This is a genomic window from Pseudoalteromonas sp. A25 (assembly GCF_009176705.1).
Taxonomy (GTDB): domain Bacteria; phylum Pseudomonadota; class Gammaproteobacteria; order Enterobacterales; family Alteromonadaceae; genus Pseudoalteromonas.
Window position 1 is genome coordinate 2356172 of sequence record NZ_AP021846.1, and the last position, 57671, is coordinate 2413842.

At 42.3% G+C, this 57671-nt stretch carries 50 protein-coding genes and 2 tRNA genes (2 of these 52 running past the window's edge); 18 read left to right on the forward strand and 34 right to left on the reverse strand.

From position 1 onward, the window contains the following. The 3 genes from recC to GDK41_RS10010 all read right to left on the reverse strand — a co-directional run. A protein-coding gene (recC, locus tag GDK41_RS10000; protein ID WP_152086282.1) for an exodeoxyribonuclease V subunit gamma crosses the window boundary here: on the reverse strand, positions 1 to 2931 show its 5' portion. The gene continues 351 nt to the left of window position 1, outside the view; only the first 2931 of its 3282 coding nucleotides appear in the window; the start codon lies at positions 2929 to 2931; its stop codon lies beyond the left edge, outside the window. A gap of 107 nt (positions 2932 to 3038) precedes the next feature. Further along, on the reverse strand, positions 3039 to 4061 hold the full coding sequence (locus GDK41_RS10005) for a GGDEF domain-containing protein (protein ID WP_152086283.1): 1023 nt from the start codon (positions 4059 to 4061) through the stop codon (positions 3039 to 3041). A 293-nt stretch (positions 4062 to 4354) separates the two neighbouring features. Then, a complete protein-coding gene (locus tag GDK41_RS10010; protein WP_152086284.1) occupies positions 4355 to 5398 on the reverse strand; it encodes an alkene reductase in 1044 nt (347 codons plus the stop codon). A 144-nt stretch (positions 5399 to 5542) separates the two neighbouring features. Here GDK41_RS10010 and GDK41_RS10015 point away from each other — a divergent pair, with 144 nt between their 5' ends. Next, positions 5543 to 6124 (forward strand): TetR/AcrR family transcriptional regulator, encoded by a 582-nt coding sequence (locus GDK41_RS10015; protein ID WP_152086285.1) that lies wholly within the window; start codon positions 5543 to 5545, stop codon positions 6122 to 6124. 244 nt (positions 6125 to 6368) lie between these two features. Here the strand turns inward: GDK41_RS10015 and GDK41_RS10020 are convergent. The 14 genes from GDK41_RS10020 to aspS all read right to left on the reverse strand — a co-directional run bounded on the left by GDK41_RS10020 (position 6369) and on the right by aspS (position 18197). After that, positions 6369 to 6458 (reverse strand) — tRNA-Ser (locus GDK41_RS10020). A gap of 95 nt (positions 6459 to 6553) precedes the next feature. Beyond that, on the reverse strand, positions 6554 to 7594 hold the full coding sequence (gene nadA, locus GDK41_RS10025) for a quinolinate synthase NadA (RefSeq protein ID WP_152086286.1): 1041 nt from the start codon (positions 7592 to 7594) through the stop codon (positions 6554 to 6556). Between the two features lie 133 nt (positions 7595 to 7727). Beyond that, positions 7728 to 7803: transfer RNA gene (locus GDK41_RS10030), tRNA-Lys, on the reverse strand. Between the two features lie 152 nt (positions 7804 to 7955). Beyond that, positions 7956 to 8714: a tol-pal system protein YbgF gene (ybgF, locus tag GDK41_RS10035; protein ID WP_152086287.1), complete on the reverse strand. Its 759-nt coding sequence runs from the start codon at positions 8712 to 8714 to the stop codon at positions 7956 to 7958. Positions 8715 to 8731: 17 nt separating this feature from the next. Beyond that, a complete protein-coding gene (gene pal / locus GDK41_RS10040) occupies positions 8732 to 9268 on the reverse strand; it encodes a peptidoglycan-associated lipoprotein Pal (RefSeq protein ID WP_152086288.1) in 537 nt (178 codons plus the stop codon). 41 nt (positions 9269 to 9309) lie between these two features. Then, positions 9310 to 10665, reverse strand: a complete 1356-nt coding sequence (gene tolB, locus GDK41_RS10045) for a Tol-Pal system beta propeller repeat protein TolB (protein WP_152086289.1) — start codon at positions 10663 to 10665, stop codon at positions 9310 to 9312. A gap of 9 nt (positions 10666 to 10674) precedes the next feature. Beyond that, on the reverse strand, positions 10675 to 11613 hold the full coding sequence (gene tolA, locus GDK41_RS10050; RefSeq protein ID WP_152086290.1) for a cell envelope integrity protein TolA: 939 nt from the start codon (positions 11611 to 11613) through the stop codon (positions 10675 to 10677). A 2-nt stretch (positions 11614 to 11615) separates the two neighbouring features. Further along, positions 11616 to 12041: a protein TolR gene (tolR, locus tag GDK41_RS10055; protein ID WP_152086291.1), complete on the reverse strand. Its 426-nt coding sequence runs from the start codon at positions 12039 to 12041 to the stop codon at positions 11616 to 11618. Position 12042: 1 nt separating this feature from the next. Continuing rightward, complete coding sequence (tolQ, locus tag GDK41_RS10060) at positions 12043 to 12732, reverse strand: protein TolQ (RefSeq protein ID WP_152086292.1); 690 nt, start codon at positions 12730 to 12732, stop codon at positions 12043 to 12045. Positions 12733 to 13534: 802 nt separating this feature from the next. After that, positions 13535 to 14539 carry a Holliday junction branch migration DNA helicase RuvB gene (gene ruvB / locus GDK41_RS10065; protein ID WP_152086293.1) on the reverse strand — a complete coding sequence of 335 codons (1005 nt, stop codon included), beginning with the start codon at positions 14537 to 14539 and terminating at the stop codon, positions 13535 to 13537. A 5-nt stretch (positions 14540 to 14544) separates the two neighbouring features. After that, positions 14545 to 15162 carry a Holliday junction branch migration protein RuvA gene (ruvA, locus tag GDK41_RS10070; protein ID WP_152086294.1) on the reverse strand — a complete coding sequence of 206 codons (618 nt, stop codon included), beginning with the start codon at positions 15160 to 15162 and terminating at the stop codon, positions 14545 to 14547. Positions 15163 to 15170: 8 nt separating this feature from the next. Next, the gene (gene ruvC, locus GDK41_RS10075; RefSeq protein ID WP_152086295.1) at positions 15171 to 15692 is read right to left on the reverse strand and encodes a crossover junction endodeoxyribonuclease RuvC; all 522 of its coding nucleotides are present in this window, start codon (positions 15690 to 15692) and stop codon (positions 15171 to 15173) included. Positions 15693 to 15808: 116 nt separating this feature from the next. Further along, positions 15809 to 16093 carry a TfoX/Sxy family protein gene (locus tag GDK41_RS10080; RefSeq protein ID WP_172971595.1) on the reverse strand — a complete coding sequence of 95 codons (285 nt, stop codon included), beginning with the start codon at positions 16091 to 16093 and terminating at the stop codon, positions 15809 to 15811. A gap of 328 nt (positions 16094 to 16421) precedes the next feature. Next, positions 16422 to 18197, reverse strand: coding sequence for an aspartate--tRNA ligase (gene aspS / locus GDK41_RS10085; RefSeq protein ID WP_152086296.1), 1776 nt, complete (start codon positions 18195 to 18197; stop codon positions 16422 to 16424). A gap of 169 nt (positions 18198 to 18366) precedes the next feature. Here aspS and GDK41_RS10090 point away from each other — a divergent pair, with 169 nt between their 5' ends. Beyond that, entirely contained in the window at positions 18367 to 19215 is an 849-nt protein-coding gene (locus GDK41_RS10090) for a DUF72 domain-containing protein (protein WP_152086297.1), read from the forward strand. A gap of 6 nt (positions 19216 to 19221) precedes the next feature. Here the strand turns inward: GDK41_RS10090 and GDK41_RS10095 are convergent, their stop codons facing one another. Next, the gene (locus GDK41_RS10095) at positions 19222 to 19632 is read right to left on the reverse strand and encodes a GFA family protein (RefSeq protein WP_152086298.1); all 411 of its coding nucleotides are present in this window, start codon (positions 19630 to 19632) and stop codon (positions 19222 to 19224) included. 79 nt (positions 19633 to 19711) lie between these two features. Here GDK41_RS10095 and GDK41_RS10100 point away from each other — a divergent pair, with 79 nt between their 5' ends. Next, on the forward strand, positions 19712 to 20215 hold the full coding sequence (locus tag GDK41_RS10100; protein ID WP_152086299.1) for a M48 metallopeptidase family protein: 504 nt from the start codon (positions 19712 to 19714) through the stop codon (positions 20213 to 20215). Positions 20216 to 20413: 198 nt separating this feature from the next. On the opposite strand, the gene GDK41_RS10105 is transcribed toward GDK41_RS10100, so the two are convergent. Continuing rightward, positions 20414 to 21103, reverse strand: coding sequence for a DUF3334 family protein (locus GDK41_RS10105; RefSeq protein ID WP_152086300.1), 690 nt, complete (start codon positions 21101 to 21103; stop codon positions 20414 to 20416). 117 nt (positions 21104 to 21220) lie between these two features. Here GDK41_RS10105 and cmoA point away from each other — a divergent pair, with 117 nt between their 5' ends. The 5 genes from cmoA to GDK41_RS10130 all read left to right on the forward strand — a co-directional run bounded on the left by cmoA (position 21221) and on the right by GDK41_RS10130 (position 25491). Continuing rightward, on the forward strand, positions 21221 to 21946 hold the full coding sequence (gene cmoA, locus GDK41_RS10110; protein WP_152086301.1) for a carboxy-S-adenosyl-L-methionine synthase CmoA: 726 nt from the start codon (positions 21221 to 21223) through the stop codon (positions 21944 to 21946). A 10-nt stretch (positions 21947 to 21956) separates the two neighbouring features. Further along, the gene (gene cmoB / locus GDK41_RS10115; RefSeq protein ID WP_152086302.1) at positions 21957 to 22925 is read left to right on the forward strand and encodes a tRNA 5-methoxyuridine(34)/uridine 5-oxyacetic acid(34) synthase CmoB; all 969 of its coding nucleotides are present in this window, start codon (positions 21957 to 21959) and stop codon (positions 22923 to 22925) included. 157 nt (positions 22926 to 23082) lie between these two features. After that, positions 23083 to 24135, forward strand: a complete 1053-nt coding sequence (purM, locus tag GDK41_RS10120; protein ID WP_152086303.1) for a phosphoribosylformylglycinamidine cyclo-ligase — start codon at positions 23083 to 23085, stop codon at positions 24133 to 24135. Beyond that, entirely contained in the window at positions 24135 to 24782 is a 648-nt protein-coding gene (gene purN, locus GDK41_RS10125) for a phosphoribosylglycinamide formyltransferase (RefSeq protein WP_152086304.1), read from the forward strand. The genes purM and purN overlap by 1 nt, the downstream gene beginning before the upstream one ends. Further along, on the forward strand, positions 24727 to 25491 hold the full coding sequence (locus GDK41_RS10130; RefSeq protein ID WP_152086305.1) for a DUF3108 domain-containing protein: 765 nt from the start codon (positions 24727 to 24729) through the stop codon (positions 25489 to 25491). Before purN ends, GDK41_RS10130 begins: the two co-directional genes overlap by 56 nt. A 55-nt stretch (positions 25492 to 25546) precedes the next feature. Here the strand turns inward: GDK41_RS10130 and GDK41_RS10135 are convergent, their stop codons facing one another. Further along, positions 25547 to 26311: a class II glutamine amidotransferase gene (locus GDK41_RS10135; protein WP_152086306.1), complete on the reverse strand. Its 765-nt coding sequence runs from the start codon at positions 26309 to 26311 to the stop codon at positions 25547 to 25549. 297 nt (positions 26312 to 26608) lie between these two features. Here GDK41_RS10135 and GDK41_RS10140 point away from each other — a divergent pair, with 297 nt between their 5' ends. Next, a complete protein-coding gene (locus tag GDK41_RS10140; protein WP_152086307.1) occupies positions 26609 to 27271 on the forward strand; it encodes a hypothetical protein in 663 nt (220 codons plus the stop codon). An 83-nt stretch (positions 27272 to 27354) separates the two neighbouring features. Here GDK41_RS10140 and GDK41_RS10145 read toward each other — a convergent pair whose 3' ends face one another. Further along, positions 27355 to 28737: a Na+/H+ antiporter NhaC family protein gene (locus GDK41_RS10145; RefSeq protein WP_152086308.1), complete on the reverse strand. Its 1383-nt coding sequence runs from the start codon at positions 28735 to 28737 to the stop codon at positions 27355 to 27357. Positions 28738 to 29155: 418 nt separating this feature from the next. Between GDK41_RS10145 and GDK41_RS10150 the strand changes: the two genes are divergently transcribed. Beyond that, entirely contained in the window at positions 29156 to 29392 is a 237-nt protein-coding gene (locus GDK41_RS10150) for a hypothetical protein (protein ID WP_152086309.1), read from the forward strand. 57 nt (positions 29393 to 29449) lie between these two features. On the opposite strand, the gene topA is transcribed toward GDK41_RS10150, so the two are convergent. Both topA and GDK41_RS10160 read right to left on the reverse strand, forming a co-directional pair. Next, positions 29450 to 32089: a type I DNA topoisomerase gene (gene topA / locus GDK41_RS10155; RefSeq protein ID WP_152086310.1), complete on the reverse strand. Its 2640-nt coding sequence runs from the start codon at positions 32087 to 32089 to the stop codon at positions 29450 to 29452. Between the two features lie 247 nt (positions 32090 to 32336). Continuing rightward, positions 32337 to 35738, reverse strand: a complete 3402-nt coding sequence (locus tag GDK41_RS10160) for a hypothetical protein (protein WP_152086311.1) — start codon at positions 35736 to 35738, stop codon at positions 32337 to 32339. Positions 35739 to 35905: 167 nt separating this feature from the next. On the opposite strand from GDK41_RS10160, the gene GDK41_RS10165 reads away from it, so the two are divergent. Continuing rightward, complete coding sequence (locus GDK41_RS10165) at positions 35906 to 37231, forward strand: dicarboxylate/amino acid:cation symporter (protein WP_152086312.1); 1326 nt, start codon at positions 35906 to 35908, stop codon at positions 37229 to 37231. Positions 37232 to 37287: 56 nt separating this feature from the next. Here GDK41_RS10165 and GDK41_RS10170 read toward each other — a convergent pair whose 3' ends face one another. The 8 genes from GDK41_RS10170 to GDK41_RS10205 form a co-directional block, all read right to left on the reverse strand. Then, positions 37288 to 38457 (reverse strand): cystathionine beta-lyase, encoded by a 1170-nt coding sequence (locus GDK41_RS10170; RefSeq protein ID WP_152086313.1) that lies wholly within the window; start codon positions 38455 to 38457, stop codon positions 37288 to 37290. A gap of 9 nt (positions 38458 to 38466) precedes the next feature. After that, a complete protein-coding gene (gene nudC, locus GDK41_RS10175; protein WP_172971596.1) occupies positions 38467 to 39381 on the reverse strand; it encodes an NAD(+) diphosphatase in 915 nt (304 codons plus the stop codon). 139 nt (positions 39382 to 39520) lie between these two features. Next, on the reverse strand, positions 39521 to 40324 hold the full coding sequence (nagB, locus tag GDK41_RS10180; RefSeq protein WP_152086314.1) for a glucosamine-6-phosphate deaminase: 804 nt from the start codon (positions 40322 to 40324) through the stop codon (positions 39521 to 39523). Between the two features lie 258 nt (positions 40325 to 40582). Then, entirely contained in the window at positions 40583 to 41716 is a 1134-nt protein-coding gene (nagX, locus tag GDK41_RS10185; RefSeq protein WP_152086315.1) for a transmembrane glucosamine N-acetyltransferase NagX, read from the reverse strand. 64 nt (positions 41717 to 41780) lie between these two features. Continuing rightward, complete coding sequence (nagA, locus tag GDK41_RS10190) at positions 41781 to 42905, reverse strand: N-acetylglucosamine-6-phosphate deacetylase (protein ID WP_152086316.1); 1125 nt, start codon at positions 42903 to 42905, stop codon at positions 41781 to 41783. Continuing rightward, on the reverse strand, positions 42905 to 43816 hold the full coding sequence (gene nagK / locus GDK41_RS10195; RefSeq protein ID WP_152086317.1) for an N-acetylglucosamine kinase: 912 nt from the start codon (positions 43814 to 43816) through the stop codon (positions 42905 to 42907). The genes nagA and nagK overlap by 1 nt, the downstream gene beginning before the upstream one ends. Before the next feature lie 271 nt (positions 43817 to 44087). Beyond that, positions 44088 to 44930, reverse strand: coding sequence for an isopenicillin N synthase family dioxygenase (locus GDK41_RS10200; protein WP_152086318.1), 843 nt, complete (start codon positions 44928 to 44930; stop codon positions 44088 to 44090). Between the two features lie 293 nt (positions 44931 to 45223). Further along, a complete protein-coding gene (locus GDK41_RS10205; protein WP_152086319.1) occupies positions 45224 to 46033 on the reverse strand; it encodes a M48 family metallopeptidase in 810 nt (269 codons plus the stop codon). A gap of 179 nt (positions 46034 to 46212) precedes the next feature. On the opposite strand from GDK41_RS10205, the gene GDK41_RS10210 reads away from it, so the two are divergent. After that, the gene (locus tag GDK41_RS10210; protein ID WP_232056441.1) at positions 46213 to 47403 is read left to right on the forward strand and encodes a Bcr/CflA family multidrug efflux MFS transporter; all 1191 of its coding nucleotides are present in this window, start codon (positions 46213 to 46215) and stop codon (positions 47401 to 47403) included. A 30-nt stretch (positions 47404 to 47433) separates the two neighbouring features. Here GDK41_RS10210 and grpE read toward each other — a convergent pair whose 3' ends face one another. Further along, positions 47434 to 48036, reverse strand: coding sequence for a nucleotide exchange factor GrpE (grpE, locus tag GDK41_RS10215; protein ID WP_152086321.1), 603 nt, complete (start codon positions 48034 to 48036; stop codon positions 47434 to 47436). Between the two features lie 58 nt (positions 48037 to 48094). Then, positions 48095 to 49039: an HrcA family transcriptional regulator gene (locus GDK41_RS10220; RefSeq protein ID WP_152086322.1), complete on the reverse strand. Its 945-nt coding sequence runs from the start codon at positions 49037 to 49039 to the stop codon at positions 48095 to 48097. 86 nt (positions 49040 to 49125) lie between these two features. Here GDK41_RS10220 and nadK point away from each other — a divergent pair, with 86 nt between their 5' ends. The 5 genes from nadK (at position 49126) to GDK41_RS10245 (ending at position 55944) form a co-directional block, all read left to right on the forward strand. Beyond that, positions 49126 to 50010, forward strand: coding sequence for an NAD(+) kinase (gene nadK / locus GDK41_RS10225; protein WP_152086323.1), 885 nt, complete (start codon positions 49126 to 49128; stop codon positions 50008 to 50010). Between the two features lie 65 nt (positions 50011 to 50075). Beyond that, the gene (locus tag GDK41_RS10230; RefSeq protein ID WP_152087563.1) at positions 50076 to 50684 is read left to right on the forward strand and encodes a hypothetical protein; all 609 of its coding nucleotides are present in this window, start codon (positions 50076 to 50078) and stop codon (positions 50682 to 50684) included. Positions 50685 to 50774: 90 nt separating this feature from the next. Beyond that, positions 50775 to 52448, forward strand: coding sequence for a DNA repair protein RecN (gene recN / locus GDK41_RS10235; protein ID WP_152086324.1), 1674 nt, complete (start codon positions 50775 to 50777; stop codon positions 52446 to 52448). Positions 52449 to 53066: 618 nt separating this feature from the next. Next, on the forward strand, positions 53067 to 53510 hold the full coding sequence (locus GDK41_RS10240; RefSeq protein WP_152086325.1) for a hypothetical protein: 444 nt from the start codon (positions 53067 to 53069) through the stop codon (positions 53508 to 53510). Between the two features lie 319 nt (positions 53511 to 53829). Then, complete coding sequence (locus GDK41_RS10245; RefSeq protein ID WP_152086326.1) at positions 53830 to 55944, forward strand: neutral/alkaline non-lysosomal ceramidase N-terminal domain-containing protein; 2115 nt, start codon at positions 53830 to 53832, stop codon at positions 55942 to 55944. Between the two features lie 77 nt (positions 55945 to 56021). On the opposite strand, the gene GDK41_RS10250 is transcribed toward GDK41_RS10245, so the two are convergent. Next, a complete protein-coding gene (locus tag GDK41_RS10250) occupies positions 56022 to 56912 on the reverse strand; it encodes an acetoacetate decarboxylase family protein (protein ID WP_172971597.1) in 891 nt (296 codons plus the stop codon). Positions 56913 to 57102: 190 nt separating this feature from the next. On the opposite strand from GDK41_RS10250, the gene GDK41_RS10255 reads away from it, so the two are divergent. Next, positions 57103 to 57671, forward strand: partial view of a helix-turn-helix transcriptional regulator gene (locus GDK41_RS10255; RefSeq protein ID WP_152086328.1) — the 5' portion only. The gene runs 394 nt beyond the window's last position; the window shows 569 of its 963 coding nt (coding positions 1-569); the start codon lies at positions 57103 to 57105; its stop codon lies beyond the right edge, outside the window.

A 57671-nucleotide genomic window follows, 5' to 3' on the forward strand; every position in this document is an offset into this window, starting at 1 on the left:
CACAGGTTCGTCCATGCACTGTGCAATACAATGCATTAAAAAGCCTTTTACTCTATCTTTTGCTTTTATACTGGCGCTGCGATAAAAGATTTGCTTGTCATCATAGAGCTTATCTAGCCAACCCAACAAGGTATGCTGTGCGATATCTAACCTTACCTCTAGCGGCACTCTGCGTTGGCAAACTTGCGGCTTTAAGCGCTCTGCCATAGGTTGCACACGCTGTTGTAAACGCGCCAACTGTAGTTCACCCACCGTGGCTTGCGGCAAATTACCTCGTTGGATAATTTGTTCTAAGTTTATCGGCTCACCCCTAAGTTCATGTTCCAACAATTCATCAAGGTAAAAATAGCGCTCAAGCGTATCAAGAATGAAAGGTTCTTCATCTTTATTAAACTCGGTTAACTCGTGTAACCTCAAGCCCAATGTTTGTGTGTAAAACGCCTTTTGAGGGGCAAGCACAGTAAATAAAAACTGGGCGATATCAATATTTTTCTCATACTCTACGTTAAGGGGCTCTGGCGTTTGACGCTTAAGCGTTGTGTTTTCAACCAACCACACAGGGTTAAAACTTTGCAACTTATTACCGGAGCAATAGTTTTCTGGATTAAACGGTTGTAGTGTTGCCTTTTCAAGCAAATTATCTGACGGTTTTAGCGGGTTATCTGCGTATTTAAAGCTGCGGTCAACATACTCTAATAATTCACTGACCAATACAGATGGCATTTGTGGCTCATTGTTATAACAGGAGCGACCGATATAGCTGATGTAAAAGTGCTCACGTGCACTGAGTAGTGCCTCTAGAAATAAATAACGGTCATCAAATTTTCGTGACCGGTCACCTTTTTGCCTTTTAGAGTGTGGCACTAAATCAAAACCAATTGGTTGAACGGTGCGCGGATAGTCAGCATCATTCAAGCCCAGCAAGCACACCACTTTAAAAGGCACTGCACGCATCGGCATCAATGTACAAAAGTTAACAGGTCCAACTAAGAAACGTTGACCAACACCCTTTTCTTGCACCCCTTGTTTTACCAGATAGCTTAATACTCTGGCCGATACTGGCGCTTGCATATCCAAATTGTCATCATGTTTTTGTAAATCATCAATGACTCTTTCTAATGTGAGCAAATCCCAACTTTGCTCGCTCTGCTCATCATAAAACTGCGCAACCATTTCTCGTAGCAGCTGCGCTTTATCACACAGCCGCTCACTTTTGTTCAGTCTTTGCTTATAGCCTGTTAGTGCATTAACAAAGTGCAGCAACTTACTCAAACTATTCACCGCCATGCCTTCAACAAGATCGGCAGGATAAATATCATCAAATGCAACATGCTCATCACTCGATGCTATACCGAGCAGCAATCGGTTTAGGCCATGTTGCCAAGTGTTGAGCGATAACGCAGGCAGTTCATGCTCTGTTTTATGGTTCGCATCTAGCCCCCATTTCACGCCAACTTGTTCAAGCCAATACTTCAGTTGTGAAAACTCATGTTCTTCAACATTAAACTGGCTAGCTATTGGTGCCACAGCTAGTAAGTCCAATATGTCCGATACGCCAAAGCGACTAAATGGCAGATTAACCAAACTCACAAATGAGCTTAAAATTGGTTTTTCTTGCTCAATCGATAAATCGGCCAATGCATAGGGAATAAATCGCTCGCCTGTTGCCGCGCCAAACACCGCCTCGATATAAGGGCTATAAGTGCCAACATCTGGCATCATCACAATAATGTCTTTGGGCGTTAAGGTTGGGTTGTCATGAAACAATCTCAGTAAATGGTCGTGCAAACATTCGACTTCTCGCAGTGGCGTGTGACAATCAACGAGCTGAATGGATTTATCTTCGGGGTCAACTTCCAACTTACCCTGTTCACTAATAAACCAGCTTTTATCCGGTGTTAGTGACTTCCCCTTAAACGCTAGTTGGTATATTTCACTTTGGACTTTAGCCAATAAACTATCATCAAAGTCATCGATAAACCCGTCGATCCATTGGGCATCTAATTGCACTAACTGCTCAAAATAATCTCGTCCAAGCTTGCCCCACGAAGATAACAGCGGGTTGCCAATAAAGTAATAATCTTCTTGGTTTTGTTTGGCTTCTAGCTCAGGCATTTTCAGATATTTTGCGGCAATCTTAGCCTGCGTTTTTTCATCAACCAAGTCCCCCCAATAATGCTCACTTGGGTTACAAAAGAACAACAGCACGTCAACTTTTTTGGCCAAGACTTCAAAGATCTCTAACTGACTCGATGCCATTGCAGATAAACCAAATATGGTGATCCGCTCCGGTAGGAGCCGCTCTGCCAAGAGCCTTTTAGCATCAAAACTATCAAGCGCCGCAATTAGTTGCTGATGCATATTTGCCCTGTGATAATCGCTTTGCCCTAAAGATTGCGTATGCTTAACCAAACGCCTCCACAAGTCGGGCTGCCAAGCTGCAATAGAAATATCCACATCATCGAGCTCATCCTCTCCTGCATCCCATTGGCTTATCCAATGCGGCCGATACATAAGGTATTGGTCATATACGTCGGCTATTTTTTCACACAAAGCAAACAGCTTTAAGCCATCATTATCTTCATTTAAATATTGCTCAAGTTGAGCATATTTATCATCGCCCAAACACTGGGGCAATATTGCTACCAACTTCCAAGTCATATTTTGTTTATTATATGGCGACTCACTAGGCACATTAGGTAAAAACTGTTGATATAGTTGCCAAATAAAACTCGACGGAAGCGGAAAATCAACTTGGGCAGCAACACCTAGCGCCTCACTTAAGCCTATTTTTAACCATTGTGACATACCAGGAGATTGCACCAAGACAATTTCTTTACAGAATGGGGAGCTTAATGGTGCGGATTTTAGCAAGGTGTGAAACTGCGCCTGCAAGACTTCCATTCGATTAGACTGAATAATGTGCAACATGATGGTTTCCCGCGCTATTTACAACCACAATAACCTGAGGATCTGGCTGATTTATAAGATTTATATGCGTTGGGCAGTGTAAAAGATTTACGTATTAGAAGATAGATTCAAAATAAATCTATACCCGAATCATCTTCTGTTTGTGGTTTGTCAGCTTTAACCATTTGCTCATAAAAACAAAGCTTATCCCTGCCATTTTCTTTGGCAAAATATAGTGCTTTATCAGCGTTTTCTAATACATGGATGGGAAAGTCATAGGGGCCGACTTTTGCTACTCCAATGCTAACGGTGAGTTTTTTGACAAATGGAAACTTCGTATTCCTTACTTGCTCCATAAATTGATTTAATAGCGCCTCGATTTCTTCAACCGTTGCGGGCTCAAACACTAAAACAAACTCCTCGCCACCAAAACGAAAGAGCAAGTCAGTTGGTCTAAAATAGCTGTGCATCACTTGTGCTAAGATAAGTAAAACCTCATCTCCGCACACATGCCCATAGTTATCGTTAACCTGTTTAAAATGATCAATGTCTAACATCGCAAGCCACGACACCGTTTCTTTTTGGTTTTGTCTGTCTTTTTTAGACTTCGTGGTTTTATGGTGCTTAACAACTTGTTTTTCTATTAACTGTTTTAATTTCTTATCAAATGTCTGTCGATTTAACAGCCCCGTTAGTTTATCTCGCTCGTTCTCATGCAAAATAGTGAGGTAATTTTCATAAATACAACAAAACGCATTCAACAGCACTTGCTCTGCGCTACCCAACCCTTTACTCACAATTGCAATTGCACCAATGGGCTTATCTGATAGTGTAATGGGTACCCAGCGTTTCTCAACGCCATCATTGCTTTGAATAGCAATTATGCATGCAGAGTTTAAACAAGATAGTAACTCAGGACTGGGGTTATCGAGTTTTTCTGATTGGCTCCACTGAAAACGTTTTCCGTCGATAACTTCTAAACCCAAGCAACATTCAACTTCTAAGACATCATTTGCAGACAAAGACTTATAAATAGATACCGCCTGACAGCCAATAAACTCATGTATCGTTGACAACAAACTCGATTCAAGCGAATCAACATCACGCGTTTTTGTAAGTTTTACAACTGAATGAAGTAGCTCTTCTTGCATATTCTACCTTAGAGAAAACTCAAAGCACCAAACTGCCATTTAAATCGGGCACGCTGTAATTAGATATTGGTGTACATTCAACACACCATACACGCAACAGTAACATTTCACTTACCGAATTTGCGTTATTTTACTTTAGAAACAATGTTATCTAACTAGTATAGACAGGATTTTTAAGCTTGCAGAAGATTACAACTAGACTTTCGATAGGGTTGTAAAAGTAAGCGGAAGGCCTGCTTCCACTTACTCACAATGAATAATATACATTATATAGATAGGCGCTTATGCACCAATTAGATTAACTGCGCTAACATTTCTTCGCTATATTCAGTTAACGGCTGTTGATTTTTAACTTTACTCACATAATCTGGATTAGCAATGAACGGTCTTCCAATCGCTACTAAGTCAAATCTCTTATCATCTAGTGCCTGCGTAGCCGTTTGTGGCGTAAATCCACCCACACCGACCAGTGTGCCATTGTAGTGCTGGCGCATATAATCTGAAGCACGTCCACCTAAGTGTTCGAATTGCATGCTATCGTCAAAAATCCCAACATGAACAAATGCCAAATCTTGTAAACTTAGTTTAGCCAGTAAATAGTCAAATACAGCTTTGTCTTTTTGATCAGGCTCCATATTAAAATATGCGCCTGGAGATAGACGCAAGCCTACTCTTTGTGCACCGATGGCAGCAGAAACAGCCTCTACTACCTCAAGAGCAAAGCGCGACATGTTTTCTGGCGTTTCTCCATATTCATCTGTGCGCTGATTTGATGTGTAATGTAAAAATTGGTCAATTAAATACCCATTTGCACCATGTATCTCTACCCCATCAAAACCAGCTTCAATGGCATTTTTTGCAGCTTGTGCGTAATCATCAACTAATTGCTTAATCTCTGATAATGTTGCTGCCTTGGGAGTTTGATACTGTAAGTCACGCATTCTTGGCACTGTACCTTCAATGCCAATAGCCGAAGGCGCAAGCACGTCCCCTTCCCCAAAAAAGAATGGATGCGCAACGCGGCCAACGTGCCATAACTGAGCAAAAATTTTGCCACCCGCATTGTGCACAGCACGCGTTACATTTTTCCAGCCATCAATTTGGGCCTGTGTGAATAGGCCTGGCGTATTAGGGTAACCTTGTGCATCGGGACGAATGATCGTTGCTTCGCTGATGATTAAGCCTGCATCAGCTCTGCGCGCATAATAAGCGACCATTGCTTCTGTTGGCACTAGTTCATCATCTGCCATACAGCGCGTCAGCGGGGCCATCAAAATACGGTTGTTCAAAGTAATGGTGTCATTGAGTTTAAACTGCTCAAATAATCTAGAAGTCATAATTCCTCGCAAGAACGATAGGTGCATGTTAATTTTGAATGTACATTCAAGATACACATACTTGAATAAACGTTCAAGAACTATTTTTGAATAAGCAATCAAATTAGGTTAGACTTTTTCTACTCAACCAAGATATCTCCTAATATGAGAAGCGCAGAATTCGATAAAGAACATGTTTTACGACAAGCCATGCATACCTTTATGCAATACGGTTACAGTAAAACCAGTATGCAAAAATTAACCCAATCCACAGGGCTACACCCGGGATCTATCTATTGCGCATTCAAGAATAAAAAGGGTTTACTATTAGCGTCAGTAGAACAATATCAAAAAGATAAGAATGAGCAATTTACGCAACTATTTGCTCAACACGACAACATCCGCTCTGCCTTAGAGGTTTTTTTGCAAGATATTATTAGGCCATGTACGAGTCATGAGGCAACTCAGGTATGCTTACTTACACGCACGCTGTCAGAAGTGGATGGACAAGATGAAGAAGTTACTCAAGTGCTCTCAAATAACCTATGCGCATTCGAGCAATCACTACAAAATGTATTAACTCAAGCACAGCAAAGTGGTGAAATTAGCTCTGTACCCAGCGCAAAAGAAAGAGCACAGTTTTTGGTCATGGGCATTTATGGGTTAAGAACTTATGCAAGTACCAGTAATGATGAGCTAGCTCTTATGAGTTTAAGCAAACAGTTACTTGAACACGTTTTGCAATAATACCAATTTTATTAATACATTGATCATTCTAGCGAGCTAAATAACTCATTAACTGCGTTAAATATTTCTCATGTAGAATAACTACATAGCGAAATATTTGCCTTGTTACTAAGCCATTTATCTGTCGCAATATCTGATCACCAATTTAATGCAATTGGTATAAAAAACGAAAGGATCTGAGTTTTAGATACAAAAAAAGCGCTTATAGCGCTTTTTTTGTTTTACCTACTTTTACCAGGCAACATGGCGGAGAGGGAGGGATTCGAACCCTCGATAGGGGTTAGCCTATACACGAGTTCCAGTCGTGCGCCTTCAGCCACTCAGCCACCTCTCCGTTACACCTAAAGTGCGGGGCTAATACTATGAAAAGCAACGCACTTTAGCAAGTAGTTTTTGGGTTATATCAATCGGTTGCTCAACTATCGAACACTACTTTTGCAGGCTTGCTGAAAAATCCAGCATACGATTTAAAGAACGCAACGCGCCTTCGCGAAGCGCCATATCAACAAACACTTCTTTGCCAGATGGGTCTACAAGCGCTTCTTCTATCGCTTTAAGACCATTCATTGCCATCCATGGGCAGTGAGCACAACTTTTGCAAGTTGCACCCTCTCCAGCTGTTGGCGCTTCAAAAAACTCTTTCTCTGGGCACAACTGCTGCATTTTATAGAAAATGCCTCTGTCAGTCGCAACAATAAACTTTTGGTTTTCCATTGTTTGTGCTGCTTTTATAAGCTGACTTGTTGAACCTACTGCATCTGCAAGCTCTACTATCTCTGCAGGTGACTCTGGGTGCACAAGCACAGCAGCATCTGGATGCAGTGCTTTCATATCTTTTAAGGCTTTGGTTTTAAACTCATCATGTACGATACAAGCACCATTCCACATGATCATATCGGCACCCGTCTTCTTTTGAATGTAAGAACCTAAGTGTTTATCAGGGCCCCAGATTATCTTGTCGCCCTGATCATCAAGATGTTCCACTATCTCAAGTGCACACGAAGAGGTGACTATCCAATCTGCTCGAGCTTTGACCGCAGTGGAAGTGTTGGCATATACAACCACTTTTCTATCAGGGTGTTGATCACAAAACGCAGAAAACTCTTCGATAGGACAACCGACATCAAGTGAACAAGTGGCAGCCAGAGTTGGCATCACCACTGTTTTGTTAGGTGTAAGTATTTTTGCTGTCTCGCCCATAAAGCGTACACCTGCCACAACAATAATGTCAGCATCGTGTTTGGCGCCAAAACGCGCCATTTCAAGAGAGTCAGCTACACACCCACCCGTCTCTTCTGCCAAAGCTTGAATTTCTGGATCAGTGTAATAATGTGCAACTAGCACCGCATTCTTTTCTTTTAACAATGATTTGATACGCGCTTTGTACTGTAACTTTTCATCGTCAGTTAAAGGCGCAGGTTTTGGAGGAAAAATATAATCCTCAGGCATGATTTGTTCAGCTAAACTCATTTCTCGACCACTGTAGTCACATTGCATAATTACGGCGAATTATACGTAAACAGGCGCAATAATCCTAGTCAAAGACTGACTAAATGACACGATAAAGAAATTAAAATGAAGTATAAAAGACACAATGAGAGAATGGTGGGTCATGATGGACTTGAACCATCGACCAATGGATTAAAAGTCCACTGCTCTACCAACTGAGCTAATGACCCACTTAGTGCAGCAGTTTGGTTTGAACCAATCGCCTGCTGCGGGCGCTTATAATACTTATTTAAAAAATGAGTGCAACTGAAATACGTAGTTTTTTTCAGTTTTTGTGTCTAAGCGCCTAATTTTAAACCATTGTGGCAAAAAATCATGCCTTTTATATCTTCGCCAGACGTTCTGTGGCTAATTTAGCAGCAGTTGTACTGGGATATTCAGATATCAATGTATTAAGCATTTGCTTTGCAAGATCGAGCTGTTGTTGCTTTTCATACAATGCACCTAATTTTAGCATTGCATCTGGGCGTTTGTTAGATTCAGGAAACTGCTCAACCACTTTTTTAAAGTGCACTAACGCATTCGCATCATCATTTTTAATCGACAATAACTGCCCTAGCCAGTAATGTGCATTAGGGATATACACTGAATTAGGGAATGTTGTTAAAAAACTCTGAAATTCAGGAATGGCTGCGTCATAACGTTTATCTTGCATGATCAAAGCGACAGCTCGGTCATATGCTTCATTTTCCGACAAATCATTGCTTAGCGCTTGTGTCGCATCGACAGGGCTAACAATAACAGGCGCTGTAGTGCTTTGTTCATATACCTTAGAAACACGATTTTCTATCTCTTGGTATAGCTCTCGTTGACGCTGAAGAACTTTTTCAAGCTTATAACTTTGCTCTTCCGTAACCCCTCGAACTTGACTTACTTCATCTTGTAGCAAATTGAGCTGCTGCTGTAATTCAATTTGCAGTAGGTTGCGCGTCTTCATCATACGCTCTAACTGCGCGATTCGTTGCTCTACTGAACCAGGACTGGGGTTATTTGCAGCTTCAGAAACAGGCGCGGGAGCAGCCCAAACTTGGGTGCTCCCGCTTAGTAACATTAGAGCTGCCAAAATTGTATTCGGCTTCATAATCTCTCTTTACTAATTTAGTATACAAGCACCGCGCGACGGTTTTTAGCAAAAGCTTCTTCTGTGCGTGATTTTACCATTGGCTTTTCTTCACCATAGCTCACTACAGAGATTTGGCTTTGAGACACACCTAAGCTCTGTAGGTATTTAGACACTGACTTACCACGGCTCTCGCCTAAAGCAATGTTATACTCTGGCGTACCGCGCTCATCAGCATGGCCTTCAATCAGTACCTTAACGCTAGGGTTTTTAACTAAGAAATCAGCGTGCGCTTGTAAAAGCTCTGAGTACTGACTTTGAATCGTAGATTTATCAAAGTCAAAGTATACGATCTGTTCTTGACGTAATGCTTCGTATTTTTCACGCAACTTTTCTTCTGCTGATTTTTCACGCGAAATGGTGTTCACATCTACCTGATTATTTGCATCGTTATTGGCAGCTTGATTGCTTTCATTTGCTGCACCTTCATCAACACTTGAAGAAGAGCTACATGCCGCTAGCGTCATTACTGGTAGAGCCACCAATAGCGCTTTTAAAGTTTTGTTAAGTTGCATCGAGTATATTCCTATTTGTAAAATTCAAATCAGCAAAGTTATTATAAAAATGGCGACCAGGCCGGGGCCTTTACTTGCCCATCTGAAACGGGAAGTCGCGCTTTAAATCGACCATCCATAGACACTAAAGCTAAAACCTGCTTATTGTTATGTAGCGTACTATAAATAATCATTGAGCCATTTGGTGCGATACTCGGAGATTCGTCTAAACGTGTTCTCGTCAATACTTGAAACAGCCCTGATCCTAATTCTTTTTTAGCAATGTGATATTTGCCAAGCGTTCGGTTCACCATAACAAGCTGCTGCCCGTCGGGTGTTATTGAGCCAGCTAGGTTCATATCACCGTCAAAAGTAATACGTTTTGACCGACCTGACTGTAAATTTAACTTATATATCTGGGCATTACCACCCCTTTCAGACGTATAGACAATTTCTTTACCATTTGGGTGCCAAGATGGTTCAGTATCTATGCTACGGTGTTTAGTTAAACGTCTTATCTGTTTGGTTTCTAGGTCCATCACATAAACTTCTGTAGCCCCACCAGCATCTTTTGACAACACAATTAACAGTTGCTTACCATCAGGCGAAAACTGCGGTGCTCCATTAATACCAGGAAAACTCGTTAAGATTTCTCTTCTGCCCGTATATAAGTCTTGTAAGATGATCTGTGATTGGCGGTTTTCAAAGGTAACATAAGCAAGTTTATTTCCATCAGGTGACCATGCTGGTGACATTAAAGGCTCTTTAGAGCGCAACAATACTTGCTCATTGTAACCATCATAATCTGCAACAACCAATTGGTAAGGCTTGTCTTCACCATCACGCACGATCACATAGGCAATTTTTGTACGAAATGCCCCACGCTCTCCTGTTAACGCTTCATAAACCACATCACTTATTTGATGTGCATAGCGCCTAAAGCCATCACTGGTAATAATGCTTTGTCTTGCCTCTTGGATGTGGTCCTGACTTTTCATTAATTGTCCATTCGTCATCATACGAGTTTCACCACCCGTAATTTGCGCGCGGATCACATCAATCAACTCATATTTTACTAAATAGCGCCCACCGGGTTGTTGCTCTACAGAGCCGACTACTATCGCCTCAACACCTTTGTTTACCCATGCATTGTAATCCACATCTTCATCGCTGGTAGGCAGTTGCGGCATATCAGCCAAAGCCAGTGGTTTAAACTTACCGCTGCGCATTAAGTCAGCAGCTATCACATCACTTAATTGCGACGGTACTTGGCCAACACCATTGTATTGAAATGGCACAATAGCGATTGGGCGTGCACTATCAATGCCCTCTGTAATGACAATTTCAAGCGCAGCATTCGCCACGCCTTGCAAGCCAAAAGCAACTATGATTAACAAGGTTTTCAGTCGGTTAAACATGAGTTTCCTTTATAAATTAGGTTTAATTGTTAAGTTTATATTTTTAAGCTTTTCAAACACATCTTTCTCTTTAGATACAGGCAACGTGTCCGCCATTCTTACTGCCCTGAGCGCTGCATCACATACAATCTTATCGCCACCAAGAGAAGTGACACTGGTAACTAGACCGTTGAACGCCAAGCGAATGTTCACACGACATTCTTTGCCACGCATTTTCTCATCCGTTAACAAGTTTTGCTGAATCCGTTGCGTGATCAGCGCTTGATATTTCTCAACTTCTGTCAATACCTGCTGCTGACGAATTCTGGCACGTGCGGCTTGCTCTTTTGCTAGTTGCTCCTGTAGCATTTTTTCTTCTAATGCTTTTTGGCGTGCTCGCTCTGCTTCTTCTGCCTTACGCTTCTCTTCAGCCTCACGGCGTTTGCGCGCCTCTTCAGCTTTTCTAAGTGCATCCTCCTCTGCTTTGCGTTTTTCAGAGGCTGCTTTAGCTGCTTTTTCTGCTTCTAGCTTCTCTTGCTGTGCTTTTTGTGCTTGTTCACGCTGCTTCTTTTCTATCGCGCGCGCTTTTTTAGCTTGTGCTTCTGCTTTGCGCTTTTCTTCTTCCTTTGCTAAGCGCTGCTGTTCCAGCTTTTTGATCCTGCGAGCTTCAGCTTCTCGCTCTTTTCTGGCCTGTACAGCACGACGCTCTAAATCTCGAATACGCTTTTCTTCAGCTTTTTTCTGTGCATCTTCTTTTTGTTTGAGCTCTGCAATTTTTTTCTCTACGGCGTTTTGATCAACCGATATGGCCGAGACAACTTTTTCAGAAGGATCGGTTTGTGGCACATTTAGCGTTACTTCCATCACGCTTGGTGTTGGTGTTTTAAACATTGCACTAGCAAACAAAAATCCACCGATGGCTAAGTGCAAAAGAAATGATTTCAATAACCCACTTTGTAACGAATCCATGGCTATTCCTCAAACGATTTCGTCATTAAGCCAACGGATGGCACACCCGCATTTTTCAAAAAGTCCATTAGCAATAAAACTTCTTGATAAGACACTCTCCCTGAACCTTTTATCATGACCGGTGTTTCAGGGTTTTGCTGTAGTTTAAGTTTGATGATAGCAGCCACTTCAACCGCATCCATCGGCGCTTCTGGATCGGTACCTACACTGACGTAATAGCGGCCTTGTGAGTCTATACTTGCGATGATTGGTGGTGCGTCTTTAGTTTCTACCAAGTCAGACTCTTGCATTTGTGGCAAGTCTACTTTAACCCCATGTGTGATAAGTGGTGCTGTGGCCATGAAAATAATCAACAGCACCAACATAACGTCAATATAAGGGACCACATTTATTTCAGCTACTTGACGACGTTTTTTGCGCACGTACATGTTATTTTGCCTCTACTGAGTTTGTAGCTTGGCGATGAAGGATATTCGAAAATTCCTCCATAAAATTAACATATTGGGTTTCTACAACCTCTACCTTTTTAGCAAAACGGTTGTAAGCAATAACAGCAGGAATTGCTGCAAATAAACCCATAGCCGTCGCTATCAAAGCTTCAGCAATACCTGGGGCTACCATTTGCAGCGTTGCTTGCTTTACTTCACCAAGCGCGATGAATGCATTCATTATGCCCCAAACTGTACCGAATAACCCTATATAAGGACTAATTGAGCCAACAGTAGCTAAAAATGATAAACCTGATTCAAGCTTTTCAACTTCTCTGGACAATGCAACACGCATTGACCGGTGAGTGCCTTCAATCACCATACCTGCTGATGGAGAGCTATTTTTTTTATGGCGGGCAAACTCTTTAAAACCGGCGCTGAACAACGCCTCTAAACCAGATGCAGGTGAGACTTTACTAGTTACTTCACTGTATAACTTGCTGAGATCCATCCCAGACCAAAATCTTTTTTCAAATTCCTTTGCTTCATTCACTGCTTTACTAATAATACCTTTACGTTGAAAGATAATGGCCCAAGAGGCAATCGACATCCCAACTAGTGTTAGCATTACAAGTTGCACTAACAAACTTGCTTTTAAAATAAGATCAATAAAATTGAGTCCCGATTCCACTTTTTTATACTCCTAACGAATGTATCTCGGCTTTTCAACCACAAATCTCTTAATTGACTGTAAGCGGCTATAAAGGTTCAGTTAGTTTACTCACACATGTCCGTGCTTACAATCTCATTACCATGAAATACAGCTATTTGGCGACAAAGTGCGCAAAAATATAACAAACCGCTAATTTCATGCTTGTTTTTAACACAAAAGGATGAGCAGTTTGCATAATCTGTGAGTTTAAGGTGCGTATTTATTACTAGTAACTGCATAAATCTATTGCTTTATGCATAAATAAAGAATAAACCCTCAAATACAACTTGGTAAGACCAATTAACAACAAATAAACTAATACTCTAAAAAACCAAACAAAAACAAAAAACACTTAAAAAACAACAATTTAAAATTTTACCAAGAACAAAAATACAGCAAAGAAAAAATAAAGAAACCCTCTTGCTATTAGTTTTTTTTATTTGAAAATTAAATTTTTCTAGTTTGATAGAATTAATAAACCCCTTTAATATACATCCTGTACTGAGCAAGCAGCATGAATCATGCAAACGCACAGTTATAAGTAATATGATTTCTGATTTGTCGTATTACTATTGATAGATGTATTTGGGATAAAACCTAAACTCATTTATCAGTTCCCTGGATTACTTCCTTCAACTTGTTGTTTTGCCCGCTATTTTAGCGGGCTTTTTTTTGTCAAAAATTTATCACAAGTCTACTGCAACAGTCTTAACGTTCACTGAAAAATCAATAACAATTACAGGGTATGATGGCTTTAAAAGTTAAAAAAGCCCAGTTTCCACTAGGCTTGAGGTGTTAAGTTAAAGTGTAGATAAGCAGCGTTTGAAGCTATTCTCCCCCTTGGGGTACGCTGAATGAAGCCCTGTTGGATCAAAAACGGTTCTATGACATCTTCAATGGTTTCACGCTCTTCACCTATCGCCGCCGCTAGGTTATCTAAGCCGACTGGACCGCCTGTGAACTTTTCAATTATGGCGAGCAGATACTTTCTATCCATGTAGTCAAAGCCACATTTGTCTACATCAACCATGTCAAGCGCCTGCTGCGCAATGTCAACTGACACTTTGCCATCCCCTTTTACTTGAGCGAAATCACGAACACGCCTCAATAACCGGTTTGCAATACGCGGCGTACCTCGAGAACGCTTGGCTATTTCATCAGCCCCTTCAGGACTTATAGTCAGATCTAAGTAAAAAGCAGAGCGAGAGATAATTTTTGACAAGTCAGCCACAGAGTAAAACTCTAAACGTTGAACAATACCAAACCTGTCTCTAAGCGGTGATGTCAATGAACCGGCTCTAGTAGTTGCACCGATCAGCGTAAACGGGGGCAAATCCAGTTTTATTGAACGCGCAGCCGGACCTTCTCCTATCATAATATCGAGTTGATAGTCTTCCATTGCTGGATATAAAATCTCTTCAACTTGCGGGCTTAAGCGGTGAATTTCATCGATAAATAGCACATCACCTTCTTCAAGGTTAGTAAGAAGTGCAGCTAAGTCCCCCGCTTTTTCAAGTACTGGTCCTGAGGTAGTTTTAATATTCACCTCAAGCTCATTGGCAACAATATTCGCCAATGTTGTTTTACCTAACCCTGGTGGACCAAAAATCAGTAAATGGTCAAGCGCTTCATCTCGTGTTCTCGCCGCTTCGATGAAGATCTCCATTTGCTTTTTAACATGCGGCTGGCCTGTGTAGTCACTCAGTAGTTTAGGACGTATCGCTCTATCGACCACATCCTCATTACCTTGTACTTCTGGCTCTATTAATCTATCGGCTTCTATCATAAAGGTTACATCATTGATTTAAGCGCTTCTTTAATCAACGCTTCAGTGCTCATATTTGGTTGCGACACATTCTTAACTGCTTTTTGCGCTTGAGCTGGTTTATAGCCTAAAGCCAATAAGGCAGCGATTGCATCGTCTGCAGGGGTGTCGGCAACTGTTGGATTTTGCATTGGCTCTAGTATAGTCGAATCGCTATATGGCGTTAGCAAATCATGGCCAAAGTCTTTGAGTCTATCTTTCATCTCAAGTACTAAGCGTTCAGCTGTTTTTTTACCTACACCAGGGATTTTCACTAATGTTGTTGCATCTTCGTTATTAACGCATTGAATAAACTGCTCAGCCGACATACCAGATAAAATAGCCAAGCCAAGTTTAGGGCCAACACCATTTGCTTTTATTAGCTCTCTGAATAACGCTCTTTCTTTTTTATGATTAAACCCAAATAGCAACTGCGCATCTTCACGTACCACAAAATGCGTATAAACCGCAGCTTGCTCTCCTATATTGGGTAACTCATAAAAGCAGGTCATAGGCATTTGCACTTCATAACCAATGCCTGCTACATCAAGCAATATCTCTGGCGGTTGTTTTTCTAATAACGTGCCATTCAATCTTCCGATCATATTAAATCCTACCTTAGTCTTCTTCGCACTGTCTTGGTCGCACTACCCGCTAAACGAATTAAGTTCTGCTGTGAGTGAGCATGGCATATCGCTATTGCAAGCGCATCCGCGGCATCGGCCTGAGGCGTACCTGGTAACTTCAAAAGACGCTTAACCATTTCTTGAACTTGCTCTTTTTTAGCACCCCCAGTCCCCACCACCGCTTGTTTAACTTGCCGTGCAGAATACTCACTCACCTCAACATCTTGCATTGTAGCCGCAACAATAGCGGCACCACGTGCTTGGCCAAGCTTTAAAGCCGAATCGGGATTGTGTGCCATAAACACTTGTTCAATCGCAAAACTAGTTGGAGAGAATTGCTCAATAAGTTGACTTACCCCTTGGTAAATCATTTTTAAACGGGTGGGAAAGTCGTGCTCACCGAGTTTAATGCAACCACTGCCAAGATACTGAAACTTCGCACCTTGGTGTGTGATCACACCATAGCCTGTAAATCGAGAGCCAGGGTCTATGCCTAAAATAACTGCCAATGCATCTACTCTTTTTTTTCTTTAACAGCATAATGCCAAAATACTGTATGAATTACCAGTTATATATCGGGAGAAACGCACTGTGTCAATCATGTAATTAAACTCACATCGCTATATTAATAAGCGTCTGAAAGTCGCTTTTCTACTTCTTCGTGTTCCTCTAGTGTCATCAACAACTCTGCTTTTTTCTCGCTAGCAATATCTAACCAATGCTTACCTTGTAATGCCCCTTCTAAAGCATAAAGCAGATTTAAGCTTACCCGACCTTGGTTATGCTTTACTCTTAAAAAAGCGCGTACTGAACCTATTTCTCTGAGTACCTCAACGGAGTCAACGCCGGACTCTATGAGCATTTGCTCTGATTTAGGGCCAAGCCCTGGTAAATCAGCTAATTTTATCATTTGAGTTCTCCGACAATGTAGCGCTTTTTTTAGCTACAATGCTCAATTTCATCTTCGATTGTGTACAGCAAGCAACCCGCATTTACCCCTCGGCTAGGTACAACGCTGTCGCAGTTTTCATTCCAAACACGATTATTGCCCATCGATGACCAAGCTCATGCTTTAGAAGGGGCATTACAAGGTAAACACTGGCAGTAGCTAATGCTTAGCACTATATAATAGGTGTGCTTCCCACTGTGGTTTTAGCGTTGCGTTAAAGCTATTTCACTATAATAGCCGAAAACAAAAAAGGCGACCGAAGTCGCCTATTGCAAAATAATTTGCTTAATTATTCGCTATCTAGCTGAGCTTGTTCAACACTAATCGCCAGCTCTTTGAGCGCATCAGGGTTGGCAACACTTGGCGCGTTGGTCATTAGACATGATGCCTGTGTTGTTTTGGGGAATGCGATAACATCACGGATGTTATCAGTGCCACAAAGCAACATCACTAAGCGGTCAAGACCAAATGCAAGGCCTGCATGAGGTGGTGTACCGTACTTCAGCGCATCTAACAAGAAGCCAAACTTGTCTTGTTGCTCTTGCTCATTAATGCCTAAAACTCTAAATGCGGCTTGTTGCATTTCGTTGTTGTGAATACGAACTGAACCTCCACCAACTTCATAGCCGTTTAGAACCATATCGTACGCATCAGAAATCGCCTCAGCAGGGTTGGCTTCTAGCTCTGCCGCAGAAATGTCTTTTGGTGCAGTGAACGGATGGTGTACTGCATGCAGCGTGCCTTCGTCATCTTCTTCAAACATTGGGAAGTCAACAACCCAAAGCGGCGCCCATTTGTTTAAGTCAGTAAGTTCAAGATCAAGACCTACTTTCAAACGTAATGCACCCATTGCTTCGTTAACTACATTGCGCTTATCAGCACCAAACAGAATGATATCGCCCGTTTGTGCGTTAGTGCGCTCAAGTAGTGCCGTGATCACTTCTTCATTTAAGAATTTAGCGATTGGTGACTGCACACCTTCAACGCCCGCGTCACGGTCATTGACCTTCATCCATGCAAGACCTTTAGCACCATAAATACCAACAAACTTAGTGTATTCGTCAATTTGCTTACGAGAAAGCTGAGCACCACCTGGTACTGTTAACACCGCTACGCGGCCTTTTTCGTCGCTTGCAGGGCCTGATAAAACTTTAAACTCTACATCTTTTACAAGATCAGCAACGTCAACCAATTCCATCGGGTTACGCAAGTCTGGCTTATCTGAACCGAAACGGCGCATCGCTTCGCTGTATGCCATTACTGGGAACTGGCCTAAGTCTACGTTGAGCAGCTCTTGCCACATTTCACGGATCAATTGCTCTGTCACTTCACGCACTTGATCAGACGTCATAAATGACGTTTCTAAATCGATCTGGGTAAATTCTGGCTGACGGTCAGCTCGTAAATCTTCGTCACGGAAACACTTAACAATTTGATAGTAGCGATCAAAACCCGACATCATCAGCAACTGTTTAAATAGCTGCGGTGACTGTGGAAGCGCGTAGAAGCTACCTTTGTGAACGCGACTTGGTACCAAGTAGTCACGCGCCCCTTCTGGCGTTGCTTTAGTCAGTACCGGTGTTTCGATATCTAAGAAGTCGTTACTATCTAAGAATCGGCGTACAAAGCTGCTCGCTTTGGCGCGAAGCTTGATACGGTCACTCATTTCTAAACGACGTAGGTCTAAGTAGCGATACTTAAGACGACGCTCTTCTGAGTTTTGCTGGTTAAAATCGAGTGGTAAAGGCTCTGCGCGGTTAATAATGGTTAAACCGGTGCCTAATATTTCAACTTCGCCCGTTGCCATATCTTTGTTAACTTGACTATCAGGACGAGCACGTACAATACCTTTAACCTGTACACAGAACTCTTGGCGCAGTGTATTAGCTACATCCATTAACCCTTCTACTTCTGGGTCAAAAACAACTTGCACTAACCCTTCTCGGTCGCGCAAATCTATAAAAATTAGGCCACCTAGATCACGGCGTTTGTTTATCCAACCGCATAGTTCTACTTCTTGTTCAACGTGGCTTTTGTTTAAGTTTCCGCAATATATTGAGCGCATAGTCTTCCTGTCTCTCAGTCACACTACGTGGTGACTGGCATTAATATGAAAAATTATCGGCGATTATATAAAAATACCCGTCGCAATGTCATCCTTGATTCTATTTAGTTTCTAAATTTCGCTAACTTTATTACACTAGCGCCATTATTTAGACGACTCACATACAGTTATGTTATATCTTGGCTGCCCTCAATGGAGCTCTGTGCACTGGAAAGGACGCTTTTTCACAACTCATTGCCCAAATAGCAAAATGCTCAATGAGTACGCCCATATATTTAACACTGTAGAAGGCAACACCAGCTTTTATGCTGATCCAAAACCTAGCACCATCAAAAAATGGTGTAGCGAGGTGCCTGAAAACTTTCGCTTCACCTTTAAGATCCCAAAGCGTGTTTCACACGACATGGCACTACAAAACTGTCATCAAGAAATAAATCAATGGCTACAATTGTTTGAGCCCCTATTCGATAAACTTGGCATGGTAATGCTGCAACTGCCTAAAGCATGCGGTCCTGAGTATTTATCAAGGATCATCGAATTTTGTCAGTTATTACCAAATGAACTGCCACTAGGTATTGAGGTGCGCCATTTAGGCTTTTTCGACAAAACGGATAATGAGCGACGATATAACCAGTTTTTGATGGCTAATCAGTATAACCGCATTATGATGGATACACGCCCACTTTTCAGCGAGCCCGCTACCTCACCAGCCATTGTTGATGCGCAGCAGAAAAAACCAAGAGTGCCTTTACATGTGATTGCAACAGGTACTTCACCAGTTATACGTTATGTAGGCTGCTCCGACTTACAAGCTAACAGGCAGTTTTACATCCCTTGGCTGAAAAAAATTAACCAATGGCTTGATGAAGGTAAAACGCCCTATGTGTTTTTTCATACAGCTGATAACTACGACGCGCCTTTGCTTGCACAGCAATTTGTGTCTGATCTCAATAGATTGAATGTTAAGCTGGGACCGTTTCCTGCAGAGCAGCAACCCCAGCAAACTACTTTACTGTAGGTCATTTTATATATTGCGGCTAGGTTCGAACGCTTTATATCGAGGCAAGGTTGCATCTAAATCATCCCAGTTGGCTTTACTCGTAATAAAGTTGTGAGATATCGGTCTCTCGCTAATATCTGAGTCTAAAATACCCAAGCGCAAGCGCAGCTTTTCTGGTAAATCACTGTTTGAACTAAACAAAGGAGACGCACAGTGAGTGCAAAAATGACGTTTTCTTCCGGGCTTAAATTCGAAGTATTTGATATGTTCACTGCCTTTTACCACAGTTAAGTCGCTCGTATTTACAAAGCCATTGGTAGCATAGGCTGTGCCTGTTGATTTACGGCATAGCGAACAGTGACAATGAATGATATCGCTTATTTTACCTGTGATTGTAAGCGCAACTTGACCGCATAAACAGCTTGCCTGATACATCCTGTACTCCTTGAAGTTATTCTTGTTTGTTTTTTAATGCATTATACTGCACACGAACTTTTGTACCAGAGGTAAAGACATGGACTTTGCGCGTTATTTTGTCCACTATCCCGACGCCATTCAATCACAGATTGAACAGCTCATCGCATCAGGACGTATTAAGCAATACTTCGAACGTAAGTATCCCAATGCACACCACTTACAAAGTGAAAAAGCCTTATATGAATTCACCAATCAACTTAAACAACGCTACTTAAAAAACGCACCAAAGCTCAGTAGCGTAAGGTATAAGAAGCAACAAGATCTGGTGAAAAATGCACTAGGCACTCACACTTTTAAAAGTCATCAGCATGGTGGTAAATTAAAAGCCAAGCATGAAATTGCGATTGCATCACAATTAAAACAAGCGCCAGAGGCGTTGTTAAAAGTACTCGTTGTACATGAATTGGCGCACTTTAAGGAAAAAGACCACAACAGAGCGTTTTATCAGCTTTGTTGTCATATGGAGCCTGATTATCATCAGTTAGAGTTAGACTTGCGATTATTTTTGGTACTACAAGAGTTAGAGTTGAGTTTTTACTGACCACATTAAGTGACTCAACGGTAGGTATGTATTTCCCTGTTTTATTGTGCCTGTCAGGCAATGCCATTTAATCAATTAATTTAAACTATATCAGCAATAAGTGCCGAATTACTCGGCACTTATGTGGTTTGTGAGCGCACGCCTTTAAACTACTTCGTGTAACCTAAGGTTGCGAATGCCGCGGTTTGACAACGCTAGTTACAAACCCAAATCCGACATAAAGTCATCATCGGCCATATCATCAGCGCTCTCGGCGGCTTTTTTCTCTTCCTTTTTAGCATCTTTAGCTGCTTGGCTGGCAATGATGGTATCAGGGTCCACCGACTCAGCGATATCAAAATCGTGTAGTTTGATAAACTCAGTCTTATCCATCGCAAGCTCAAGATAAAATATATTTTGGCTTTGTGTGGTAAACGTAACACGTCTTGCTTGAGGACGGTCCATAGTAGTATCTACCGATATTTGCACTTGCTTGTTAATGGCCATCATCTTAGGTTGGTTTTGCGTAATTGAGGTATGCAGTTGCTCACGCACTTTACTGGTAAAATCACCCACGATTTGGTTCATCAACTCACCCATCACATTTGACACATCATCAGATAGGTGACTGCTGGCAATTTCGTCCTCTGGCATACCCATATTACGCATGTAATCTTGGTAAATTTCCATTGCAGCTTGTGCGGTAAAATTAGTTACAACGAGCCCTGTAAACCCCCCATCGAACAGCACAAAACAGCCAATATCAGGGCGCATACAAGTGCGTGTGATCTTTTGTACCATTGCCGAGTATGCAATTTGATTTCCGCTTGCTGATGACAGCACCTCGGTCACTGAACGACACAAGGTTGATAATATGTCTTCTGTACTAACCACTTTATTTTTCGTCATTATTTGTCTCTTTACTTACTTCTTTTTATTAATAGTAGCCAAGCTACTCAATTTATCACTGACTATCCAGTATAAAATGTTAAAATAGCATGATTAATTGGCAAGAGAGATAAAATTGTGACTGGCAAAGACAGTATTTATGCCACTGAGCAACAAGTAAAAGACTTCAGCTTTGATGCCAACGTCGTTGAAGTGTTTCCTGATATGATCCAGCGCTCGGTGCCTGGTTATGCAACCATCGTAAGCACCATGGGCAAACTTGCTGGGCAATATGCGCAAAGCAACTCAAATCTATATGATTTGGGATGCTCTTTAGGCGCGGTAACACTGAGCATGCGTCGTAATATAGCAAAAGAAAACTGTGAAATTATCGCTGTTGATAACTCTAAAGCGATGGTTGAGCGCTGCAAAATGCACTTAAGTGGCTTCAAATCAGACGTGCCTGTGAGCGTGCAATTAGGTGATATTACTGAACTTGACATTGAAAATGCCAGTGTTGTGGCTATGAACTTCACCTTACAATTTATCCCAAAAGAACAACGTGAAACAGTGTTAACAAGTATTTATAAAGGGTTAAAGCCCGGTGGTGTGTTGCTTTTAAGTGAAAAAGTCAAAGGTGAGACGGATCAACAAGATAACTTACTGATTGACTTGCACCATGACTTTAAACGCCACAATGGTTACTCTGAGCTTGAGATCAGCCAAAAACGTACAGCGATTGAAAATGTAATGAGACCTGACCGCTTAAGCACCCATATGTCTCGACTGGAAAACATTGGGTTTAAACAAACCCAAGTTTGGTATCAATGTTTTAACTTTTGCTCTTTGGTAGCAATTAAATAACGGAGCAAAAATGCACTCTTGGTTTACAGATTTTTACGCTGCCATAGCTAAAAGCCCTCTCAGTCACTGGCTAGATACACTGCCTGCGCAGCTAACGCATTGGCAAAATGAAGCGCAGCATGGTGACTGGCCGCAGTGGGAAAAGGTCCTTAAAAACTTACCTGAATCAAATACCACACATGTAAATATTACAGACAGCGTTGAATTTGGACTACCCGAAGAACTCTCTGATGGGCACAAAAAACAGCTAACTCATCTTCTCAAACGCATGATGCCATGGCGTAAAGGCCCATTTAACATTCATGGTATTCATATTGATACTGAATGGCGTAGCGATTGGAAGTGGGATCGCCTGTTGCCACATATTAGCGATTTACATGGCCGTACAGTGTTAGATATTGGCTGTGGCTCTGGCTATCACTTATGGCGAATGCGCGGCGCAGGTGCAAATTTTGTAGTAGGAATTGACCCATCAGATTTATTCTTGTCTCAATTTCAAGCTGTTAAACATTTTAACCCCGACCCCAACGTACATCTGTTACCACTGGGTGTTGAGCAACTACCACAACTCAAAGCCTTTGATACGGTATTTTCGATGGGCGTACTGTATCACCGTCGTTCACCAATCGACTTTTTAGCGCAGCTTAAAGCACAGTTACGCGCTGGTGGCGAGCTTGTGCTAGAAACACTGGTCATTGAAGGTGACGTGAACACCGTACTGGTACCAACGGACCGCTACGCGAAAATGCGTAACGTGTGGTTTATCCCAAGCACTGATGCACTTACTCTGTGGCTAGAACGTGTTGGCTTTAAAGATATCAAAGTGGTAAACAAAGACATCACGTCGTTGGACGAACAACGCCGCACTTCATGGATGGAAACAGAGTCATTAGCTGACTTTTTAGACCCTAATGACCCAAGCAAAACCATTGAAGGTTACCCCGCACCGCTGCGCGCTATTCTAACCGCCAAAGTGTAACAACTTTGTATCGAAGGGCCCATGCTGGCCCTTCAACATTTTAGCCAATAAAGCCTAACAGCTAATTTGTCATATTTCAGCTAGCCCCAAATTGCCAATTGTTGTAAAATACGCGCGTTTCTAAGCAACCCATAAATAGCAATTTTGAGGAAAACCTGTGAGCGAACAAAAACAGTCTCTTAGCTACAAAGACGCAGGCGTAGACATCGATGCGGGTAACGCATTGGTAGAGCGCATAAAAGGCGTAGTGAAAAAAACTCGCCGTCCAGAAGTAATGGGCGGAATTGGCGGTTTTGGTGCACTATGCGAACTTCCAACTGGTTACAAAGAGCCTGTATTAGTTGCTGGCACTGATGGCGTTGGCACAAAGCTACGCCTTGCTATCGATTTGAAAAAACACGACACAGTAGGCATCGACCTCGTTGCAATGTGTGTGAATGATTTAATTGTCCAAGGTGCTGAACCCCTATTTTTCTTGGACTACTATGCAACAGGTAAACTTGACGTAGACGTTGCTGCTGATGTTGTAACAGGTATTGGTAAAGGCTGCGAATTATCGGGTTGTGCATTGATTGGTGGTGAAACTGCTGAAATGCCTGGTATGTATGAAGGCGATGATTATGACATGGCCGGCTTCTGTACGGGCGTAGTTGAAAAATCTAAAATCATCGACGGTACTAAAGTTGCCTCTGGCGACCAATTAATTGCTTTAGCATCAAGCGGCCCACACTCAAACGGCTATTCGCTTATCCGTAAAGTGTTAGAAGTATCTGGCGTTGACACAAACTCAGAGTTTGAAAGCAAAACGCTTGGTGAGCACCTATTAGAGCCAACACGTATCTATGTAAAATCAATTCTTGAACTGCTTAAAGATGTTGATGTTCACGCCCTTTCACACATCACAGGTGGCGGCTTCTGGGAAAACATTCCACGCGTATTACCTGAGTCAGCAAAAGCAGTTGTTAAAGGCGACAGCTGGCAATGGCCTGCTATTTTCAACTGGCTGCAAGAAAACGGCAATATCAGCACTCATGAAATGTACCGCACGTTCAACTGTGGCGTGGGTATGATCTTAGTTGTGCCAGCCGATAAGCTAAACCAAAGCCTTGAGATCTTAAAGGCACAAGGTGAAGACGCTTGGCACATTGGTGAGATCCAAACTGCCAAAGCAGATGAAGAGCAAGTTGAGATTGTAGGTGGAAAAGCCTAATGTCTAACACTCGCTTAGTGGTATTGATCTCTGGAAGTGGTTCAAACCTGCAAGCCATTATAGATGCTTGCCAGAGTAGTCAAATTAAGGGCGAGATAGTTGCTGTTATTAGTAACAAAGACAACGCTTATGGCTTAACACGCGCTGCCAACGCTGGCATACCTACACGCGTTTTAAGTCATAAGGCATTTGCTACACGTGAAGATTATGATGTTGAATTAGCATCTTTAATTGCATCTTTTGATCCAGATTTGGTTGTATTAGCTGGATTTATGCGTATTCTAACTCCTGACTTAGTGCAAAAATTTAAGGGAAAAATGTTGAACATTCACCCTTCTTTGTTGCCTAAGTACCAAGGGCTGAACACCCACCAAAGAGCAATAGACGCAAAAGACGATGTACACGGTGTGAGCGTACACTTTGTGACTGAAGAGCTAGACGGTGGTCCGGTTGTACTGCAAGCTAAGGTGCCTATCTTAGCCGACGATACAGCCGAGACACTGGCACAGCGGGTTCATGAGCAAGAACATATAATCTATCCTTTGGTGGTCCAGTGGTTCAGCGAACACAGACTAACTATGGAAGCAGATTATGCCGTTTTTGATGACCAACCCCTTCCAGCTCAAGGCGCAACTTACCCAAAATAAAAAAATATGCGCTTGGCTAATTGGCTTAAGCGCTATGTTCTCCTGTTCTCTTTTTGCCAACCCACTCGTTCCATACAATGCGGAATATCAAGTCTCTCGTAAGGGATCTGTTCAAGGTTCAGCGTTTCGAGCGCTAACAAAACTAGATAACAACACCTACCAACTAAAATACAGAAGTGAAATTGAATGGATGATTTTTTCTGACGAGCGAGAAGAAACTTCAACATTCAAAATGCAAGGCGAACAGCCGATCCCCATGGAATACTCTATGATACGCAGTGGTACTGGTCCTGATAAAGACTATAAAATTACTTTTGACCATAAAAACCAAGCCATTTTATCTAATCAAGATAAGTATCCTTTGGATGTAAAGTGGATTTCGCAGCAACAAGATTTATTGACCTATCAATTGCAGCTTCGCAACGACCTTAAGGCAGGTAAGCAAACTTTTAGCTACCCAATTATTGATAAAAAAGGCAACCAGCGTACCTATGACTTTGCAGTCGATGGCGAAGAGACCATCACCCTGCCCGTTGGCAACGTAAAAACCATTCGGATCAAACGTCTATATGATAACGACAAGCGCCAAGCAACGGTTTGGTTAGCACCAGAATATGATTATATGGTGGTAAAAATGTACAAAGGCAAAGAAGGCATTGAGCAGTTTCAAGTGCAACTAACAAAGTATGAGAAGCATAACGCTATGTAATAACTCATAAAGGTAGTCGACGTTGTTCGACTACCTTTAAAACCACCCACAGTAGTTAGATTTTTTCACCCATCTTAAACAGTACAAACTCACCTTCAGCCATTTTTTGCCACTGTTCATCATTGGTTAATGGCCGTGTAGCTATCACTGTTACCACATCATTAGGCGTCGTTTCTTTTTGAAAATCGACAACCATATCCGCATCAATCAGTGTCGCTTTACCAAATGGTGCTCTGCGGGTTATCCAATGTAAGTTATTTGTACAATACGCCAACACATACACCCCATCCGTTAGGAGCATATTAAAAACCCCTTTAGCTCTAAGGGTGTCAGCAAGTTTAGCGGCATATCTAAATACCGAGGCCATATTTGCAGGCCGTTTTGGGTATTTTTCACGTATTTTATCGAGTATCCAGCAAAATGCTAATTCACTGTCGGTATTGCCCACTGGTCTATAAAATTCTGGCTTTAGGTCACTATAATTAGATAATTGGCCGTTATGAGCATAGGTGATCTCTCTACCCCATAACTCACGTGTAAAAGGATGGGTGTTCTCAAGGCACACCCGACCACGATTGCCTTGTCGAATATGGCTTATCACCGATACACTCTTGATTGGGTATGCTTTCACTAGTTTGGCAATTTCAGACTGGCAGCTAGGCTCAGGGTCTTTAAATGTTCTGCACCCTTTGCCCTCGTAAAACGTAATACCCCAGCCATCTTTATGCGGCCCAGTGTTACCGCCACGCTCCAAAAGCCCAGAAAAACTAAAACAAATATCTGTTGGGACATTCGCCGACATGCCCAATAGCTCACACATTAAATAAAAACCCCTTTAAAAACAGTAGAAAGCACCGGATTTTAGACTTATACAAGCATATGTTTTGCCCGGTGTTATGGTTACGATTGCGCTTATTATTATGCGTAACATCGGTATGCATTATGTCTCACTCAGGTGCACTCGTAAATAAGGCCAAGAATTAAAAATAATGGGTTTTCTAGGCGTGATCATAGTTACCCACACTCTACCTTTAAAAATGGCACGAACTTTAACCATTGACTACAAGTGTAATCTACAGTTAAATTAGATTACATCCGTAATCCAAAATACTAAGCTATGAAAATAATTCTATCGATATTAATCGCATTGACGATGGTCGCATGTCAAAGCCCAACTGTTCATATCTATTCGCGTGATTTATCGCAACTAGAGCGTTCGAAACTACAATCGCTTTTTGAAACTGAGAATATCCAGTTTAAGTTTACCAATTTGCAATCGCCTACTCACTATCGTGAACCGTATTTGCTATACCACCCCCAAGATAGTGATCAGGCTCTCATTAGTGCAGTGGAACGTGTAGTTAGAGAGGTAGGCTTTAATAGATTAAACACGCAGGTGTTCAACAAAGAAAACCACTATTACACCCAGGGTAATATGGGATTATATTTTCCCGCTAAAAACAACCATTCAGTAGAACTACCGGAATTATTATTTACACATCAATGCACTACCACTGATTTGCAAGTTCATATCAAACAAAACGGTAAATGGATAGCCCGTAACCAAACTGATTTACATGGCACATGGCAGTATGTTGAACCATATTTAACTCTGCATTGGTTTGATGGCTCAGGGATGGTACAACAAGCCTATCAAGGCCGAATACACACCGTACCCACCAAGCTTGGACCAAGAAACGCAGTTACCTTTACCGTTCTCGGTCATCGCAGCTATCCATTAGCATTGTTAAACTGTGATTTACAGGCGATTTTTATGTAACACGCATAACTTAAGTGGAAATAGGTGGGGGTAAATAAAGTACATCTTACAAATAGGGGGCATAAAACATGCCCCCTAACCCTTTAAGCCATTACCAAAAAGCCGGCAAACGCTATCACAGCGGCTATCAATGCATAAGGGAGCTGTGTGACCGCATGACTAATTAAGTTACAACCAGAGCCTTGTGCAGCCAGTACCGTGGAGTCTGAATAAAAACACGCTTGGCTGCCAAATGATGAAGCTGATAACAAGGCACCAATTACCATGGGGATATTGGCGTCAACTGCTACAGCTAATGGCATTACAATGGGTATAGTCACAGCAAAGATCCCCCAACTAGAGCCCGTAGCAAACGCTAAAATAGCCATAGACAAAAATACCATAGCAGGCAATAACTGTGCACTCATATATGGGCTGAGCGAATCAATCACAAAGCGCGGGAGCATAAGCTGATCGCAGACATCTTTGAAGATAAAAGCGGCAATCACCGTACCGATAGCTGGTAACATGCATTTAAAACCATCAATCATCTGCTCTAGCATCTGAGCAAGGGTCATTAATCTTTGTAGCAAATAAAACGGTACGGTCACAGCCAAAGTGGCTAATAGCCCTTTCCACACATCAATATCAAAATAAACAGTAAAGGCGACCAATAAAGTAATAGGTACAAGAAAATTGTATAACTTACCTTGCTCGTCGGCCTCTTCAAACTCTTGTTCAATGGCTTTAGCAGCATACTCATCAGGCGTCTGCACTTGTTCAAAATCAATTTGCTCTAATGCCGGCTGACCTCTTTCAACTGCGGCCTCAGCCTTTTTCATCCCACCAATCAAAGGGATAATACCAATTATAACCAAAGGCACCATCAACACAGCAACCCATGCGTAAAGCATGTAAGGTATTGCTTGAATATATGTGTTGATCCCCTGCCCTTGCTCAGCGACTCCGTTGTCGACCAACAAGCCACCAAAAAACACCGCCCAAGTAGATAAGGGCACCAACACACAAATAGGTGCAGCGGTAGAGTCAACTACATAAGCGAGCATTTCTCTGGATATTTTAAACTTATCAGTTACCCTGCGCATTGTTTCACCGACGGTTAACGCATTAAGGTAATCATCTATGAAAATAACCACGCCAAGCAAATAAGTCATCAGCAAAGACGATTTACGCCCTTTTGCTAGTTTTAATGCATTTCGACCAAATGCAAGGGCTCCGCCAGTGCGTACCAGCAAGGCAATTAATGCACCAAAACTGCCGCACACTAGGATCAGCCACCCTATCGTCTCATCTGCCATGACTTTGAGCGATGTTTCAGAAAATTTAGCTAAAACTTCTAATGGATTAATTAACGCTAAACCAACCAGTGCACCAATCACAAGTGCAAGAATAGGTCGGCGAAGCAGCACTGCTAGTGCAAGTACAACAATAGGTGGAATAACACTGATAACACTAGGCTCAAACATGCGGTATTTTCCCAATATTACAATTTATCGTTAAGAGTTAAAGGCGCAATTGATAAGTGCGCAGAGCTGCTTAATATTGGGTTGACCGATGCTTAGTATGGCCCTTCTTGAAACATCCGCGAAAAAATAAACAGGAATTGTATTTTCGTCAATTTATTTTTTTACTAAATGCTTGCAACAGCCAAAATGTCATTGCTAAGTCATCAATGATAATGAGATAAGTTTGTAGCTAACTGATTTCACGCCAAGTTATGCAGTTCGTCTTACAAAAATAGTGATTTACTCAATTTAGTTCTAAGCCAAAAGAAAGCGTACGATACCATCATTTTCTTTACTCTTTACGAGTAAATAATTTCGTTTTCCAATGGGGTATTTTTAGTTTAAAAAGTGCTTGTCCAATTAACTTAAGGCAAAAAAAATGAAAAACACATTACTTGGTATGGTTGCAGCTTTAACCTTCGTTGCAACAAGTAGCCTAGCTGATGATAACGCTGTTGCACCTCAAGAGTTAGTACAAGAGTTCACACAAATGTGCTTAGAGTGGGCAAATGACGATGGTGTGGAAGGAAAAGATCTTAAAAAATACGTTTTAGACTGTGTAAACGACGAGCTAACAAGCAGTAATTACCAAGCAGTTTCAAGCGTTGAAATTTAAAAGCCTCTAAAACCTCATTCTTAATTCATTAAAAAAGCCGGGTTCCCCCGGCTTTTTTTACTTTTTCTTTTTCGCTGCTTTGGTTTCTTCTACCCACTTACCATTTTCATAAGTCGCTTTCCAACCAGTTGCTTTACCATCAACTTCAGTCATCACATACTGAGTTTTAGTCTTTCGTGAATAGCGAACAACGGCTAAATTACCATCTGCGTCTTTTTCAGGTGCATCAGCAAGATAATAAAACTTTGGAGAGATCCTATCTCTAAAGCGCTTCAATTCTGCAACCTTAGGTGCACGTGTTTCACGAGATTTCGGGAATGTATGCGCCGCTAAGAAAATGCCTGATGCGCCATCACGTAGCACAAAGTACGCTTCTGACTTTTCACACTCTAATTCAGGTAAATGTACAGGGTCTTCTTTAGGTGGCGCAGGCTCACCATTTTTAAGCAGTTTACGGGTATTTTTACATTCATCGTTACTACAGCCGAAATATTTACCGAAGCGACCAGATTTAAGTTCCATGTCTGAACCACACTTATCACATTCGATAATAGGTCCATCATAACCTTTGATCTTGAAGGTACCCTTTTCAACTATATAACCCTTACACGCTGGGTTGTTACCACACACATGCAACTTACGCGTTTCATCGATTAAATACGAGTCCATCGCCGTTTCACACAGCGGACAGCGTTTCATTTGCATCAATGTTTCGGTTTCAACATCTTCAACGTCAGCTGCTATCGCCTCATCACCAGAGACTAAGTTCATCGTTGTTGTGCAGCGCTCTTTTGGCGGCAGGTTATATCCTGTACACCCTAAAAATACACCAGTTGATGCTGTACGAATACCCATTTTACGACTACACGTAGGGCAATCTATATCTGTTTCAACCATAACGTTTTGGCGCATGCCGCCTTGCTCTTCATCGCCTGAGGCAACTTCAAGCTGCTTTGAGAAGTTATCGTAAAACTTGTCTAGTACCTGAGTCCAGACACGCTCACCTTCAGCAATGTCATCCAGTCGGTCTTCCATCTTTGCGGTAAAGTCAAAATTCATTAAGTCATTAAAGTTTTCAACTAAACGATCGGTGACAATTTCACCCATTTTTTCTGCAAAGAAGCGACGGTTTTCTACTCGAACGTAGCCTCTATCTTGAATCGTAGAAATGATCGAAGCATACGTAGAAGGACGTCCAATACCACGTTTTTCAAGCTCTTTAACTAAACTCGCTTCACTAAAACGTGCTGGTGGCTTGGTGAAGTGTTGTTTTGGATCCAGTGCAACCAAATCAATTGCATCGCCCACCGCAACCGCTGGTAGCGATTGATCTTCTTCGTTTTTCTTACGAACTGACGGCTGTACTTTAGTCCAACCATCAAAGCGCATAACACGCCCTTTCGCCTTTAGCGTATAGTCGTCTGCACCCACAGTTAATGTGGTTAAGTCGTACTCTGCAGGGGTCATTTGACATGCAACAAATTGACGCCAAATAAGCTCATAGAGTTTTTTAGCATCGGCATCAACGCCTTCAACATGGCCCGATAGCACATTTACATCGGATGGACGTATCGCTTCGTGCGCTTCTTGTGCGTTTTCTTTTGCACTATATTTTATTGGGTTTTCTGGCAAATACTTATCGCCAAACTGCTCTGTGATGTAGTCACGACACATTGCAACCGCATCGTTCGACAAATTAGTCGAGTCAGTACGCATATAAGTTATATAGCCGGCCTCATACAAGCGCTGAGCAAGCATCATGGTTTTCTTAACACCATATCCTAAACGGGTACTTGCTGCCTGCTGCATTGTTGAAGTAATAAAAGGTGCACTTGGTTTGCTCTTGCTCGGCTTTTCTTCAACCTTAACAACTTTATAATCACAGTTTTCAAGCGCTTTAACCGCAGTCATCGTTTGTTCTTCAGTCACGGGCTTAAATGCGTTGCCCTGATATTTTGTGACTTCTAAACGAATAGGCTGCTTTTTAGCCGTTACATCAGCATGAATATCCCAAAACTCTTCAGGGATGAATGCTTTAATTTCTCTTTCTCGTTCAACGAGCAAGCGCACAGCAACAGACTGAACACGTCCTGCAGAGAGGCCGCGAGCTACTTTTTGCCAAAGTAACGGAGACACCATAAAACCAACAACACGGTCTAAGAAACGACGTGCCTGCTGTGCATACACCATATCAGTGTTCAACTGGCCTGGTGTTTCAAAAGCTTGTTGAATTGCGTTTTTAGTGATTTCGTTAAAGACTACGCGCTTATATTTTTGCTCATCACCACCAATGATCTGCTCTAGGTGCCAAGCGATAGCCTCCCCTTCTCTATCCAAATCGGTTGCGAGATAGATATGGTCGGCGTTTTCAGCAAGTTTTTTCAGCTCCTGTACTACCTTTTCTTTACCTGGCAGTACTTCGTAATGAGGTTCCCAGCCTTTTTCTGGGTCGATCCCCATACGCGCAACTAAGTTAGCGTAATCTTTATTCTTTTTATAAATGGCTTTTTCTTCAGGCGACATTTTTCTAACTTCAGCTGGACTTTTTGTAGCCAAGCCTTTCGTTTTACCTGCGCCTGAAGTAGGTAAGTCTCGCACATGCCCAACACTGGACTTGACGATATAATCCTTACCTAAATATTTATTAATTGTTTTTGCCTTAGCGGGAGACTCTACAATTACTAGCGATTTGCCCATAGCTGCCTATTTTGACCCATCTTGTCTGAGTTTTTGCCCGTCTTGGGCGACTAATATTTATAGGTATATCTACAAACACCTATTGTTACAAGCTTTAAATACAATCTTTTAGCTGATTAACGATTAATTACACAATTACCGCTGCTATTTTAAGCAAAAAGTACAAAGCCAAATTTAAGCAGCGCAATATAAAGGAAACGGTACAAAAATGCCAACCCGAAGGTTGGCATTTTTTGTGTGCCGTTTATTAACCAGCATCTTTTACTGGTAGCGTAACAGAGGTTATTACCCCTTTTGGCGTAGTGAATATAAATGACACTGCACCATCTTTCTTTTGGTTCGCCTCTATCTCTCTTGAAATAGTAAACGTTTCCTTGGCAGGTAAGGTTGAGCTTGAGTTTGGAACAGTCACGTCAGATACACCCGTATATAGTCCATTATCTGTACTAATCGCAATTTCGGTGCCTTGCGGAAGTGGATTATTGTGTATATCACTGTATAGCAAAGTCACTTGGATACTCTCAATATTATCGATGGTCGTACCCGGTGCGGCCGCCGTAGCAAAATTTACACCGAGCACATCACAGTATTCATCGTTGTCAGATTTTTCCAACTGTACCGCAATAACAGACTTGCTCGTATCGTCGGGGTCTCTCAACATGATATTTTCACAATTAGCTGGGATTGTTGTTACATTATTTCCCAACTTAGCACCAACCTTTGCAACAAAGCGAAAAGTAGGCTTACTACCTGACATAATAATTTCGGCACTATCAAACACATCTATGAGAGATTTTGTACACTGTGCTGCGCTTTGTTGGGCAGCAGTACAACTTAAGCCATTGTATTGTCCGTCTCTATCAGTAAACGTGCCATCGCCATTACCATCCCATAACTTTTCAAAATGCCCCGAGTTTGTATTTAGGGGGGAACAAGGGTTGGAAGTACTCGACGGAATACAATTTGTGCCCTCATAGTTTCCGTTTTCATTATCATCTCTAAAAGCTTCAGGCACATCGTACACGAGGCTAAATTCATTGCTGTCAAAAAGTCCATTGCCATTCACGTCATTGAAATTTTCTTCTCCGTCAGTAATGGCTATCAATGTTGCACGCCCTGCTAGAGGCACACCGTCTGAGTCATGGGCTGCATTTAAAATACCCTTGATACAAGGTGCGGGTTCACCAGCATACAAGTCACAATTACGAGTGTCTTCAAGTACAGTGCCATTGAGCTGATTGTTGCCAACATTCAAAATTTGTTCATGAGATGGCTCAGAGATACCTTGGCCCACTAAAAAGGACTTTTTCGCGGCATATAGTTTTTTAGGGTTAAACGAATCAACGCGATTTCCCCAGTAATTAGTAGAACAATTGCCTTGACTCGGTAACTCACAGTCAATTGGACTGCGCGGATCGCTAGAGGGTTTATTAGTCACAAACGGGATGATATTTTGACTTACCCAAGTGGCACTACAACGGCCATCCGTTGTTTCACACTCAAGCTCAGCATTAAACTGTGTACCATCCACGGTACCCACTGCGCCCCCTTCTGCACTAACATAAACTTTAGTGCCATCATGCACGAAATTACCGTATCTATCGGCGATATTCACTGTAACTGGCACTTCTTGGTTACTAAAGTTAAGTGTTTCTGTGTTTGTCGTAGCGACTGACAAAGACATCGTTGAGTTTACAGGCAAGCCACTCGTTACACTCAAACGACTAGATACCGACATGATAGCTTGATCTTGAGGAACTAACTTAATTGTACCTACTTGACAACCAGTAGGCTTATTAACTGCACTACATTCATCATAACGCTCTTGCCAACAGGTAACTTCATCATTATTGTTAGTCGGAATAAGCTCCGAAGGTATGAAACAGGCTTGAACCACAAAACTAGATGATACATTCCCTGAGCTTACAATAACCTTTGCTTCACCTTGCGAGTCAGTACGAACACTGCTTGGCACTAGCGTTGCGTCACTGTGCTTAGCTCTGAGTCTAAAATCTATGCGCTGGTTAGCAGCCCCTCCACTTAGACTGTTAATCAACTTGAACGTCAGCTCAGATGATTCTTTTCGCTGCGGGCCACCTGTACCTTTAAGTGCCAATAAGCTCTCAGTCACATCAACAAATTCAATTGATTGAGGTTTAGCAGGAGACACAGGAATAATGACCTGATCAGTCACTGAATTGCCCCCTTTTGAGATAGTAACCGATACGGTATCGCCTGTTGCGATATCACACCCTAGATTCTTATAAGTAGAATATGCAATACCACCCACACTTGTCGCATTGGCATCAACGCTTGCTTTGTCGCCTTCAGCACATCCAGAAGAGAATGCAACATCAAGAGGCGTAGTGACAAATGCGCCGCTCTGATCTCGGATTTCGACCGTTAATAACGTTGTTTCACCGGCTCCAAGCGCGATGTCATTACCTTGAGAATCTTTATTTAAGCCATTGTCTATGCTCAGAGATAGGTCTTCTGCACCACTGGTAAATGCAAATGTGGCTGAAACGTCATTAAATGTTGCGGTTAATTGACCTGCACCACCTTGCAAAGGTGGACGGTATTTAAATAATGCAAAGCCAAAGTTGTCTGTGACGCTTTTTTCGCCCGATAAAATTGTACCAATGTCAGCAGCTAAGTTAACCAATACTCCAGCTATACCTTGACCTGACTTAGTACTTGAAGCGCCTACAAGTACATCAACTTCAGTAATCGCGTCAATTTTATTAGTTTGTGTACAACTTTCTGAAAGCACGTCCAAAGACACGTTATCACGCTCACTTTCCCAACCCGCAGGGCAATTAGCCAACACTTTAATATTTAATTTGGTGCTATCATCTTCAGCATTCGCCTCATCACCAGATGAGTAAAATACGGTTTTGCTGGTTATGTCACTACCTTCGCTGGCGCTATACGTTGCAAGCACCTCTCCCCAGCCACGGTTTTCACCACTTTCTATTGTTATGGTAGCGATACCATCGGAATTAGTAGCGCCTGTTCCCGACTCAGGGCTCAAACGACCAGCATGATTCAATTGAAATTGCACCAGCTTGTTAGTGAGAGGTTTGTTATTTTGAGTTAACGTTGCTCTTACAAAACCCTTTTTATCCTGGGTTATCGGGTTAGTCTCACTAAACGTGTTCCCTTCGTTATCAACTACAGTTATGTTGAAAATGATTTCTGAACTGACACCCAATGCATAAAATACAGATTTGCCAGTGATCACGTTATCATCTGTAGCATTAAAGGTGGCAGTGACTTCTCCCCAACCACCATTTTCGCCACTTTCGACCGAAATAGTTGCAATACCCTCGGAGTTGGTTGCAGCGGTATATGTTTCTGGAGTTTCGACGCCAGCATAATTCAATTGTATTTGAATTAGTTTGCTACTTAATGGTTGACTGTTTTGCAATAGCGTTACAGTAATGACGCCTTTATTATCTTGACTTAAAGGATTTGCTTCATTGAATTGATTTCCCTGTTGATCAGCGATAGCAACTGTTAACGTAATCTCACCATCACTGCTTGTACCACCATCTCCATCATTATTTTTTTCAATTGAACCACCACCACCGCAAGCGGTGAGTAATAAACTGAGCATACACATGCATAACCAGCGCATCAAAGGCATTAACCTCTCTCCCTAGCAAACTTAAAGCTGTATTTTCTTTCATGTTACCTTAGAAATAAGCAAAAATTCACAGTTTTTTCTTATTTCTAACCGATTTTTTTTGCCAAAATCATCCAGCCTGTTAGGCTATGCAGATCGAATGACGTAACTCAGTTCAAACTAACAGTATGCAAAAAAATAACAAGATGAGTTTAACAACTCGGATCATGCTTGGCATGGTATTCGGGATTGTGCTTGGTTTATCACTGCAAGCCCTGTTTTCAGGTCAAGCTGAATATTTTATCCCCCTGGGTCTTTTTGACTTCCCCGTTAAAAGCTTTCTAGTTGACGGCTTATTCCATATCGGCGGACAAATATTTATTGCCAGTTTAAAAATGCTTGTTGTACCTTTGGTCTTCATCTCTTTGGTATGTGGTACATGTAGCCTTAGCGACCCTAAAAAGCTGGGCCGCTTGGGTGGCAAGTCGATTGGCTTGTATTTAATGACCACCGCTGTTGCCATTACAGTTGCAATTAGCTTAGCTTTACTAATTGCCCCTGGTGAAGGTCAAACAATACCTACAGATGCTACTTTCGAAGCACAACAAGCTCCAACGCTTGCACAAGTGATTATCAACATGTTCCCAACTAACCCAATCAATGCAATGGCAGCAGGAAATATGCTACAAGTTATTGTATTTGCGTTGCTATTTGGTATTGCAATGGCGTTATCAGGGGAACCAGGCAAACGCGTTGCGAAAGTGTTTGACGACTTAAATACAGTTGTACTTAAGCTAGTAACTATTTTAATGAACTTGGCACCCTACGGCGTATTCTGCCTCATGGCCAAATTGTTTACGACCATTGAAATGGGCCTTATTATCAGCTTGGGCAAGTATTTCTTTGTTGTCGTTGCAGCGCTTTTCATTCATGCACTTATTAACTACTCTATCATCCTTAAAGTACTCACCGGCTTAAGTCCAATTACCTTTTTACTAAAAATGAAAGACGCTTGTATGTTTGCCTTTAGCACCTCAAGCTCAAGCGCAACCATGCCAGTGACCCTTGAAACTGCAACCAAAAAACTAGGTGCACACAATTCAGTAGCTTCGTTTACTGTACCACTGGGCGCAACCATCAATATGGATGGCACAGCAATTATGCAAGGCGTGGCGACCGTATTTATCGCGCAAGTGTTTGCCATTGATTTGAGCATTACCGACTACTTAATGGTTATTTTAACCGCAACGCTGGCTTCAGTAGGTACTGCAGGTGTGCCCGGTGTTGGTTTGATTATGCTTGCCATGGTCCTTAATCAAGTAGGCCTTCCCGTAGAAGGGATAGCAATTATCATTGGTGTGGATAGATTACTTGATATGACCCGTACTGCAGTGAATGTTACTGGTGACTGTATGGTTACTTGTATTGTGGCCAAATCTGAAAAAGAGTTCGATATAGAGGTGTTTAACGACCCTGACGCGGCAAAAGAGCTAGAAGAGAAAACGTCTTTATAAACCAATAAGTAATAAAAAGCCCGCAACAACAGCGGGCTTTTTTTTTGCTGATATATTTAGCAGTTTGCCTCATACACGGCTAAAGCCTGATCTAAATCTGCGATTAAGTCGTCTACATCTTCAAGCCCTATGTGCAAACGGATCACCGGACCTTGCTCCCAACCAGTCTGACTACGTAAACCAGCCATGGTTTTATTGGCCGTTACCAAACTTTCGTACCCACCCCATGAAAAGCCCATTTTAAAATGCTCTAGCGCATCTAAAAATGCATTGATAGCCTTTTGAGTTCCTTTGTTCATTACGAACGAGAACAAACCATTGCTCCCACTAAAATCACGTTTAAAAAACTCATGACCAGGACAGGTTTGCAAAGCTGGATGCCTAACGTGATCAACAAGCGGGTGGTTGGTGAGCCACTGGGCTACTTGCAGCGCTGCTTTTTCATGCTGAGCTAAACGCACAGGCATGGTACGCAAGCCACGTAACGCCAAATAGGCATCATCTGCGGAGGTACATTGCCCCAACAAGTATGAATGCTCCCGAAGCGTTGGCCAGTGTGCCTCATTGGCAACGGCAACCCCCATCATTACATCAGAGTGACCAACAATGTATTTTGTTGCCGCTTGAATACTAATATCAACGCCATGGTCAAGCGGCTTATAATGCCAGCCATTACCATAAGTATTGTCTAACATAGTGATCACTCCATGGCGCTTGGCAGTAGCAACAAGGGTTGGAACATCTTGTACTTCCATGGTTATTGAACCCGGAGACTCCAAAAACAACACTTTGGTGTTTTCTTGAATAAGTGCTTCGATACCGGCACCTATCATAGGGTCATAGTAGGTTGTGGTAATACCCAATCCCGCTAAAATTTTGTCACAAAAGTCTCGCGTTGGTTCGTACGCAGTATCAACCATCAATAGGTGGTCGCCTGTTTTCAAAAATGACAATAAAGACTGGCTAATTGCAGCCGCACCACAGGGATAAAGCGCGCAACCAGCGCCATTTTCTAGCTCCATGATTGCATCTTGCAAAGCATAATGTGTGTTGGTGCCACGACGGCCATAAAATAAGGTGCGATTGCCTCGCTCTTTAATTGCTTGATGCATGTCTGCAACGCTATCAAACACAACCGTTGATGCGCGTTGCACGACCGGATTAACGACGCCTTGCGTATATTGAGATTTGCGTCCAGCACTCACTAATTTTGTATTTTTTTTCATTTATCACCTTTATTGTGCACGCCAATACTCGACTAAATAACGAGAGATAGAATCTGGTCGGGTTAGCTTATAGCCTGCTCCAGCGTCCCCCCACTGACCAAACGTATCCAATTGTTCACGCGAGAACCATTGCGCGTCCTCTAAATCGTCTTGATCAATATTAATATTTGTAGAACTTGCTTTACCTATAAAACCCAACATAAGCGATGAGGGGAAAGGCCATGGCTGCGATGCGATATATTCAACGTCGATCACATCAATGTCAGCTTCTTCTTTAACCTCTCTTATCACAGCCTGTTCTAGTGTTTCGCCTGGATCTACAAACCCAGCTAGGGTTGAGTACACACCTTCAGGCCAACCGGCTTGGCGACCCATTAAGCAGCGCTCAATACCATCATCAAAAGTATGTGTGATAAGCATGATCACCGCAGGATCAGTACGCGGAAATGTCATATGTTGGCATTGCTCATTTTGACAACGCCGAGCGTGTCCTGCCTCAATACTTTCATTGGTATAACCACAGCGTCCACAAAAGCGATGCGTTTTATGCCAATAACATAACCCCCTGGCCAACACGCCAACGGATGCCATATTATGATCAAGTTGCAAACCGATGCGCCTCATGTCTACAAACTCAAGATCTGTATTGTGTAGCAAAGGCAAAGTGCCATTATGGTTAGAGACGTCTAGTGCGAAGTAGTTATATCGCTCGTCTACACCCAAAAATACCGCATTCTTTTTATCAAATTCACGCACATCCTCAAGCTCAAACAAATGAAGCTCGCTCGTGGCAACATTTATCAAGTTTCTATCTTTATCTATAAGAAGCCATCGGCTATTGGTATTGATTTGACGTGTTATCCACTGCTGATCTTTGCGTTCATTAGAAGCACGATTTAAGTGCATAAAGGTATAATGTAACAAAGCCTGATCCCTGTTGATGATGTTTGCATAAAGCTAACATATTGCAGAACAAAGCTAAACTACTTGCACAGTAGTCAGCAATCAAAATACACGCAAAAAAAAAGCCCTTTCGGGCTTAAAGCTATAGTGTAACTCCACACTACAGAGAGGCAAGAGACGCCAAATAGTCTTGAAGCTTTTGGTTTTCAGCTTCAATATGTTGGTAAAATTCAATATCTTTTAGTTTACTAGCCGCTAACAGGTCGATGACGATTACGGCGTCTTTATGCATTTGCAACGCTGACGCGGGGCAGGATGCTGTTAATGGACCTTCGACCATCGCTTGAACTGCATCAGCTTTATTTTCACCTGTTGCTAGCAAAATCACTTTTTTGGCATCTAAAATCGTGCCTATGCCCATTGTGATGGATAGATGCGGTTGATACTCTCCGTCTTTGAAAAAACGGGCATTATCGTCAATGGTTTCTTTAGTTAATGTTTTTACTCGCGTACGAGATGTTAAACCTGAAGATGGTTCATTAAAGCCAATATGACCATTGCGTCCAATACCGAGTAACTGAATATCGACTCCCCCAGCTGCAGCCATTCGTGCTTCATAATCTTGACATGCTGTTATAGGGTTTTTCGCATCACCTGGCGGTACGTGCGTGTTATCGATATCAATGTCGATGTGGTTAAACAACTGCTCATTCATAAAGTAACGATAGCTTTGCGGATGAGAGCCTTCTAAACCAAGATACTCATCTAAATTAAATGTTGTAGCATCTTTAAAACTCAACTCGCCTTCTCGATTACGGCGAATAAGCTCTTGATACAGGGCAACTGGCGTAGAACCTGTCGCCAACCCCAGTACTGATTCAGCTTTACGTTGTAGCTGGTTAGAAAATAAATCTGCGCCATAGGCTGCGACTTCTGCGGCATCATTTAAAATAACAATTTGCATAGTATTAGCTCAACGTTGAGTACAAAGAAAAATGGGATCTGAACCTTACTTCGCGTGCAATCAAAGTAAGGTCAGATCAAACCTAATTGGGATACACTGTATTATTAGGCATTACCATTATGACAACGCTGTCATTATTATCAGAATAAAAAGCTTTGTAAAGTAAAAGTGAAGAAAAAATTCACCATTTTAGCTCCAAAAACGATGAAGCCCACGTATTTCGTGGGCTTCGCTATCTTGAAATTATTTTAATTTACATTAAACGCTTACAAAGATCTTCCGTTTATACATCCAATGTAGCACTAATAACTGCACTAAAAGCAATGCTAAAACACTAAGTAAAGGTTGCCATTGAGCTGAAGCAGCTGTAACTAATCCACCAAATACACTTAGGCTGATATAGCCCCAATCAACCAAAGACGAAGCAAGATAGATAATAATCGAGTTCGCCCCTATGATTATGAATGGATAAGCTAGCTTTTGCGTATTTAATAAATCGACCAACGCATAAAAAATCGCGAACAAAATTGTACTCCAACCCACCGTAACGAGTACAAATGAACTGGTCCAAAGCTCTTTATTTACCGGAAAGAACACATCCCATAACCAACCAATGAGTAAACAACCTAGACCAACACCAAATAAAACAACAACGCTACGCCACTGCCCAAACTGCTCAGCGCGTGACACAAAGCGGCCAACAAACACTCCTGCAATCGCGTTTACTATCGCTGGTAAGGTTGATAACACCCCTTCTGGGTCAACAACACGAGATTGATAACTTATCCCAGGTAAAAAGTACTTATCAAACCAAGCATTCCAACTTCCAGCGCCGCTAGCTGATAGATCCCCTGCCACACCATTTGGCACAGGAATAAAGCACAATAGGAGCCAGTAAAAAAGTAAGATCCCCGCACCAACAAAAGCTTGAGTGCGCGCACTGGTATGCCAAACTAACAGCGCACAAAAAAACCATGCGAACGCTATTCGTCCTAATACACTTGCGTAGCGAACTTCATCGACAGCAGCAGGTATGCCTGTCCCCCAGCCATGATTGTATAAAACCCCAAGTAAACACAGCAGAAGCAACCTTTTAACAGCTTTTTGGTAATACGGCTTTCTTTGTGCCAAAGGCATGTGATCAATACGTTTAGGTGCAAGTCCCATCGCCACGCCAGAGAGAAAAATAAATAGTGGAAAGATTAGGTCATAGAAAGTAAAACCATGCCAAGGACTATGCACTGTATGCGCTTCAAATAACTTCCAGCCATGCCAGCCTGTAAGTACAAATAGTGCGGCAAAAATAGATTGCCCCCCTAAAATCCAAAACATATCCATGCCCCGCAGAGCATCGAGCGATGCCAGACGTTTTTTTGTGCTTTTTGTAGTCATCGGGTACCTCTTAAAAACAAAAAAGCCCCGTTATACTGCAACGGGGTTTTTATTCAGGGAAAAACTAAATCTTTTGGCCAGCAATAAAAGTCGCGTTTGCTAGCAAAGAATCGTCAAGCAACACAAAATCAGCATCCGCTCCATGTGTTAAATGCCCTTTTGTTGGAATACTTAAGTATTGCGCTGGATACATAGATGCCATACGCAAACTTTCGCCAAGCGACACATCTAAGTCATTCACAGTATTGCGTACCGCACTCGCCATATCTAACACGCTACCTGCAAGCTCCCCCGTTGTTGAGTTTAACCTATCACCAGTACGTATCACCTTACGGCCATCAAAGAAATCAAACTCCATATCATCAGTGCCAACGGGTGGCATGGCATCGGTCACCAACATGATTTTGCCACGTTGCTTTGTTCTAATAGCAAGCTTTGCCGACGTGCTATGCACGTGATGGCCATCAACAATCAAACCACACCAACTATTGTCATCCCAAAGCGCTGCACCAACAACACCAGGCTCACGAGAAGTAAATGCAGACATAGCGTTAAATAGATGCGTAAAACCTGTAGCACCTACTCGTAATGCGTTCATGGTTGTATCAAAATCGGCATTTGAATGGCCAATACATACTTTAACACCGAGTTTAACCAGTCGTTCAATGTCAGCAATCGGCACCGTTTCAGGGGCCAGTGTCACCATTTTAATTCCTAAGTCTTGCCGTGCATAAATAGCAAACTCATCATCAGAAATAGAGCGGATATATTGCTCACTATGAGTGCCCTTTTTAGGGTGAGACAAATGTGGTCCTTCAAAGTGTATACCAACAATTCCAGCTTGATGATTTGCTACAGCTTCAGCTACCGCGTCTGCTGCTGCCGACATCACTTCTACTTTATCGGTTATAAGCGTAGGCATAATTGCCGTTGAACCAAACTGCCCATGTGCCGATAGCATTTTTGCAAGACACTGAGTACTTTGCTCTGCATTAAAAAATGCACCGCCACCACCATTAACCTGTACATCAATAAAACCAGGTACAACCAAGCCATTAAGCTGCTCTACAGGCTCGCTTACATCACTCACCTCATAGCTAATTTTGCCATGTTCTACGGCAAAAATTACGTTTTCTTGGAAGCTGTATCCATCAAACAATTTCGTTGCTTTATACAATTGCCTAGTCATTAATTCGCCTTTACTAAATTCTGTTCTACATTTTTAATCGCAAAGTAGATTGCACCCATCTCTGGTGGCTGCTTGGGTCGCTCTACTAATTTTGCGACATCGGGGTCTAGCCATTTATTTAACGGCTCACAAAGGCCCCCTATCATCGATAAACGAGGTGGATTGTTTTCAAGCAATCTTTTTGCTAACCGGCTAATATAATCAGCACCTTGAGTGACAATGGACAGTGCCACTTCATCTTCATGTTCCGCAGCTTCAAATACTAATCGAGCAAGCTTAGCATACGTACTTGAAGGTTGACCTGCCATCTGCTCGGCTATACCCATGGCTGTTAGCGTATTAAAATGCGCCTTAAACATCGCACTCATTTGCGTGGCTGGACCTAACTCATCAAGGTCTAATAAAACGGCTTTGATGGCTTCAAGCCCCATCCAAGCACCACTACCAATATCACCTTGCGCAAAGCCATGACCACCATAATTAACGGAGTCGCCATTAACGATAGAAAATCCACAAGAGCCCGTACCAGTAATAATAACCGCACCATCTTGACCTTCATGTGCACCGATACACGCTGTATGTAAGTCAGTGGTTAAAAACATTTGTTGGAATGGATGGTCCCATTGCATTATTTTGTCGTAAAGCGCAGGTAAATTTACGCCAGCTAAACCCATACCAGCATTTAAATCATGAACTTGCTCAACACGTAACCCCGCATCTTGCAGTGCTAATTGGGTCGAAACCATGATTGACTCTAACGTACGTTCAAGACCATGAAGTGGATTTGCAGGACCTCCAAGACCTGAGCCTAATACACCGTGTTGCTGTGAGTAGATAGTAGCGCGGCATTTAGTTCCTCCGCCGTCTATACCTATATATAACTGGTCTTGTTGCACCTGTTTAGCCATCATGTAGCGACCTCTATCGATTGGGGTTGGCTCAATTTTATAGTTTTTGCTGAGCATTTGAGTCGTGTTGAATTAATGTTACACACAAAATGACAGCGTTGTCATTAAATTTTTGATAAAATTGCTTAACAATGAAAAATTCTAATATTGCACAGAATCTATAAGTTGTCAGCGTAAATATACTAATAATATTGAATTTATAGGGATGAATGCAGTAATTGAATCAGTTTAAGTTTTTGTATTATAAATAAAAAGAGCGGCTAAGCCGCTCTTTTTATTTTACACCTAACTCAGTTAATCGCTCTTGCAAGTAGCTATCTGCCGTATAACGCTCTGACAACACAACATCAGGACGAGGATGCAAGAATAACGGCAAAGAAATTCGTGATTTTGTTGAAGCTTTACCCGTTGGGTTAATTACGCGGTGGATTGTAGATGGGAAGTAGCCACCCGATGCTTCTTGTAACATGTCACCAATATTGATGATCAATGAACCAAAGTCACACGGCACGTCTAGCCAACCGCCATCTTTTGTTTGCACTTGCAAACCAGGCTCATTAGCCGCAGGCAAAACCGTTAGCAAATTGATATCGCCATGTGCGGCAGCTCGGATAGCACCCGGCTCTTCATCACCTGTCATTGGCGGGTAATGTAATATACGTAATAATGTTTGCTCAGAGTCAGCTATCATATCTTTTAAATCGATAGAGAATTTAGCACGCACATCTGCTGGGGCTTCTGCCTGTACCCAACTTAACAATTCAGCTGCAAACTCGTTCGCTAAACGATAGTACTCGCGAATTTGCGCATCAAGTTGCGCTGGCACACGGCCTTTAGGATAAACATGGAAGTACTCTTTGATATCTTTTACAGTGAAACCTTTTGCTACCTCAGATACTTCAGGTGGAAAATATCCGTCTTGAGTCTCTTTGTCATACAAGAACTCATGCTTTTGTTCAGAGTTAAAAAACGCTTGCCAATTGTTGTAAATAGACTCAACTAACTCTTGGGGAATTGGGTGATTTTTTAATACACCAAAGCCTGTGTTACGTAAAGACTCGACAAATTGTGCGGCTGCATTGGGCGCTTGATAATCGACCGTAGGTAATTGTTGCATATTGATTCCACTTGATTATTGCATGAATTCACTGGTAAATAAGCAATTGGTATTCTAACCCCGCCTATCTTAGTGCATGTACTGTGTAGATAGCTGGCGAGCATAGTTAAATAAGCGCCGCCCGATAAGGACTTTTGTCCTCTCACACTGACTGTTATGCACTATTTTGAGCCAGATCAAATTTATAAAAAAACATCTAAAACAAATTATGACTGGCTAAGCTAAATATAGCATTGCCAGAGCAAAGCACATCATGCGCTTGTAGTTGATGTACTTTACTGCGGGGGGTTAAATCACTTACATTGCGGTTTTCTACCAGCTTGCCATGCCGTATTTTTTAGCGCATTCGCTTTAGTCATGCCATTTTGTAGATTTGCAATACGACTTTGTGGTGCAGGGTGAGTGGACATAAACTCAGGAGGTCGCTCACCGCCAGAAGCCGCTGCCATATTCTGCCAAAGGTCAACTGAGCCTTGAGGTTCAAAACCTGCTTTGGCCATTAAATCTAAACCAATGATGTCAGCCTCACTTTCATGAGAACGACTAAACGGTAACGCAACACCAAACTGAGCGCCTAAACCAAGCCCTTGCATAATTGCATCTCTATATTGCACATCGCCCATTTGTAACGCGACATTGCTGGCTTGAAGACCAAACTGCAGCAAACTATTTTGCGATACACGTTCGTTTGCGTGTTGTGCAATAACATGCCCTACTTCATGACCCATTACCGCTGCAAGTTGATGCTGATTTTTAGCAACATTTAATAATCCAGTATGGACCCCAATCTTACCACCAGGCAACGCAAACGCATTGGCACTATCTTCTTTAAACACCACAACTTCCCACTGTTGATTTGCGTACTCAGCGGGTAGTTGAGCAATCAATTGATCAGCAATACACTGCACATAAGCGTTGGTTGCCTTATCAGATTCAATCGCCTGCTGCTCTTTCATTTGAGAAAAACTAGCCACCCCCATCTCACTCATTTTTTGGTCAGAATACAAAGTGATCTGTGTCCGCCCTGTAGGAGAAGTTTTACATCCAGACACCACCAGTGTCATAAGTAAGGCACTTGCCAACGTTGTAAGTATTTTTTTCATACTGTTCATTTCCAATCACATTAAGCTTGTTGCTAGTTTAAAACATCCTAGCACTGACTCAAGCATACGGCTTTGTTATTATTCTATTTTGACGCAAATAATTGCTACTTAACTATTAACTTAAGCTTAATTGGCCACATATCGTTATAATCAATAAAAGTCATTTTTTGTGGACGCTTGTGCAACATTCTCATTCTTTTGGTCGTTTATTTTTACCGTTACTTGCCAGCATTGTGGCACTAACACCTTTAGCAATAGATTTATATTTACCGGCAATGCTTGCCATCGCCTCACAGTTAAATACCTCTCTTGAGCAAGTTCAAGTGTCTTTAAGTTGCTACTTGGCGGGCTACGCATTTGGCATGCTTATTTTTGGCCCTTTAGCAGATAGATTTTCACGCACACGTTTAGCGCGTTTAGGGTTACTGGGGTTTGCTATCAGCTCTGCGTTACTTGCATTAACCACAAACATAGAATTGTTTAACATGCTTCGGGTATTACAAGCATTTACCGGCGCTGCGGCCAGTGTTGTTGTACCAGGGATCATTCGCCATTATTACCAACAAGACACAGCCAAAGGTATGTCATATGTTTCTATGATCATGATGCTTGCGCCACTACTTGCACCCAGTATTGGTGCCGCCTTAATGCTAGTTTGGCACTGGAGCGCTATCTTTTGGTCGCTAAGTATTTATGCTTTGCTAGTGCTAGTTTGTTGTTTTTACGCTGATCTAGATGTGCCTAGATTCAATAAAAGTAAAATATCTCTTTCGTTCTTTCTAAAAAACTATCACGTTGTACTCTCTAATAAGCAAAGCCGTTATGACATACTCACTTCCATGTCGGTGTCATTTGCCTTTTTTTGCTTTTTAACTTCAGTTCCGTTTGTTTACCTTGATTACTTCGCTGTGTCTGAGCAGTTGTTTGGCGTGCTCTTTGCACTCAATGTGATGGCGCTTATGTGCGGAAATTTTTTAAATACACGTCTGGTGCCAAGACTTGGCTCTAGGCGTATGCTGTTTTTAGGATTAGCTATTGGTGTCTTGGCCGCCAGTGTGCTAGTGGCCCAAAGTATGATGACTGTTAATGTATGGCTTTTTGCCAGTACCGTTGCTCCATTGATGATGAGTTTAGGGGTCATCGCCAGCAATGCCGATGCACTTATTTTAATCGCCTTCGAGCAACACTCCGGCACCGCTACGGCGGTCATAGGCACTCTGCGCTTTGGCAGTGGTGCGCTAGTAGGCCCCATCTTAGCCTTTGTAGAGCCTAAAAGCGCGTTGCCATTTTCGGCGCTGATGTTAGCAGCGGTATTAGTGTCTATTGGCTACCAAGTATTGCAAAAATCACGCACAAAAAAAGCCGGATAACACCGGCTTTTTTGTCTCTAAAAATGCATTTTACTCTGCTTCTTTAGATACCATCACCATTGCTGGGCGCAACAAACGACCATTCAATGTATAACCTTTTTGCATTACTGCAAGCACAGTATTTGGCGAAACATCGTTACTTGGTTGAATAGACATCGCCTGATGTAAATCAGGGTTGAATGACTCACCTTGTGGATTCACTGTTTCAACACCAAACTTAGATAGCGCATCAGCAAAACTCTTCAAAGTCATGTCGATACCTTCAAGTACAGGCTTTAACGTTTCGTTTTCTTTGTCAGAAAACTCAATAGCACGCTCAAGATTATCAATTACTGGCAATAACTCGTTTGCAAACTTTTCTAACGCAAACTTATGTGCTTTTTCAACATCTTGAGCCGCTCTACGACGCATGTTTTCAACATCAGCCGCCGCTCTTACCACGCCGTCCTGTTGATCTTTAATCGTCTGCTTAGCCGCTTCTAATTCAGCATACAAGCCAGCTATCTCTTCTTCAGGGCTAACATCTGTTTGCGCCTGTGTTTCTTCTTGCTCTGTTTCGTGTGTTTGTGCTGCTTGCTCTACTTGCTCAGCAGCTTCTTGCTCATGTTCAGGGGCATTGGTTTGCTCAGACATGTAAGATTTCTCCGATTCTTTACAACTGTGGCTAATTATGGGGATAGAAATTTCAGATTCAAGCCCCGATTGGCGTGATTTGAGAAAATTGTGTAATGATGGCTTCAATTGGTGCATTTGCAGGGCAAATTACGCAAAAACGACTTTGATATTCACCATTTTGAAAATAGGGCACACTCAATACCAGTGACTGTTTTACATTCAGTGTACTTAGCTCTTCACCCATTAATACTGACACACCATTTTTAAAAGCTAATTTATCTTCAACTTGGTGTAAAAACGATACGCCAATATTTAGTTCTGACTCGATATCTAATCCCTGATATAAAAAGCGCTCACCAACCACAATGCTATTGTCTGTACCTAATTGATAGTGTAACTCTCGCGTCCACTGTGCAAGTTGATCTCTGCAGCTATCTGGCGCGCTATGCGCCATTGCTTTCATCCGATGCAGCCCTTCTATTAATGTTTGCTGGCTAAAAACCGTGTTCATCCACGCTGCAAACAAATAACGATGCTGATCACTGTCGTCTTTGGGCTTATTAATACAAATGTTGTGAGATTGCCCTGCTCTGTCTATTAACAAAACCAGCCAATAAGTACTATCAAACGCCAATACTTCAACCCTAAAAACGAGTTGTGAACTGGCCTGTGGTAAGCCCACGCAACAACAAATATGGAATTTTTGACTCAAACTGTGTGCAAATTCAATCAATTGGTTCTGTTCAGGTTGCCAATAGTTGGCAATATCAGACAAAGCAAAATACTCATTCAGCCAATACTTTAGGCCAGAGTCCGTTGGCACTCTACCTGCAGAGGTATGAGGCGAATACAATAGGCCTATTTTTTCTAAACGAGCCATGGCATTGCGCACTGTTGCAGAGCATACAGCCATGCCTTTTTGCTTGGCTATCTTGCTAGAAGCCACTGGGTGCCCTTCACCATTGCAGTACAAACTCATTACCGCAGAGAAGATTTGTTGGTCGCGTGCTGTTAATTTCATATTATTTATGTAGTGACATCATTTGCCAGTTTCAAGTGCTGACATTTTAAGTTAGTCTTGCGCTATTATTATCAAGGAATTCAACAATGACGACTCCCTTCAAAACCATAGGCCTAATTGGAAAGCCTAACCATGAAGGCGCGGCGTTGACCTTACAACGCTTATACACCTTTTTGCAAGCACTTGGTTATACCGTTTTAGTTGAGCAACGCGTAGGAGCGCAAATTTCTAACATTGATAACAACGTGCTTACTGAACTGGTCGATTTAGGCACCCAATGTGACTTAGCCATCGTTGTAGGTGGTGACGGCAATATGCTTGGGGCTGCGCGTGTGTTAGCACGTTTTGATGTTGCCGTAATTGGTGTTAATCGAGGTAATCTTGGCTTTTTGACCGATCTCAACCCAGAGGGTTTTGAAGCCAGCTTAGAGGAGGTACTTAGAGGCAACTTCATTTCTGAGTCGCGTTTTTTGTTGGAAGTAGAAGTTTATCGTCATGCCCAATTAAAAAGCGCCAATCTTGCTGTAAACGAAGCGGTGCTGCACGCAGATAAAGTAGCACACATGATCGAATTCGAAGCGTTTATTAACGATGAATTTGTCTTTTCACAGCGCTCTGATGGGCTCATTATATCAACCCCAACGGGCTCTACCGCCTATTCATTATCGGGGGGAGGCCCAATACTAACACCTCAGCTTAATGCAATGGCCTTAGTACCGATGTTTCCTCATACACTATCTAGTCGCCCCTTAGTCGTTGATGCCAATAACGAGATCCGCCTTAAATTGAGCCTAGAAAATACCGACAGCCTACAAGTCAGCTGTGACAGCCACGTAGTACTCGCTGTACTCCCTGGTGATGAAGTAGTAATAAAAAAAGCAGATCAAACTTTGCGCTTGATCCATCCAAAATCCTATTCGTATTATAATGTGCTCAGGCAGAAATTAAATTGGGGCAGTAGGCTTTACTAATGCCACTAATATGCCGCAAAATAGGGTTAGTTATTTTTCTAATTTAGGAAATTTTAGTTGTTATGATCAGTTACATTGTTTTTTTCACTCTACTGCTTCTTATTACGCTGTTAGGAGTGTATGTGGTGATAGAAAATAATCGCAAAAAAGCGCGAGAAGCCGAAAAAAAAGTCTTTAATGAGCGCTTAAAAGAAGTCACTGATAACTTTAAGGCGAAAACCGCTGAGTATGTAGATGCTAAAATACTTCGCCCAAAATATGCACCTAAAATAAATGCCATTGTCAGCAATTTTTTTGTTGTTCAAGCTCATACTGAAGAAAACCTTAATCAACTAGAAACAGTAAGCGAACAGTTTACGCGTGCAGTAGGAACAGAGTTAGGAAAATCAAGAATTACAGGTAATAAAGACTTGCTAGCGGAGCAATTACAATACTTTGTCGCTGAGCTTCCATCTTCAGGCATCGCGTACAATAAAGATTTCTACCATGAAATCTTGCCAGCATTAATTGCGCTTATAAAAACACCTGATGTGTCTGTCGAAGCACTGAGCGACAGTGAGTCTGTTGATCAAGAAACTGACACTCAAGAGCAAAATAATGACTCGAATGACGACCAAAACAATCAAACAGAGCAGCAAATGACAGCAGCAAGGCAACGCTTAACGACGAGCTAGCGTTTGCATCAGCTTAGTTACAAAATTCAAGTTGCATTTTTAAAGCATACTGTATAGATTAACAGTATAACCACTGTTTGGATACACAGTATGCTTATAAATTTAGAAATTAAAAATTTTGCCATTGTAAATGCCTTAAATATCGAATGGCAGGCAGGTATGACTGCCATCACTGGTGAAACTGGTGCCGGTAAATCAATCGCCATTGATGCCCTATCGCTATGCTTAGGTGAGCGCGCTGACCCTGCAGCGATCCGCCCAGGGGCTGACAAAGCACAGATCAGCGCTCACTTTGATATCTCAACGTTACCCACCGCTCAGCAATTTTTAAAAGAGCACATGCTTAATAACGAAGAGCAAGACTGTATTTTACGCCGCGTGATCAGTAAGAATGGTCGCAGTAAAAGCTATATCAACGGCGTTGCTGTGACTGCCGGGCAATTAAAAGATTTAGGGCAATACTTAATTTCTATTCACGGTCAACATGCTCACCAGCTGCTGCTTAAACCCGAACATCAGTTGCATCTACTCGACGCTTATGCAGGCCACTATTCACTCGTGAATGCTGTCGCTACACAATATACCCATTTTAACAAGTTACAACGCGAATATTCAGAGCTGCAAAAGCAACAACAAGCCCAAGCTGCCAAGCAGCAACTACTTGAATATCAAGTCGCTGAGTTAGATGAATTTGCGCTCGAAGATAATGAATTTGCCGAAATAGAAGCAGAGCATGGGCGTCTTAGTCATAGCCAAACCATTATTGAAACTTGTCAAAGAGAGCTTGCCCATTTATACGAAGACGACCAAACGGTGCTGAGTCAACTACAGCATAGTACGCAGCAATTTAGTGAACTGTCCAGCTATGATGGCAACTTGAGCCCTATCGCATTGATGCTTGAAGAAGCCGCAGTGCAAATTGAAGAAGCCTGCAGAGAGCTACGCAGCTACAGTGAAAACATCGACCAAGATCCAATGCGCTTGCAAGAAGTAGAGGAGCGGCTATCAAAAGCGATGGATTTATCTCGCAAACATGCTGTGAAGCCAGATGAACTTTATGACTTTCACCAGCAGTTAAAGTCAGAACTTGACGATATCAGCTCTGATTCGCAGCGCCTTGATGCGCTAGAACAAGAAATCGCAGACGCGATACAAGCTTACAATATCGCCGCAAAAGGCTTGAGCGAAAGCAGGCAATCAGCCGCCAAACAACTTAATGAATTGATCAGCAACAGTATGACCTCGCTATCAATGGAGAATGGCCGTTTTGCGATTGAGTTAACGCAAAAAACACAACAAAAGCCTACAGCTAAAGGATTTGATGATATTGAATTTTTAGTTTCAACTAATCCTGGCCAGCCGCTGCAACCGCTGGGTAAAGTAGCGTCCGGTGGTGAGTTGTCGAGAATAAGCTTAGCTATTCAAGTAATTATTGCCCAGCGTGTTACAACCCCTACCCTTATTTTCGATGAAGTAGATGTGGGCATTTCAGGGCCAACGGCATCGCAAGTGGGTAAGCTTTTAAGACAGCTAGGTAAATCGACCCAGGTGATCTGTGTAACCCATTTACCACAAGTAGCATGTAGCGGGCACCATCAATTTTTTGTTGCCAAGTCAGTTGAAAACGGTGAAACCTTTACTTCAATGAAACCACTTGAACACGATATGCGGGTAGAAGAAATTGCCCGTTTAATTGGTGGAGATAAAATTAGTACAACAACCAAAGCCAGTGCCCAAGAATTACTCTCGGTACAAAGCGCGTAAGTTGATAATTGAATAGGAGCCGCTCATGCCAACTGACTTTTTGCTAGCTCCTTTTCCCCTAAATTTCAATAAATATTCTTTTAAAAAGGCCGCAAGAGCGGCCATGTAGTAATGATCAGTACCACACACGGCTAGTCACATATGTTCATGTACAACAAGTGGCTTATTATTACAGCTCGCTGTAATTAACCTCAGCTGCACATAAGAGAATTTGCCCAATAAAGCTATTTCGCTCACTCTCTTCGTTATTTTAATTTGTAATAGCTCGCTATTACTTCACGAAAATGCCTTGATAGTGAGCGAAATATCGTCATTGGATATTGAAGGGGTTGCAATGTCTCTCTTCTGAGCTATCAAAACTCTTATCCGCAGCTGAGGTTAATTAGTTTGTTGTTTATTATTTTTCGTTGTTTCCATTATTTAGCCACCACAGTACCTAACCATATAGCTAACCGTCTTCATTAAGCGGCTCGAAAAACACGAAATAAATTGTTTCAAAACGTGGATTAAACGCCAATTTACAAGGTGTGTTTTTAGTGTAAATATTAACCAGAAGGCAACTTGTATGCCGGCACTTTTAGAGTGGCTTTGCACTTAAGCAATTGGTAAGGGAAATATATGAACACGTTAAGGTATGTATTTTCGCAGAACGAAAAATATGATGGTATTCGCCCCATTAATATCTATGCTATGCGACTGATTTACATTTTAATGGCGACAATTTTAGCCTTTGATGTTTGGTCGTACATCATTTCTTATGAGCACGCTTGGGACCCGAGCGATGCGATGGACTGGAGTGTGTGGGCAGCGTTTTCACTGTTCGCTCTGATAGGCATATTTAAACCGGTAAAAATGATCCCCATCTTACTGCTAGAAATCGCTTACAAGTGTATTTGGCTAGCACTGGTTGCCTTACCGCTTTATCACGCAGGTACGCTGTCTGACGATACAACCGATGGTATGTTGTTCCCATTTTTGTTGATTGTTTTACCCATCCTTGCAATACCTTGGGGTTATGTCATTAATACGTATTTAAAACCATCAAATAAAAAGCATGCATAGTGCTTCAAAGCGCTTCAAATCACGAAGCGCTTTTCTCCTGAGGCGGCCATGTTGGATGGCATCGCTTCGCAACTTATTCAGCCTGTCTGCTAATACGTTATTGCGCTTGTTATGGTGCCAATAGCCATGCAATCAAAGCAACTCCTACTCCACGACATAAAAACAATTTGTTAGGCTAATATTACTATTTTGTTTCATTTAGTAATGCGATTTAATCTTTTCCCTATCTCGCGAGTATAGAAAGCGCCGCCCTTTATGGGTATTCATCCTTCCTAACAAAAAACATAGCTTTGCTAATTGGCTCAGCTTGAGGATTTGTATGATTTTTTATAACTCAAAATATGCACACTGGTTTAAGAAACTTGCCAGCTTTACCCTGTTGCTCCTAAGCTTAGGCGCAAAAGCAAATAATGATTGGATCATTGGCACAGGCATTTACGATATCACCGGACCTGCTGCCGATAGAGGTATGGTAGGCTACGGAGATATTGCACAAACAACCAAAGGCATACACACAAGACTCTGGTCACGTGCGTTTGTTATTGGCACCCCCACGAACGATCGATACATTGCTTTTGTAAGCGCCGACCTACAAAGCATTACACAAAGTGTTCACCAAGGTGTGTTAAAGAAAATAGCGAGCGATCCATTACTTGCCCCCTACTTCAACCAAAGCAACGTGATGATCAGTGCAACCCATGTTCATGTTGGCCCCGGTGGCTATGATCATAATATCATGCTCAATATGAGCGCACTTGGCTATGATGCGAATAACTATAACACCATCGTCAACGGTATTTATGTGTCCATTCGCAGTGCGTTTTTCAGTAAGGGGTTTGGCAGTATAAAAGTGAATGAAGGGCAATTATCAGGTGCAGCGATTAATCGCAATCCAACCGCTTATCGTCAAAACACAGATGCTGATAATTACTCTAAAAACATCAACGAAACCATGACGCTCTTGAAATTTGTAAAAACTAACGGGCAAGAAATCGGCATGCTGAACTGGTTTGGTGTTCACAACGTATCGAGCAGTCAAAGTCAAAGGCTCATTACGGGCGACAATAAAGGGCTTGCAGCGCAGTTATTTGAAAAACAAAAAGGCGCAAATTGGCCGCTATCAGGCCAGTTTGTTGCAGCATTTGCCAATAGCGAAGAAGGCGATGTGTCACCCAATGTATGCGGGCCAGAAAATGGTTGCGCGGGTAAAGGAAACAATGAAGGCAACGTGGCGCTATCTGCGCAAAAGCAATATAGCAAAGCCATGAGTTTATACAATTCTGCGTCTGAAGCATTAAGTGGCCAGCTAGATTTTCGTTTCCAATACGCGAAAATGCCCGGCTTTAATGTTTCAAGTCACTATTCGGGCGACAGCAACCAAGCGCTATGCGAAGGTGCAATTGGTTTTTCAATGACCGCAGGTGCAACTCATGATGGCCCTTCTGGTCAAGCTGGTGTGTTTGAAGGTATGACACAAGATAACGAAGGTTCAGCATGGGATCGCAGTACAGCGATTGGCGCGGTCAGCGGTGCTTTCAAGTTCATTAACGACTTTGGCGGTTTACTCGGGTTTGATAAAAACGTACTGGGCAGTAAAACTCATGAAAGTTGCCAATACCCAAAACCAACCTTTTTACCCATCAAATTGGGTGCTGCTGCACACCTTTACACCGATACGTTACCGTTCCAATTATTTCAAATTGGTAATATGGCATTGATTGGTATCCCCGGTGAGATTACCACCATGGCCGCTCGCAGGCTACGTAACGACCTGCAAGCTACACTTGCTGCAAAAGGTATAACTAGAGTCGTGTTCGCAGGTTTAGCGAATGCATATGGTGGATATATCACCACCAAAGAGGAATATCGCGTTCAATATTACGAAGGCGCGCATAACCTTTTCGGTCAGTATACGCTTGCAGCCTACCGTCAAATCTATTCAGGTCTCGCAGGTGCTTTGAGCAGCGGCCAAAATGTGAATGTAGGCCCCACACCACTAGATTGGTCAAACAAGCAAAAAGTCAATGCGATTGGCGTGGTTTATGACGACAAACGCTTGTGGGAGTCTTTTGGCCAAACTTGGCAAAATGCAAACAGCCGTTACAATCGAGGAGACACGGTCAAGGTCAAGTTTCGCTCGGGCCATCCGCAAAATAACTTTAAGACGATGTCGAGCTTTATGGAAGTTCAGCGCAACATCAACGGCAATTGGACGACGGTACTAACTGATAATGACTTCAGTACCAAGTTTAAGTGGATAAGAGATACGGCGCCCGATTGTCTGGCATGTTCATTCGCGCAGCTAGAGTGGACCATTGACGCGACTATGCCATCCGGCACTTACCGCATCAAACATCATGGGCATTGGAAAAGTGGTTGGGATAGCAAAATACGCAGCTACTCCGGTTCCAGTCGGTCATTTTCAGTAAACTAACCAATAATACAAAGAGGCCTAGCATCACTAAGCCTCTTTTTTTAAGGGTTGTCGTTAAGCTGGAATTAAACAAAAGCCTATCGCTCATCGCTAAAAGCAAACGGTGCCACAAAATTGCTATTCGCCAGATCAAAACACGCATCCATGTGCGCTGTATACCGCGTTTCAAGCGGTTGTGGTTCTATCTCTAACTCTCTGAGCATTTGCGCTTTTGGGCCATGGCCTAAAATCAAGAATTTTGGGTCATCTTCCCCTTTTTGCCACAAGCGGCTGATATTTTTATTCACGTTAAAGCCACCTTTAAAATGTGTTGGGCTTTGCAACAGCTTTGTGCCCAAGCGAGAGTATAAATTCGATGCAACATCAAAGTGCTGTGCTTTACCCTGTGTGGGCACTTTAAGCGTGAGATAATGATCGCCCTTAGCGTCGATGGCTCTGCTGGTGCAGTAATGGTTATCAGTTTGGATCTCAACCGTTTCAACCTCTTTTGGCAGGCCCCATATTTCACGGCCTCTAATTCGATTCTCCTCAGAAGTCACAGGCATATGAAATACGTAATAACCAAATTTATCTAAACTTTGCATGAGCATTGGCAGTACTGGCACATTCACTAAGGGGTCAACCATGACTGGAATGGTCATGGCAATCTCATTATAAGGAGCAAGCCCCAGCACGCGCTTATATTGATAACATGAGAATGTAACCAGCGCCCGCCCTCTTGGCATGGCTACCGGCTTCATTTTTGGGTGAGGCAACAACGCTTGCGCCCGTTTGTAATCACACAAAAATACAGCAATAGCGCAACTCACATCACCATATAAAGTGGGAAACAGATAATTTTTACTCACCTGCTCATTCAATTTCAGCGGGCTGCTTGCATGGCGTAGTTCAAAACGATTAAAAAATGGCGATGAAAATTGTGAACGGTTATCTAATAAACTCGGGGCAATTTGGTAGTTGGGTTGCATATCGGTCTCATAAATGCGTGTAATACTGATATTGTGACCATACATGCGCACGCAACCAATAGTAGATATGACCTAAGCTGAAGTGTTAAAGTAACATTACACTTTCGTTACAACAGAGGCAGTTTTACTGAAAAAGGTTGAAGTTACGCAACTCTCCTTTGTAAGTTTAGTCCTCACGAAAAGCAGCATTATGACAACAATAACCAACCAAGAAGCTCTGATCAGCACGCTCTACCGTGAGGCAACACGGGTTCCGCCCGACCAATATCGAGTGTGGGCGTTAGAACAACTATCTAGAGTCATTGAATTTGATGCCGCGTTTTGGGGCAGCGGTAACAGTGCCGATATTCACTTTCACTATGTTTGCCATATCGGTTTAGACGACAACTACGCCCATCATTTGCAAAAAACCTTACCGCTCAACCCCATCAAAGACATGGTCATAAGCAACTTGGGCAGACCGGTTAACATGCAAGATGCCTTCGCGGATGACGATTTTTATCAGTCTCAGTTATACCATCAACTTTTTAAGCCTTATGGTATTGAGCGCATATTGGCCGCTGGGCACTTTGATAATGACAACGGCCTGTACTCATTGATCAGCCTTTATCGCTTTGACCGTGAACACGTTTTCACGCGCGAAGAACAGCAAATACAAGAACGCATGGTGTTTCATTTAGTCAGCGCACTCTCTCACGCATTCTTTCTACATTTGCGTGTGGGCACCGCGTTAGAACAAACCAAAGATCACGCCTCTTC

Coding starts and splice junctions, on each gene's coding strand:
- GDK41_RS10005 (WP_152086283.1), bottom strand. CDS start 4,061: ATGCAAGAAGAGCTACTTCATTCAGTTGTAAAACTTACAAAAACGCGT.
- GDK41_RS10010 (WP_152086284.1), bottom strand. CDS start 5,398: ATGACTTCTAGATTATTTGAGCAGTTTAAACTCAATGACACCATTACT.
- GDK41_RS10015 (WP_152086285.1), top strand. CDS start 5,543: ATGAGAAGCGCAGAATTCGATAAAGAACATGTTTTACGACAAGCCATG.
- nadA (WP_152086286.1), bottom strand. CDS start 7,594: ATGAGTTTAGCTGAACAAATCATGCCTGAGGATTATATTTTTCCTCCA.
- ybgF (WP_152086287.1), bottom strand. CDS start 8,714: ATGAAGCCGAATACAATTTTGGCAGCTCTAATGTTACTAAGCGGGAGC.
- pal (WP_152086288.1), bottom strand. CDS start 9,268: ATGCAACTTAACAAAACTTTAAAAGCGCTATTGGTGGCTCTACCAGTA.
- tolB (WP_152086289.1), bottom strand. CDS start 10,665: ATGTTTAACCGACTGAAAACCTTGTTAATCATAGTTGCTTTTGGCTTG.
- tolA (WP_152086290.1), bottom strand. CDS start 11,613: ATGGATTCGTTACAAAGTGGGTTATTGAAATCATTTCTTTTGCACTTA.
- tolR (WP_152086291.1), bottom strand. CDS start 12,041: ATGTACGTGCGCAAAAAACGTCGTCAAGTAGCTGAAATAAATGTGGTC.
- ruvB (WP_152086293.1), bottom strand. CDS start 14,539: ATGATAGAAGCCGATAGATTAATAGAGCCAGAAGTACAAGGTAATGAG.
- ruvA (WP_152086294.1), bottom strand. CDS start 15,162: ATGATCGGAAGATTGAATGGCACGTTATTAGAAAAACAACCGCCAGAG.
- GDK41_RS10080 (WP_172971595.1), bottom strand. CDS start 16,093: ATGATAAAATTAGCTGATTTACCAGGGCTTGGCCCTAAATCAGAGCAA.
- aspS (WP_152086296.1), bottom strand. CDS start 18,197: ATGCGCTCAATATATTGCGGAAACTTAAACAAAAGCCACGTTGAACAA.
- GDK41_RS10090 (WP_152086297.1), top strand. CDS start 18,367: ATGTTATATCTTGGCTGCCCTCAATGGAGCTCTGTGCACTGGAAAGGA.
- GDK41_RS10095 (WP_152086298.1), bottom strand. CDS start 19,632: ATGTATCAGGCAAGCTGTTTATGCGGTCAAGTTGCGCTTACAATCACA.
- GDK41_RS10100 (WP_152086299.1), top strand. CDS start 19,712: ATGGACTTTGCGCGTTATTTTGTCCACTATCCCGACGCCATTCAATCA.
- GDK41_RS10105 (WP_152086300.1), bottom strand. CDS start 21,103: ATGACGAAAAATAAAGTGGTTAGTACAGAAGACATATTATCAACCTTG.
- cmoB (WP_152086302.1), top strand. CDS start 21,957: ATGCACTCTTGGTTTACAGATTTTTACGCTGCCATAGCTAAAAGCCCT.
- purN (WP_152086304.1), top strand. CDS start 24,135: ATGTCTAACACTCGCTTAGTGGTATTGATCTCTGGAAGTGGTTCAAAC.
- GDK41_RS10130 (WP_152086305.1), top strand. CDS start 24,727: ATGCCGTTTTTGATGACCAACCCCTTCCAGCTCAAGGCGCAACTTACC.
- GDK41_RS10135 (WP_152086306.1), bottom strand. CDS start 26,311: ATGTGTGAGCTATTGGGCATGTCGGCGAATGTCCCAACAGATATTTGT.
- GDK41_RS10140 (WP_152086307.1), top strand. CDS start 26,609: ATGAAAATAATTCTATCGATATTAATCGCATTGACGATGGTCGCATGT.
- GDK41_RS10145 (WP_152086308.1), bottom strand. CDS start 28,737: ATGTTTGAGCCTAGTGTTATCAGTGTTATTCCACCTATTGTTGTACTT.
- GDK41_RS10150 (WP_152086309.1), top strand. CDS start 29,156: ATGAAAAACACATTACTTGGTATGGTTGCAGCTTTAACCTTCGTTGCA.
- topA (WP_152086310.1), bottom strand. CDS start 32,089: ATGGGCAAATCGCTAGTAATTGTAGAGTCTCCCGCTAAGGCAAAAACA.
- GDK41_RS10160 (WP_152086311.1), bottom strand. CDS start 35,738: ATGCCTTTGATGCGCTGGTTATGCATGTGTATGCTCAGTTTATTACTC.
- GDK41_RS10165 (WP_152086312.1), top strand. CDS start 35,906: ATGCAAAAAAATAACAAGATGAGTTTAACAACTCGGATCATGCTTGGC.
- GDK41_RS10170 (WP_152086313.1), bottom strand. CDS start 38,457: ATGAAAAAAAATACAAAATTAGTGAGTGCTGGACGCAAATCTCAATAT.
- nagB (WP_152086314.1), bottom strand. CDS start 40,324: ATGCAAATTGTTATTTTAAATGATGCCGCAGAAGTCGCAGCCTATGGC.
- nagX (WP_152086315.1), bottom strand. CDS start 41,716: ATGACTACAAAAAGCACAAAAAAACGTCTGGCATCGCTCGATGCTCTG.
- nagA (WP_152086316.1), bottom strand. CDS start 42,905: ATGACTAGGCAATTGTATAAAGCAACGAAATTGTTTGATGGATACAGC.
- nagK (WP_152086317.1), bottom strand. CDS start 43,816: ATGATGGCTAAACAGGTGCAACAAGACCAGTTATATATAGGTATAGAC.
- GDK41_RS10200 (WP_152086318.1), bottom strand. CDS start 44,930: ATGCAACAATTACCTACGGTCGATTATCAAGCGCCCAATGCAGCCGCA.
- GDK41_RS10205 (WP_152086319.1), bottom strand. CDS start 46,033: ATGAAAAAAATACTTACAACGTTGGCAAGTGCCTTACTTATGACACTG.
- grpE (WP_152086321.1), bottom strand. CDS start 48,036: ATGTCTGAGCAAACCAATGCCCCTGAACATGAGCAAGAAGCTGCTGAG.
- GDK41_RS10220 (WP_152086322.1), bottom strand. CDS start 49,039: ATGAAATTAACAGCACGCGACCAACAAATCTTCTCTGCGGTAATGAGT.
- nadK (WP_152086323.1), top strand. CDS start 49,126: ATGACGACTCCCTTCAAAACCATAGGCCTAATTGGAAAGCCTAACCAT.
- recN (WP_152086324.1), top strand. CDS start 50,775: ATGCTTATAAATTTAGAAATTAAAAATTTTGCCATTGTAAATGCCTTA.
- GDK41_RS10240 (WP_152086325.1), top strand. CDS start 53,067: ATGAACACGTTAAGGTATGTATTTTCGCAGAACGAAAAATATGATGGT.
- GDK41_RS10245 (WP_152086326.1), top strand. CDS start 53,830: ATGATTTTTTATAACTCAAAATATGCACACTGGTTTAAGAAACTTGCC.
- GDK41_RS10250 (WP_172971597.1), bottom strand. CDS start 56,912: ATGCAACCCAACTACCAAATTGCCCCGAGTTTATTAGATAACCGTTCA.